General features: G+C 63.3%; 60 protein-coding genes (2 of these 60 only partly in view). 37 read left to right on the forward strand and 23 right to left on the reverse strand.

Translation table 11 applies throughout. The features are described 5' to 3' along the window. Positions 1 to 585: the 3' portion of a trypsin-like serine peptidase gene (locus ACSVHC_RS04995; RefSeq protein WP_439180627.1), read on the forward strand. The gene continues 450 nt to the left of window position 1, outside the view; only the last 585 of its 1,035 coding nucleotides appear in the window; its start codon lies off the left edge, out of view; its stop codon occupies positions 583 to 585. A 194-nt stretch (positions 586 to 779) separates the two neighbouring features. Here the strand turns inward: ACSVHC_RS04995 and purH are convergent, their stop codons facing one another. Then, positions 780 to 2,477 carry a bifunctional phosphoribosylaminoimidazolecarboxamide formyltransferase/IMP cyclohydrolase gene (gene purH / locus ACSVHC_RS05000; protein WP_437772825.1) on the reverse strand — a complete coding sequence of 566 codons (1,698 nt, stop codon included), beginning with the start codon at positions 2,475 to 2,477 and terminating at the stop codon, positions 780 to 782. 120 nt (positions 2,478 to 2,597) lie between these two features. Here purH and ACSVHC_RS05005 point away from each other — a divergent pair, with 120 nt between their 5' ends. Genes ACSVHC_RS05005 through ACSVHC_RS05015 form a run of 3 tightly spaced genes read left to right on the forward strand, consistent with a single transcriptional unit; the run spans position 2,598 to position 5,858 of the window. Continuing rightward, positions 2,598 to 3,536: an N-acetylglucosamine kinase gene (locus ACSVHC_RS05005; RefSeq protein ID WP_437772824.1), complete on the forward strand. Its 939-nt coding sequence runs from the start codon at positions 2,598 to 2,600 to the stop codon at positions 3,534 to 3,536. Continuing rightward, the gene (gene murQ, locus ACSVHC_RS05010; RefSeq protein WP_437773969.1) at positions 3,529 to 4,485 is read left to right on the forward strand and encodes an N-acetylmuramic acid 6-phosphate etherase; all 957 of its coding nucleotides are present in this window, start codon (positions 3,529 to 3,531) and stop codon (positions 4,483 to 4,485) included. The genes ACSVHC_RS05005 and murQ overlap by 8 nt, the downstream gene beginning before the upstream one ends. 20 nt (positions 4,486 to 4,505) lie before the next feature. After that, a complete protein-coding gene (locus ACSVHC_RS05015; protein WP_437772823.1) occupies positions 4,506 to 5,858 on the forward strand; it encodes an MFS transporter in 1,353 nt (450 codons plus the stop codon). Positions 5,859 to 5,973: 115 nt separating this feature from the next. On the opposite strand, the gene purN is transcribed toward ACSVHC_RS05015, so the two are convergent. Next, positions 5,974 to 6,546: a phosphoribosylglycinamide formyltransferase gene (gene purN / locus ACSVHC_RS05020; protein WP_437772822.1), complete on the reverse strand. Its 573-nt coding sequence runs from the start codon at positions 6,544 to 6,546 to the stop codon at positions 5,974 to 5,976. 38 nt (positions 6,547 to 6,584) lie between these two features. Between purN and ACSVHC_RS05025 the strand changes: the two genes are divergently transcribed. Beyond that, positions 6,585 to 7,007 carry a hypothetical protein gene (locus ACSVHC_RS05025; protein WP_437772821.1) on the forward strand — a complete coding sequence of 141 codons (423 nt, stop codon included), beginning with the start codon at positions 6,585 to 6,587 and terminating at the stop codon, positions 7,005 to 7,007. Positions 7,008 to 7,037: 30 nt separating this feature from the next. Here ACSVHC_RS05025 and ACSVHC_RS05030 read toward each other — a convergent pair whose 3' ends face one another. Further along, positions 7,038 to 8,369, reverse strand: a complete 1,332-nt coding sequence (locus ACSVHC_RS05030; protein WP_437772820.1) for a cell division protein PerM — start codon at positions 8,367 to 8,369, stop codon at positions 7,038 to 7,040. A gap of 332 nt (positions 8,370 to 8,701) precedes the next feature. Between ACSVHC_RS05030 and ACSVHC_RS05035 the strand changes: the two genes are divergently transcribed. After that, positions 8,702 to 9,166 (forward strand): DUF4383 domain-containing protein, encoded by a 465-nt coding sequence (locus ACSVHC_RS05035; RefSeq protein ID WP_345450010.1) that lies wholly within the window; start codon positions 8,702 to 8,704, stop codon positions 9,164 to 9,166. 153 nt (positions 9,167 to 9,319) lie between these two features. Here ACSVHC_RS05035 and ACSVHC_RS05040 read toward each other — a convergent pair whose 3' ends face one another. The 4 genes from ACSVHC_RS05040 to ACSVHC_RS05055 all read right to left on the reverse strand — a co-directional run bounded on the left by ACSVHC_RS05040 (position 9,320) and on the right by ACSVHC_RS05055 (position 13,001). After that, positions 9,320 to 10,051 (reverse strand): maleylpyruvate isomerase family mycothiol-dependent enzyme, encoded by a 732-nt coding sequence (locus ACSVHC_RS05040; RefSeq protein WP_437772819.1) that lies wholly within the window; start codon positions 10,049 to 10,051, stop codon positions 9,320 to 9,322. After that, positions 10,051 to 10,881 (reverse strand): fumarylacetoacetate hydrolase family protein, encoded by an 831-nt coding sequence (locus tag ACSVHC_RS05045; protein ID WP_437772818.1) that lies wholly within the window; start codon positions 10,879 to 10,881, stop codon positions 10,051 to 10,053. Before ACSVHC_RS05045 ends, ACSVHC_RS05040 begins: the two co-directional genes overlap by 1 nt. Further along, complete coding sequence (locus ACSVHC_RS05050) at positions 10,878 to 12,008, reverse strand: cupin domain-containing protein (RefSeq protein WP_437772817.1); 1,131 nt, start codon at positions 12,006 to 12,008, stop codon at positions 10,878 to 10,880. Before ACSVHC_RS05050 ends, ACSVHC_RS05045 begins: the two co-directional genes overlap by 4 nt. 192 nt (positions 12,009 to 12,200) lie before the next feature. Continuing rightward, complete coding sequence (locus ACSVHC_RS05055) at positions 12,201 to 13,001, reverse strand: IclR family transcriptional regulator (protein WP_437772816.1); 801 nt, start codon at positions 12,999 to 13,001, stop codon at positions 12,201 to 12,203. Positions 13,002 to 13,048: 47 nt separating this feature from the next. Here ACSVHC_RS05055 and ACSVHC_RS05060 point away from each other — a divergent pair, with 47 nt between their 5' ends. From ACSVHC_RS05060 to ACSVHC_RS05075, 4 genes are all read left to right on the forward strand, one after another. After that, entirely contained in the window at positions 13,049 to 14,377 is a 1,329-nt protein-coding gene (locus ACSVHC_RS05060; protein ID WP_437772815.1) for an MFS transporter, read from the forward strand. Further along, the gene (locus ACSVHC_RS05065) at positions 14,370 to 15,641 is read left to right on the forward strand and encodes an FAD-dependent oxidoreductase (protein ID WP_437772814.1); all 1,272 of its coding nucleotides are present in this window, start codon (positions 14,370 to 14,372) and stop codon (positions 15,639 to 15,641) included. Before ACSVHC_RS05060 ends, ACSVHC_RS05065 begins: the two co-directional genes overlap by 8 nt. A gap of 109 nt (positions 15,642 to 15,750) precedes the next feature. Next, entirely contained in the window at positions 15,751 to 17,187 is a 1,437-nt protein-coding gene (locus ACSVHC_RS05070; protein WP_437772813.1) for a flotillin family protein, read from the forward strand. An 8-nt stretch (positions 17,188 to 17,195) separates the two neighbouring features. Beyond that, positions 17,196 to 17,438: a hypothetical protein gene (locus ACSVHC_RS05075; protein ID WP_437772812.1), complete on the forward strand. Its 243-nt coding sequence runs from the start codon at positions 17,196 to 17,198 to the stop codon at positions 17,436 to 17,438. Positions 17,439 to 17,493: 55 nt separating this feature from the next. Here the strand turns inward: ACSVHC_RS05075 and ACSVHC_RS05080 are convergent, their stop codons facing one another. Next, on the reverse strand, positions 17,494 to 19,383 hold the full coding sequence (locus tag ACSVHC_RS05080; RefSeq protein ID WP_439180628.1) for a polysaccharide deacetylase family protein: 1,890 nt from the start codon (positions 19,381 to 19,383) through the stop codon (positions 17,494 to 17,496). Positions 19,384 to 19,755: 372 nt separating this feature from the next. Here ACSVHC_RS05080 and ACSVHC_RS05085 point away from each other — a divergent pair, with 372 nt between their 5' ends. The 8 genes from ACSVHC_RS05085 (at position 19,756) to ACSVHC_RS05120 (ending at position 26,791) form a co-directional block, all read left to right on the forward strand. After that, positions 19,756 to 21,024, forward strand: coding sequence for a glycosyltransferase family 4 protein (locus ACSVHC_RS05085; protein ID WP_437772810.1), 1,269 nt, complete (start codon positions 19,756 to 19,758; stop codon positions 21,022 to 21,024). After that, entirely contained in the window at positions 21,021 to 22,460 is a 1,440-nt protein-coding gene (locus tag ACSVHC_RS05090; RefSeq protein WP_437772809.1) for a UDP-glucose dehydrogenase family protein, read from the forward strand. The genes ACSVHC_RS05085 and ACSVHC_RS05090 overlap by 4 nt, the downstream gene beginning before the upstream one ends. Before the next feature lie 303 nt (positions 22,461 to 22,763). Continuing rightward, the gene (locus tag ACSVHC_RS05095; RefSeq protein ID WP_345449998.1) at positions 22,764 to 23,030 is read left to right on the forward strand and encodes an uberolysin/carnocyclin family circular bacteriocin; all 267 of its coding nucleotides are present in this window, start codon (positions 22,764 to 22,766) and stop codon (positions 23,028 to 23,030) included. A gap of 73 nt (positions 23,031 to 23,103) precedes the next feature. Next, positions 23,104 to 23,595, forward strand: a complete 492-nt coding sequence (locus ACSVHC_RS05100) for a stage II sporulation protein M (RefSeq protein WP_439180629.1) — start codon at positions 23,104 to 23,106, stop codon at positions 23,593 to 23,595. Between the two features lie 10 nt (positions 23,596 to 23,605). Further along, positions 23,606 to 24,214: a hypothetical protein gene (locus ACSVHC_RS05105; RefSeq protein WP_439180630.1), complete on the forward strand. Its 609-nt coding sequence runs from the start codon at positions 23,606 to 23,608 to the stop codon at positions 24,212 to 24,214. A 36-nt stretch (positions 24,215 to 24,250) separates the two neighbouring features. Further along, positions 24,251 to 24,658 (forward strand): hypothetical protein, encoded by a 408-nt coding sequence (locus ACSVHC_RS05110; protein ID WP_437772806.1) that lies wholly within the window; start codon positions 24,251 to 24,253, stop codon positions 24,656 to 24,658. Positions 24,659 to 24,935: 277 nt separating this feature from the next. Then, complete coding sequence (locus tag ACSVHC_RS05115; protein ID WP_439180631.1) at positions 24,936 to 26,195, forward strand: hypothetical protein; 1,260 nt, start codon at positions 24,936 to 24,938, stop codon at positions 26,193 to 26,195. Continuing rightward, complete coding sequence (locus ACSVHC_RS05120; RefSeq protein WP_437772804.1) at positions 26,147 to 26,791, forward strand: ABC transporter ATP-binding protein; 645 nt, start codon at positions 26,147 to 26,149, stop codon at positions 26,789 to 26,791. Before ACSVHC_RS05115 ends, ACSVHC_RS05120 begins: the two co-directional genes overlap by 49 nt. Before the next feature lie 20 nt (positions 26,792 to 26,811). Here the strand turns inward: ACSVHC_RS05120 and ACSVHC_RS05125 are convergent, their stop codons facing one another. Continuing rightward, positions 26,812 to 29,169 carry a helix-turn-helix transcriptional regulator gene (locus ACSVHC_RS05125; protein WP_439180632.1) on the reverse strand — a complete coding sequence of 786 codons (2,358 nt, stop codon included), beginning with the start codon at positions 29,167 to 29,169 and terminating at the stop codon, positions 26,812 to 26,814. Between the two features lie 1,180 nt (positions 29,170 to 30,349). Here ACSVHC_RS05125 and ACSVHC_RS05130 point away from each other — a divergent pair. Then, positions 30,350 to 30,691 carry an excalibur calcium-binding domain-containing protein gene (locus ACSVHC_RS05130; RefSeq protein ID WP_437772802.1) on the forward strand — a complete coding sequence of 114 codons (342 nt, stop codon included), beginning with the start codon at positions 30,350 to 30,352 and terminating at the stop codon, positions 30,689 to 30,691. Between the two features lie 267 nt (positions 30,692 to 30,958). On the opposite strand, the gene cspE is transcribed toward ACSVHC_RS05130, so the two are convergent. Continuing rightward, entirely contained in the window at positions 30,959 to 31,162 is a 204-nt protein-coding gene (cspE, locus tag ACSVHC_RS05135; protein WP_028266315.1) for a transcription antiterminator/RNA stability regulator CspE, read from the reverse strand. A 248-nt stretch (positions 31,163 to 31,410) separates the two neighbouring features. Between cspE and ACSVHC_RS05140 the strand changes: the two genes are divergently transcribed. Beyond that, positions 31,411 to 31,647, forward strand: coding sequence for a PIN domain-containing protein (locus ACSVHC_RS05140; RefSeq protein ID WP_437772801.1), 237 nt, complete (start codon positions 31,411 to 31,413; stop codon positions 31,645 to 31,647). A 9-nt stretch (positions 31,648 to 31,656) separates the two neighbouring features. Beyond that, positions 31,657 to 32,421, forward strand: coding sequence for an alpha/beta fold hydrolase (locus tag ACSVHC_RS05145; protein ID WP_437772800.1), 765 nt, complete (start codon positions 31,657 to 31,659; stop codon positions 32,419 to 32,421). A gap of 15 nt (positions 32,422 to 32,436) precedes the next feature. Here ACSVHC_RS05145 and ACSVHC_RS05150 read toward each other — a convergent pair whose 3' ends face one another. Together ACSVHC_RS05150 and ACSVHC_RS05155 are read right to left on the reverse strand one after the other, a co-directional pair. Then, positions 32,437 to 33,048 carry a glyoxalase gene (locus tag ACSVHC_RS05150; protein ID WP_437772799.1) on the reverse strand — a complete coding sequence of 204 codons (612 nt, stop codon included), beginning with the start codon at positions 33,046 to 33,048 and terminating at the stop codon, positions 32,437 to 32,439. Positions 33,049 to 33,200: 152 nt separating this feature from the next. Continuing rightward, entirely contained in the window at positions 33,201 to 33,650 is a 450-nt protein-coding gene (locus ACSVHC_RS05155; RefSeq protein ID WP_437772798.1) for a MarR family winged helix-turn-helix transcriptional regulator, read from the reverse strand. Between the two features lie 54 nt (positions 33,651 to 33,704). Between ACSVHC_RS05155 and ACSVHC_RS05160 the strand changes: the two genes are divergently transcribed. After that, complete coding sequence (locus ACSVHC_RS05160) at positions 33,705 to 34,073, forward strand: VOC family protein (protein ID WP_437772797.1); 369 nt, start codon at positions 33,705 to 33,707, stop codon at positions 34,071 to 34,073. Positions 34,074 to 34,085: 12 nt separating this feature from the next. On the opposite strand, the gene ACSVHC_RS05165 is transcribed toward ACSVHC_RS05160, so the two are convergent. The 7 genes from ACSVHC_RS05165 to ACSVHC_RS05195 form a co-directional block, all read right to left on the reverse strand. After that, complete coding sequence (locus ACSVHC_RS05165) at positions 34,086 to 35,336, reverse strand: RNA polymerase sigma factor (protein WP_437772796.1); 1,251 nt, start codon at positions 35,334 to 35,336, stop codon at positions 34,086 to 34,088. Next, entirely contained in the window at positions 35,336 to 35,671 is a 336-nt protein-coding gene (locus ACSVHC_RS05170) for a YciI family protein (protein ID WP_437772795.1), read from the reverse strand. Before ACSVHC_RS05170 ends, ACSVHC_RS05165 begins: the two co-directional genes overlap by 1 nt. A gap of 87 nt (positions 35,672 to 35,758) precedes the next feature. Continuing rightward, on the reverse strand, positions 35,759 to 36,055 hold the full coding sequence (locus ACSVHC_RS05175) for an SgcJ/EcaC family oxidoreductase (RefSeq protein WP_439180633.1): 297 nt from the start codon (positions 36,053 to 36,055) through the stop codon (positions 35,759 to 35,761). Then, a complete protein-coding gene (locus tag ACSVHC_RS05180; protein ID WP_439180634.1) occupies positions 36,048 to 37,370 on the reverse strand; it encodes an ISL3 family transposase in 1,323 nt (440 codons plus the stop codon). The genes ACSVHC_RS05175 and ACSVHC_RS05180 overlap by 8 nt, the downstream gene beginning before the upstream one ends. A gap of 34 nt (positions 37,371 to 37,404) precedes the next feature. Further along, positions 37,405 to 37,665, reverse strand: coding sequence for a hypothetical protein (locus ACSVHC_RS05185; protein WP_439180635.1), 261 nt, complete (start codon positions 37,663 to 37,665; stop codon positions 37,405 to 37,407). A 96-nt stretch (positions 37,666 to 37,761) separates the two neighbouring features. Then, positions 37,762 to 38,121, reverse strand: coding sequence for a VOC family protein (locus tag ACSVHC_RS05190; protein WP_437772793.1), 360 nt, complete (start codon positions 38,119 to 38,121; stop codon positions 37,762 to 37,764). Positions 38,122 to 38,185: 64 nt separating this feature from the next. Then, positions 38,186 to 38,809, reverse strand: coding sequence for an SDR family NAD(P)-dependent oxidoreductase (locus ACSVHC_RS05195; protein ID WP_437772792.1), 624 nt, complete (start codon positions 38,807 to 38,809; stop codon positions 38,186 to 38,188). A gap of 126 nt (positions 38,810 to 38,935) precedes the next feature. On the opposite strand from ACSVHC_RS05195, the gene ACSVHC_RS05200 reads away from it, so the two are divergent. Together ACSVHC_RS05200 and ACSVHC_RS05205 are read left to right on the forward strand one after the other, a co-directional pair. Further along, a complete protein-coding gene (locus tag ACSVHC_RS05200; protein WP_437772791.1) occupies positions 38,936 to 40,234 on the forward strand; it encodes a flavin-containing monooxygenase in 1,299 nt (432 codons plus the stop codon). A gap of 343 nt (positions 40,235 to 40,577) precedes the next feature. Beyond that, positions 40,578 to 41,129, forward strand: coding sequence for a hypothetical protein (locus ACSVHC_RS05205; RefSeq protein WP_439180636.1), 552 nt, complete (start codon positions 40,578 to 40,580; stop codon positions 41,127 to 41,129). A gap of 44 nt (positions 41,130 to 41,173) precedes the next feature. Here ACSVHC_RS05205 and ACSVHC_RS05210 read toward each other — a convergent pair whose 3' ends face one another. Beyond that, entirely contained in the window at positions 41,174 to 41,602 is a 429-nt protein-coding gene (locus ACSVHC_RS05210; RefSeq protein WP_437772789.1) for a hypothetical protein, read from the reverse strand. A gap of 337 nt (positions 41,603 to 41,939) precedes the next feature. Between ACSVHC_RS05210 and ACSVHC_RS05215 the strand changes: the two genes are divergently transcribed. From ACSVHC_RS05215 to ACSVHC_RS05225, 3 genes are all read left to right on the forward strand, one after another. Further along, on the forward strand, positions 41,940 to 42,374 hold the full coding sequence (locus ACSVHC_RS05215) for a hypothetical protein (protein ID WP_437772788.1): 435 nt from the start codon (positions 41,940 to 41,942) through the stop codon (positions 42,372 to 42,374). Between the two features lie 1,038 nt (positions 42,375 to 43,412). Further along, positions 43,413 to 43,616, forward strand: coding sequence for a tautomerase family protein (locus tag ACSVHC_RS05220; protein WP_437772777.1), 204 nt, complete (start codon positions 43,413 to 43,415; stop codon positions 43,614 to 43,616). A 438-nt stretch (positions 43,617 to 44,054) separates the two neighbouring features. Then, positions 44,055 to 44,342, forward strand: coding sequence for a hypothetical protein (locus ACSVHC_RS05225; protein WP_439180637.1), 288 nt, complete (start codon positions 44,055 to 44,057; stop codon positions 44,340 to 44,342). A gap of 149 nt (positions 44,343 to 44,491) precedes the next feature. Here ACSVHC_RS05225 and ACSVHC_RS05230 read toward each other — a convergent pair whose 3' ends face one another. Both ACSVHC_RS05230 and ACSVHC_RS05235 read right to left on the reverse strand, forming a co-directional pair. Further along, entirely contained in the window at positions 44,492 to 44,872 is a 381-nt protein-coding gene (locus tag ACSVHC_RS05230) for a hypothetical protein (protein ID WP_437772775.1), read from the reverse strand. 278 nt (positions 44,873 to 45,150) lie between these two features. Next, the gene (locus tag ACSVHC_RS05235) at positions 45,151 to 45,369 is read right to left on the reverse strand and encodes a DUF2283 domain-containing protein (RefSeq protein ID WP_437772774.1); all 219 of its coding nucleotides are present in this window, start codon (positions 45,367 to 45,369) and stop codon (positions 45,151 to 45,153) included. A 182-nt stretch (positions 45,370 to 45,551) separates the two neighbouring features. On the opposite strand from ACSVHC_RS05235, the gene ACSVHC_RS05240 reads away from it, so the two are divergent. Beyond that, positions 45,552 to 45,947 (forward strand): DUF7793 family protein, encoded by a 396-nt coding sequence (locus ACSVHC_RS05240; protein WP_437772773.1) that lies wholly within the window; start codon positions 45,552 to 45,554, stop codon positions 45,945 to 45,947. Between the two features lie 410 nt (positions 45,948 to 46,357). Here the strand turns inward: ACSVHC_RS05240 and ACSVHC_RS05245 are convergent, their stop codons facing one another. Further along, positions 46,358 to 46,894, reverse strand: a complete 537-nt coding sequence (locus tag ACSVHC_RS05245) for an AAA family ATPase (RefSeq protein ID WP_437772772.1) — start codon at positions 46,892 to 46,894, stop codon at positions 46,358 to 46,360. Positions 46,895 to 46,986: 92 nt separating this feature from the next. Here ACSVHC_RS05245 and ACSVHC_RS05250 point away from each other — a divergent pair, with 92 nt between their 5' ends. From ACSVHC_RS05250 to ACSVHC_RS05290, 9 genes are all read left to right on the forward strand, one after another. Further along, positions 46,987 to 48,123, forward strand: a complete 1,137-nt coding sequence (locus ACSVHC_RS05250) for an FAD-dependent oxidoreductase (RefSeq protein ID WP_439180638.1) — start codon at positions 46,987 to 46,989, stop codon at positions 48,121 to 48,123. Positions 48,124 to 48,205: 82 nt separating this feature from the next. Further along, complete coding sequence (locus ACSVHC_RS05255) at positions 48,206 to 48,496, forward strand: antibiotic biosynthesis monooxygenase family protein (RefSeq protein WP_437772770.1); 291 nt, start codon at positions 48,206 to 48,208, stop codon at positions 48,494 to 48,496. A 178-nt stretch (positions 48,497 to 48,674) separates the two neighbouring features. Continuing rightward, a complete protein-coding gene (locus ACSVHC_RS05260) occupies positions 48,675 to 48,944 on the forward strand; it encodes a three-helix bundle dimerization domain-containing protein (protein WP_437772769.1) in 270 nt (89 codons plus the stop codon). A 184-nt stretch (positions 48,945 to 49,128) separates the two neighbouring features. After that, a complete protein-coding gene (locus tag ACSVHC_RS05265) occupies positions 49,129 to 50,865 on the forward strand; it encodes a putative bifunctional diguanylate cyclase/phosphodiesterase (protein ID WP_437772768.1) in 1,737 nt (578 codons plus the stop codon). Between the two features lie 213 nt (positions 50,866 to 51,078). Beyond that, positions 51,079 to 51,321, forward strand: coding sequence for a hypothetical protein (locus ACSVHC_RS05270; protein ID WP_437772767.1), 243 nt, complete (start codon positions 51,079 to 51,081; stop codon positions 51,319 to 51,321). Between the two features lie 118 nt (positions 51,322 to 51,439). Next, a complete protein-coding gene (locus ACSVHC_RS05275) occupies positions 51,440 to 52,417 on the forward strand; it encodes an SDR family NAD(P)-dependent oxidoreductase (RefSeq protein ID WP_437772766.1) in 978 nt (325 codons plus the stop codon). Between the two features lie 171 nt (positions 52,418 to 52,588). Then, a complete protein-coding gene (locus tag ACSVHC_RS05280; protein WP_437772765.1) occupies positions 52,589 to 53,134 on the forward strand; it encodes a MepB family protein in 546 nt (181 codons plus the stop codon). Positions 53,135 to 53,141: 7 nt separating this feature from the next. Then, positions 53,142 to 53,666, forward strand: coding sequence for an RNA polymerase sigma factor (locus ACSVHC_RS05285; protein ID WP_437772764.1), 525 nt, complete (start codon positions 53,142 to 53,144; stop codon positions 53,664 to 53,666). After that, positions 53,663 to 54,803 carry the 5' portion of a LysM peptidoglycan-binding domain-containing protein gene (locus ACSVHC_RS05290; protein WP_437772763.1) on the forward strand. The gene runs 47 nt beyond the window's last position, so 1,141 of the gene's 1,188 nt are visible here — the first part of the coding sequence; the start codon lies at positions 53,663 to 53,665; its stop codon lies off the right edge, out of view. Before ACSVHC_RS05285 ends, ACSVHC_RS05290 begins: the two co-directional genes overlap by 4 nt.

The following is a 54,803-nucleotide window of genomic DNA, read 5'->3' on the forward strand; positions in this document are numbered from 1 at the left end:
GGCAATTCCGTCACCTCGGCCAACCAGAGCACGGTGTCCACCGCAGGCCATTGCCTGAACGAAGGCCCCGGAGCGTTCGCAAGCAACTTCACGTTCGTTCCCGCCTTCCTGGACGGCGCCGCGCCCTACGGCAAGTGGACGGCCAAGGCGCTCTACACAACCAGCCAATGGTCCTCGAATGGAAATATCCAGTACGACACCGGTTTCGCCGTGATGAACACCCTCAATGGCCAGAAGCTCTCGGACGTAGTGGGCGCCTCAGGGGTCCAGTTCAACGCCGCACGAGGACTGGCGTACAAGTCGTTCGGCTACCCTGCAGCATCGCCGTTCACCGGAGAATCACTCAAGAGCTGCTCCGGCACGGCCGCCAATGATCCCAACAACCCCCAGTACAACACCCAGGGGATCCCCTGCAACATGACGGGCGGTTCTTCTGGGGGCCCGTGGTTCATTGGAACCAGTTCCAGCGGGTACCAGAACTCGGTGAACAGCTACGGCTACGGAAGCAACTCCAGCAACATGTACGGCCCGTACTGGGGCAAGGTCATCCAAGGCACGTACCAGACCGCGTCCACGGCCCCCTAGCCTCCCCCCTCTCCCCCGGGCATGCCCCCTGTTCGCTCCCAGGGCTGGACATATTGCGAATATGCCCGGTCATGAACACGAAAAATGGACATGTCCACCCGGGAACGGGGGACATGTCCATTTTTGGTGAAGCAAGTGGACCTCGCGAAGCAAGTGGACCTCGTGAAGCGAGTGGACCTAGTGAAAGCCCGGACCTAGTGGAAGAAGTGCCGTGCTCCGGTGAAGTACATCGTGATGCCGGCGTCGTTGGCCGCGGCAATGACTTCCTCATCGCGCACTGAACCGCCAGGCTGCACGACGGCGCGGACGCCGGCGTCGATCAGGATCTGCAGGCCATCGGCGAACGGGAAGAACGCGTCGGAAGCGGCCACGGCACCGCGGGCACGCTCGGGAGCGCTGCTCGCGTCTGATTCTGTCGTCCCGACGTTTGAGGCACCGCCGGGGGCATCGCCCCCAATAGCACCGTCGGACTCCACCTGAACGCCCAAGGTGTTGGCGCGCTCGACGGCCAGTTTGCACGAGTCCAGGCGGTTGACCTGGCCCATGCCGATGCCAACTGCCGCTCCGTTGTTGGCGAGGAGGATCGCGTTGGACTTGGCGGCGCGACAAGCGGTCCAAGCGAACGCGAGGTCGGCCAGCGTGGCCTCGTCGGCGGCTTCGCCGGCGGCGAGGGTCCAGTTGGCGGGGTTGTCGCCGTCGGCGTCCACCTTGTCGGCTTGCTGGACGAGGACGCCGCCCGAGACCTGGCGGATTTCCGTCGGGTAGCGGCCGTAGCCGTCCGGGAGGGCCAGCAGGCGGATGTTCTTCTTCTTGGACAGGATCTCAACGGCTTCCGGCTCGAACCCCGGGGCGATCACAACCTCGGTGAAGATTCCGGCCACGGTCTTGGCCATTCCCGCCGTGACGATGCTGTTGGCGGCGATGACGCCGCCAAAAGCGGACACCGGATCGCAAGCGTGGGCCTTGGCGTGAGCGTCGGCGATGGGGTCGGCGGCATCTGCGGAACCAACGGCCACACCGCAGGGGTTGGCGTGTTTGATGATGGCGACAGCGGGCTCGGAGAAGTCGAACGCGGCGCGGAGTGCGGCGTCGGCGTCGACGAAGTTGTTGTAGCTCATGGCCTTGCCGTGCAGCTGGTCTGCCTGGGCGATGCCGGCGGGCGCAGCCTTGTCCACGTACAGGGCGGCCTGCTGGTGCGGGTTTTCGCCGTAGCGCAGCACCTCAGAGCGCTCAAGGGCGAGGCCGGCGTAAGCGGGCCAGTCGATGACGCCGTCGCCGTCTTCGTCGAGGAACTGGTTGGCAGTCCAGGTGGCAACGGCGGTGTCGTACGTCGCGGTGTGCGCGAAGGCCTTCGCGGCCAGGCGGCGGCGCGTCTTCAGGTCGAAGCCACCAGCAGCGGCGGCTTCCACCACGGCGCCGTAGAAGTTCGGGTCAACAACGATCGCGACGGCGGCATGGTTCTTGGCGGCCGAACGCACCATGGCGGGGCCACCGATGTCGATCTGCTCGACGACGTCGTCCTGGGCAGCGCCGGAGCGGACTGTCTCCACGAACGGGTAGAGGTTGACCACGACGAGGTCGAAAGGCTCGATCTCCATCTTGGCGAGCGTTTCCATGTGGGCAGGAACGCGGCGATCGGCCAGGATGCCGCCGTGCACGCGGGGGTGCAGGGTCTTGACCCGGCCATCGAGCATCTCCGGAGAGCCGGTGACTTCTTCGACTTCCTTGACCGGAATACCGGCTGCGGCGATCTTCTTCGCGGTGGAACCGGTGGAGACGATGGCGACTCCTGCTGCATGCAGGCCTTTCGCTAGCTCCTCCAGCCCCGTCTTGTCGTAAACCGAGATCAGTGCACGGCGGATGGGAACACGGTCAAGCTGCGTCAAGCTCACAAAAGTCTCCGTCTTATATCGCGGGATTCCGCGGTTGCTGGGGATATGGACGAGTTTATCGTGTTGTGGCTCCTCTTCGTTTTTCGAGACGTGGCCGCGTCCGCAACATATGGTTGGGCCATGGATTCCGAGGATGTGATTTTGGTAGCCGACGTCGGCAAGAGCCGGTGCCGGGTTGAACTCAGGCTGGGGAATGAGGTGTTGGGCTCGGCGGACCAGCAGGGCTTCCCCGGCCTGGGCATGGACAACGGCGCGCGGCTCGCCTTCGAGCTGATGGCTGACACCGCGGCCATGCTGCCGCGGGGGCTTCCGGCAGCATTCGCGCAAGGTTCGTTGCGGGGAATCGGCGCCGCCGTGGCCGGGGTTGAGGCCTCAGCGGCCAACTCCCACGAACTCGCCGTCCTGCTGTCCGAGCGCTTCAAGGTCCCGGCCGCGGTTCTCTCGGATGCCACCGCGGCCCAACTCGGCGCCCTGGATGGCGCGCCCGGAACAGTGCTGATTGTGGGCACGGGGGCTGTTGCCTTCCGCTTCGACGACGCCGGGACCCTCCACCGCGCCGACGGTTGGGGACCGCTGTTGGGCGATCGCGGAAGCGGCCGCTGGATCGGCCAGCAGGGTCTTCAGGCCGCGTTGCAAGCGCACGACGGCGGAGCGGCCACGTCGTTGCTCGGCGCGGCTGCGGCGCTGCTCGGCTCGCCCGCGCAGCTTCCGGCGTGGCTCGCCGAATCCGACAACCCTGCCCGGGCGATGGCGCGTTTCGCGCCAGTGGTGCTGGACGAAGCGGAGGCGGGAGACGCCGTCGCGCGCGGCATTGTGGACGAAGCGTGCAGGCTCCTCGTGAACACCGTGACCCTTGCCTCCGGCGAGACGAAACAAGTGGCGCTGCTTGGCGGCGTCGTGAAATCGGAGTTCTTCGGCGGGCTCTTGCACAACGCCCTCGCTTCGGCTGGGATTGAGGTGGTTGTGGCTCTCGGCGATGGAATGGACGGGGCCGCCCTCGCAGCGAACCGCCGCGGGCTCCTCCAGGAAAGGTACATTCACCGTGACGGAACTGCCTGACGCTTCTTCCCCTGATTCTCCCGACGGCGACCGGCTCAAGGAACTCCGCTCCGAGCTCGAAGGCCTGCAAACCGAAGCGGCATCGCCTGCGCTCAGTGAATTGGACACCATGGGCACGGCCGAGCTCGTCGCCGCCATGAACGAGCAGAACCGCGGCGTCCCGGCCGCCGTCGAACAGGCCAGCGCGGAGATCGCCGCAGTGGTCGACGCCGTTGCGGAGCGCCTCGCCCGCGGCGGCCGGCTGCTCTACGTCGGCGCAGGAACTGCCGGGCGGCTCGGAGTGTTGGACGCGAGCGAATGCCCGCCAACCTTCGGCACTCCCCCGGGGCTCGTCGTCGGGATCATCGCGGGCGGCACCCAGGCCATCCAGAAACCGGTGGAATACGCCGAGGACAACGCCACGGCCGGAGCCCGGGACCTGCACGACATCAGCGTGACCGAGGCGGACACCGTCATCGGAATCTCGGCTTCGGGACGCACGCCATATGTGATCGGCGCCCTCGAGGAGGCCCGCAGCCGAGGCGCATTCACGGCATCGATCGCCTGCAACCACGACTCAGCCATCAGCAAACTGGCGGACGTGGCGATCGATGTGGTGGTCGGTCCGGAATTCGTTGCCGGTTCCACGCGGCTGAAGGCGGGCACGGCGCAAAAACTCGTCCTCAACATGATCAGCACGCTCGCCATGGTCAAGCTCGGGAAGACCTACGGAAACCTGATGGTCGACCTGCGGGCAACCAACAACAAACTCCTTGCGAGGTCCCAGCGGACCATCCAACACGCCACGGGCGTGGACGCGGAAACGGCGATTCGCGCGCTGGATTCCGTGGGTGGATCGGTCAAGGCGGCCATCCTGGTGGTGCTGACTGGCATCGATCCGGCGCATGCGAAGAGCGCTTTGGATGAGGCCGGCGGCTTCCTGCGAAAGGCGATCGAGAAGCACGGATAGAGTTTTCCCCAGGAGGGGAAATGAATACTTACACAACCGTCCCGAGCGGCGAGCAAGTTGTCCAGGAGCTGCCATGGCGGTGGAAAGTCCAGGGCAGGATCTTCCTGATCGGCGGCCTCGGCTTCATGTTCGATGCCTGGGACGTCACCCTCAACGGGATCCTCATCCCGCTGCTTTCCAAGCATTGGTCCCTCCAGCCCGCCGACGCCGGATGGATCGGTACCGCCAACCTGATCGGCATGGCCTTGGGCGCTTTCGCTTGGGGCACCATCGCGGACACCATCGGCAGGAAGCAGGCCTTCACCGCCACCCTGCTGATCTTCTCCATCTTCACGGTCCTGGGAGCTTTCGCGCCGGACTTCGTCTGGTTCTGCGTCTTCCGCTTCATGGCGGGCTTCGGGCTGGGCGGCTGCATTCCGGTGGATTACGCCCTGGTAGGTGAATTCACCCCGCGGAAGCAACGCGGCAAGGTGCTGACCGCAATGGATGGTTGGTGGCCCGTGGGCGCAGCCCTGTGCGGCTTCATTTCGGCCGGACTCGTCGCTGCCTTTGCCGATTGGCGCCTCACCATGCTCGTCATGGTGTTGCCTGCCCTGCTGGTGTTCTGGGTCAGGCGGAGCGTGCCCGAATCCCCGCTCTTCCTCATCCGCAGGGGCCGGCGCCAAGAGGCCGCCGACGTCATCGACGGTCTCGTCCTGGCCACAGGGGCCGAGCCACGGGCCTACAGTCTTCCCGCCCCGCAAGACGCACCGCGCCTCTCAGCCGGCAGCGCGTGGCAGCAGCTACGGCGGGTCTGGCAGTTCAACTGGAAGATCACGACGGCGGCCTGGGCCCTGTTTTTCAGCATCCTTCTGGTCTACTACTTGAGCCTGACGTGGATGCCGCGGATTCTGATCGGCGCCGGATTCGAGGAGTACAAGGCCTTCGTGACGACAGCCGGGATGGCCGGCGTCGGGCTCCTGGGCGTGGCGGTCGCCGCAGTGCTGGTGGAGCGGGTGGGCCGCAAATGGATCCTGGCCATCACGGGGCCGCTGTCCGCGTTGACCCTGGTGATCGTGTCCTTGGTGGTGGACATTCCTGACGCCGCGGTGTTCTGGCTCCTGGCGTTCGGCTTCGTTATCCAAGTGGCGATCCCGGTGCTCTATACGTATGTGTCGGAGCTCTACCCCACCGAGCTCCGGGGCTCCGGCTTCGGCTGGGCGTCGACGTTCTCACGGGTTGGAGCAGGCATCGGGCCGCTCGTGTTCGCCTCGTATTTCTGGCCCGAGTTCGGCTTGGCCACGTCCTTCGCCTTGGCCGGCGGGCTCATCGTGGCGGCGGTGCTGTGGATGGCATTGTTTGCGCCCGAGACCAAGCAGCTCGACCTCGACTGAGCATGCCCCCGCATCCCCCCGCATCCCCCCCGCATCCCCAACTAGCTCGCATTAGTTGTCGTTTTGAGCCGTCATAACGACAACAAATGCGAGTCAGTTGGGTCCGAAGGAGGACTCAGGCGTGTTTTCCCGCCGCGAGCTCCGCGAGGGTCCGGACCAGGAGCCTGCGCTCCACCACTTTGATGCGTTCGTGCAGGGTATCTTCAGTGTCCTCCGGGGCGATTTCGACGGCTTCCTGGGCGATGATGGGCCCGGTGTCCACGCCGGCGTCGGCCCAGTGGACGGTGCAGCCAGTCACTTTCACGCCATAGGCCATGGCATCGCGGACTCCGTGAGCACCCGGGAAAGCGGGCAGCAATGCCGGGTGCGTGTTGAGGTACTTGCCGCCGAAGGCATCGATGAATTCCGGGCTGACAATCCGCATGAACCCTGAGGAAACCACAACGTCCGGATCGTAGGAGGCAACGGCTTTAGTAAGCGCGGCGTTCCAATCGGCCCGGTCCGCGTAGTCCTTGAAGTCCACCACGAAAGTGTCCAGTCCGGCTTCGGCAGAGCGTTCCACGCCGTAGGTACCCGGCCGGTCTGCTCCCACGGCCGCGATCTCAACGTCCAGCTCGCGCGCTTTCACGGCGTCGATGACTGCTTGGAGGTTGGAACCGGTTCCGGAGACGAGGACAACAATGCGCATTGCACTAGCTTATGGCTGGCTCGCGTAGGCTGGAAAACATGAATTCCGGCGTTGGACCCACCCCGCAGCATCAGCCACAGAGCGAGGCTGCCAAATCAGCGCTTGCCGTTACCCAAACGCTGTTCAGGACATTCCTGCTGACCGTGCTTGGCGCCATCTTCGTCTACATCCTGAACATCAGCTACGTCTGGCTCAGTGGCATCCTCACCGTCATCGCGGGGGTGCTTGGAGTGGTGGTCCTCGTGCGGACCATCCGGTTCAAGCAGCCACGCATCGTCTTGTTTGGCACGATTTCCGGGCTCGTGGTCACGGCCGTCATGTGCCTGCTGGTGCTGACCGCGGTTGTCTTCTTCCAGCAGATCACCACCTTGGAGAACTGCGCACGAAGCGCCCTGACGCTCCACGCCCAGAACTCGTGCCAGGTGGATTTCCAGAAGTCCATTCCCTCCGGATTGCGCTAGCCGGGGCGCGAGCCAGGTGAGGCGGGCACCTTAGCGGCGGTCGCCGTCGTACACGGCATCGTCGAGATCCGCCTCGTGGAGCTTCTGCCGCCTCTCGAGCCAGGGCCCCACCCAGTAACCGATTACGACGCCGATCCCCACCTCCGCGGCGATCCAGACTGCCGTCCACCGCGGGTCCGGGCCGATCTCGGTGAGACGCCCGATTCCGGCGGAACCACGCGCAAGCCAGGCGAGGCCTCCAGCCAAAGCCCCTGCGACGGCCCCGATGAGCGCGCCGAGGATCAACGTGGAAACAGGAGCGGTGAACCAGCGCGCCTTGATCTTGATGGAAAGCCATTCGTCGAAGTGGTTCTCCCCCGCACGCAGGAACCACCACCCTGCCAATAGACCAGCGATCACCGGAAGGGCAAGGGCCGCGGCGCCGAAGTCGAGCTGCCCGGTGGGCAGTGCGCCGAACACAGGAATCGCGGGCAGCGGCCCGACGGCGGTGCCCAGCGGCCCCGCGTGCGAGCCGACACCGAGCGAGAAGCCGGCGCCGGAGGACCAAGCCAAAGTGAAAACTGCCAGATTGGGCAGATAGCCGAGCTGGGCGATGGTGAGGACGCCACCGCCGAGGGCCCCGGCTTTCAGGCCTTCGTAAACAGCGATGATGTCCGTCCAGTGCATGACAAGGTCGACGGCGAGCAGCGTCGCTGAGAGTGTCATGGCCGCCATGATTGCCACGAATCCGGCCTTGATGGCGGAGCCGAAGTAGGACCCGGCCCAACGGGAATGCTGGCTTGTGCGTGCGAGCCAATCGACGGCGTCGACGCCAATGAGCCTGCTCCAGGAGCCGGACTCCCGCCGGGCGCCCACCACCATGCCGAGGCCGAACGGGATAAGGGGAATTAATGCAGCGAACCAGATATTGATGCCGATATCCTGCGTGCGACAGACGAATCCGGTCGCCGCGCCGAATGCCCCGTAGACGAGCAACGCTCCGAAGAAGGCCTGCCACAGCTGGTCCGTGTAGGAGGCCCTGGCCAGCCGGCGGCCCGCGCGCCATGCCAGGAGGAAGGGGACCAAAGTCAGTCCGAGCGGGATAAGGGACAGCATCCCGGACCCCGGTAGGCCTGCGGTTCCCAGATTGACGGTGGCAAGCTGCAGCGGCACGCCGTGGACCAGGAGCCAAGTTTGGCCAGCCAAGCGTGCCAGGAAATCGATAGTGTGGTTCTGGAATCCGTCAGTTGCCCAGACTCCGATCAGCGGCAGGACCACCACGAGCGCCGAGATGATAGCGGCCTGGGCCGACTCAAGGGCACCCTGCAGCCACAAAGGCATGGGCAGGCCATGGTTACCGGTCTGATCAGCGCGCAGTTTCATCGTGTTCTATCGTGCCACGGCGTGCCCCGCTCCCCCGGCAGGCGCCCGCACGGCCTGCAAATCCTCCAACGCCCGCTCACTTATAGCCCCCTTCCGGCCAACGCTCGCTCACTTATAGGGCGCGATCACCAAACGCTCGCTCACTCCGGCCGCGCCGCCGTCGTATGGGTGAGCGAGCGTCCGGGGAAAACCGCGCATATCTGAGCGCGCGTCCGGGGGCGGCGAGGTCCGGGGGGGCGGCGCCGGGCCGCCGGGCTGCCGCCGCTCCCAGCGCTTTTTGCATATGCCAGACGTAAAATTGGATTGTTCGCAAAGGTGGATGGAGGGCATAAATGACTACCGCAACCCCACATGCACATGGTGTTCACTTTGGACGCACGGACATCCAGAACATCGGCATGGGTGTAGGTATTCTGATGGCGCTGGTGGGCCTTCTCGGATTCATTCCGGGCATCACCATGCGGTACGGGGAATTGCAGTTCTTCGGGCCAAATTCGCACGCAATGCTCCTGGGTGCGTTCCAAGTGTCTCTGCTGCTCAACATTGTGCAGCTGCTGATCGGCGGAACCAGCTGGGCGATGTCCCGCTCGGGCGGCCATAGCGCACGCAATATCCTGATGAGCTTCGGTGCCTTGTACATCGTGCTCAGTGTGTACGGACTGAGTGTCGGGGTTGATTCGGCGGCCAACTTCCTGTCGCTGAACACGCTCGACAACTGGACGTTCATCGTCTTGGGCATCCTGATGGTCGCCGCAGGCTGGATGTTTTCACGGCATCTGGCTGACGACGCAAAATAGCCCATTCAAAGCCCGGAATAAGTTAGCCCGGGATTACAGGAGCCGCCAATGGTAGGGTCTAGAGCCAAATCTGAATAGTCATACAAGCGGTTGGTGCAGTTCCTGCGGTGAAGAAGCCGGGGGCTGTGCCAACCTTCTTTGTGCCCTACGCCGTCAGATCCACTTTGGTGCCGCCGGTACCGGCCCGGCACCACTAGCGACACCGCCGGTCCCGCGCCCGGTGGCCCATTGCACGACGCCGGCAAGAGGCCCGGTGATCACGACCGCGGCGTCCGGATCGCCGAACGTGAGGTCTGTGGCGGCGACTCTGACCAACAACCCGGCATCGGTGCCCCGGGTTGCCCAAGCGGAGGTGATGTCGCGCAGCAGCCGCTCCAGGACCGACGCCGGGATGTCGCCGAACGATGCTCCGTTGTCGAGGTCGACGGCGTGCACCCAGACTTCGCGGGTGCGCATCCAGACCGTTTCCGACGCCGGGACGGTGCGGCCCTGGGCCGTGCGCACCGTGTGGTGCCAGGCGTCCTCGGGCAGATCCCGCCATTCCACGCTCAAGTGCACGGCCGAATGATCGAAGAGGTTCCGCAACGCGATGGGAGACAGAGTGGCACCGAAGTTGATCTCCTCATCCCGCGCGGCAACGGAGGGATACATCGGAGTCTCCACGCCGGTCGAGGCCCACTCGACCAAGCGGGCGATGGCCCGGGCGTTATAGCCGACGTGTGCTACAACGTGGCGGCGGCTCCAGCCGGGAAGCAGCGAATCGCCGTCGACCCCGACGTCGGAGAGTTCGTTGAGCTTGCGGGCGAAGAATGCGGTCCCCCGCCGGGCCTGCAGCAATTGTTCCTGCAGGCCCGGATCGGTGGTGAGGTCCTGGCGGGCAACCATCAGGCTTCCTTGACCACGCGGTTGTTCAGCTGGCCCAGGCCCTCGATGGTGGTGACCAGGAGCTGGCCTTCCTGCAGGTACCGCTTCGGGTCCTGGGCATGGCCCACACCGCCCGGCGTGCCCGTGGCAATCACATCGCCCGGGTTCAGCGTGATGATGGTCGAGATGTAGGACACGAGGAATTCCGGGGTGAACACGAGGTCCCCGGTGGGGGTGCTCTGCTGGATCTCACCGTCCACCGCGGAAGTCATCAGCGGCCCCGCGGTGAATTCGTCCTTGGTGACCAGGGCCGGCCCGAACGGCGTGGACTTCTCCCAGGTCTTGCCCTGCAGCCACTGGACGGTGCGGAACTGGTAGTCGCGCATGCTGATGTCGTTCAGCACCGAGTACCCAGCGATGTGATCAGCCGCGTCGGCTTCGCTAATGCGGCGCCCCTTCTTGCCGATCACGACGGCGAGCTCGGCCTCCCAGTCAACGGTGTCCGATTCCTGCGGCAGCGCCAGATCGTCGTTGGGACCGATCAGCGATTCCTGGTACTTCGCGAACAGGGTGGGGTACTCGGGGATGTCCCGGCCCATCTCTTTGATGTGGTTGCGGTAGTTGTGCCCGACGCAGATGATTTTCCCCGGTGAGGGCACGACGGCGGCGAGGTCGGCGCCGTCGTACGCGTGCGTTGCGCCGTTGGCCGCCTCAGCGATGGCCGCCCAGGCGGGGTTCTGCAGGAGCGCGCCCACATCGGAGAAGCCGTCGATCTCTGTCAGGGTGTCGCCGTCCTGGCGGACGGCCACGGTACCTTTGTCGGCGCCGGTGCGGAGGGTGAGGAGTCTCATTTGTTGCGTCCTTCGATGTACGTGCGGTTGAAATTCAGTCGTTCAAAAATGGGTGCGTCGCTGAAGCGGAACAGATCGAACTCGCTCTCGGCTTCGAGGGACCACAGAGCCCAGGACGGGACCACGAACAGGTCGCCTTTCTCCAGGATCTTGGACTCCCCGTTCAACACCACGGTGCCGCGTCCTTCGAAGACCTGCCAGACGCTCGAGCCGACCTCGCGCAACGGCTCGGTCGAAGCGCCGGCCCGCAGACGGTGGAATTCCGCGCGGATGGTCGGCATGACGTCCCCTCCGGTGGTCGGGTTGGTGTAGCGCACGGCGGCGTGGCCCTGGGACACAGTGGCGGGGTGGCCTTCATCTTCGAGAAGCAACTGTTCGCGGAGGGCCGCGTCCGTGTGCTCCCAGCGGTAGGCCGCGATCGGGGAATTCACCGTGTCCTGCAGGCCGGAGAGCGGGCGCAGTCCCGGGTGAGCCCACAATCGCTCGGAGCGCGAAACATCCGGGGTGGCCTCATCCGTGACCCGTTCGGTGCCGAATTCGAAGAACCCGGCGTCCGCGTAGTGCACGAACGGGATGTCCAGTCCGTCGATCCACGCCATCGGCTGATCGGTGTCGTTGTGGTGGCCGTGGAAGTTCCAGCCCGGCGTGAGCAGGAAATCCCCGCGGCGCATCGCCACCGGGTCCCCATTGACAACTGTCCAGACACCTTCGCCCTCGACGACGAAACGGAAGGCGTTCTGCGAGTGGCGGTGCTCCGGGGCAGTTTCATGCGCGCCCAGATACTGGATGGCGGCCCACAGGGTAGGCGTCGCATACGGCGTGCCGGACAGGCCAGGGTTGGCCAGTGCTATGGCACGGCGTTCACCACCCCGGCCTACGGGCACGAGGTCCCCGGCACGGGCCGCCAATGGGTACAAATCGTTCCAGCGCCACACGTGCGGCACCGCTTTCGGGGACGGCACCATCGGCATCAGGTCCGCGATCTCGGTCCAGAGCGGGATCAGGTTCCCGGCTTCGAAATCCTCATACAGCTGCTCCAGCTGCGCCGCTTCCTCCGGGGTCGGTTCCGGAATCGCGTGCGCGGCGGCAACTGATTCATGCGTTGTGCTATCGGCGCTGATGGACACAGGGGCCTCCTCGAGGGGTACGGGACAGTTTTTGCGTACTCCAGACCCTAGGGAGGTCCTCAAGTGATCTCCAGCATATTCTGCTAGCCAGAATCCGCTGGCCCAACTGACAGGCCCGCTGACCCAACTGGCTCGCATTTGTTGTCGTTATGGGCCCTCAAAACGACAACGACTGCGAGCCAGTTGGGTGGGTTAAGGCTGGGACTCGGCCGGATTGGCTGCGATATCGATCTCCAATTGGCGCTGGGTTTCCCGCATGATGCCCACCAGTCCGCTGTCGAAGAGCCTGCGGAACCTTGCCACGGGAGTCGCGACACTCAGTGCACCCACGGCAACGCCCCGTCCGTTGTGAAGGGCAACCCCCAAGGCGCTGATCCCCTCCTCGGTGCCCTCGAAATTCGCGGCGAATCCGTTGCTCCGGATCGTCTCGAGCTCGCGGAGGAAAGCCGGATATTCCGCGTCTGGAATGTTGTCCCCGCCGATTTCCGCATTGTGGCTGCGGAACAACTGCTCAATCATGGCGGGCTCCAGTTCGGCCAGCAGCGCCTTGCCTCCCGAGGCCTTGTTCGCGGGCAGAACGGTCCCCTGGCGGTCGCCTACCCGTAAGGCGTTGGTCCCCTCCACCGTGGCCAGGAACCTCACTTTGGTGCCCACCCGAACCATGAGATTGACGGTCTCGTTGATCCGACCACTCAGGAGTTCCATGTGCGGCTGCGCCACCGTGCGCAGCAAACGGCTCCAGCTGAGTCCTGCCGGGCCAACCCCCATGGCCGGCCCAGGCACGTAGCGGCGGGTCTCGTCCTGGACCGCGAACCCCCGGTAGACCAGCATGGCCAGCAGCCGGTGCGCTGTGGAAGGGGCAACTCCCAGCTCCGCGGCGGCGTCCTTGAGCCGTAGGCTGCCGCCGTCGCGCAGGAGCTGAAGGAGGTGTAGGGCATTGTCGACGGCCTCGATGGAGTAGGCCGGTTTCTTGCGGGCTGGGAGATTCTGCACCACAGAATTCTATTGGGCTATACAAACAACGGCCACACAGTGGTGGGATGAATCACACACCATCCGCTGCAGCGCCGGAGCGGACCCAACACGGCGTTCACCAATCCCCCGGGGCCTCCGCCCGGTTCTCCAAGCGATCCGCCGCCGCTGTGCTTGTCTGCTGGCTGCTCGTAGTATTCGATGGCTACGACCTCATCGTTTACGGAACCGTGCAGTCGTCCCTCATCACCGACACAGGCTGGGGGCTCACCAAAGCCACGGCCGGCACGGTCGGTTCGATGGCATTCCTGGGCATGATGATTGGAGCCATCTTCGCTGGCAGGATGTCAGACAGTTGGGGCCGCCGACGGACGATCATCGCCTGCGCCGCGCTGTTTTCGCTCTTCACGATCCTGTGCGCGTTCTCCCCGAACGCCTTTGTCTTCGGGGGCCTGCGCTTGCTGGCCGGCATCGGCCTAGGCGGACTTGTTCCCTCGGCAAACGCCTTGGTCGCGGAGCTGGTCCCTGCCAAATGGCGGTCCACCATCGCCACTCTCATGATGTCCGGAGTGCCGATCGGCGGCTCGATTGCCGCATTGGCTGGGATTCCGCTGATTCCCGCATTCGGGTGGCCGGTCATGTTCCTTGTGGCCGCTGTGGCGCTGCTCGTGGTGGTTCCGCTGGGCATGCGCTTCCTCCCGGAAACTCTCCCGGCGACCCTCCCGGCAGCAAAAGATGCGAAGCAAGCAGTGGGCTTCAAGTCCCTGCTCCGGGCCCCGTACCTCGGCATGAGTCTCCTGTTCGCGGTCTCCACCCTCGTAACGCTCTTTGCCTGGTACGGCTTGGGCACCTGGCTGCCGAACCTGATGCAACTGGCTGGCTACAACCTCGGGTCAGCCCTGACGTTCGCGCTGGCGCTCAACCTCGGTGCCGTCGTCGGCTCGGTGGCCACCGCTTGGGCAGGAACCCGCTTCGGCCCGATCCCGACGGCGATCGCGGCAGCCGCCGTCGCCGCCGTCGCGCTGGCCGTACTGGTGGCGGGGCCGCCCGTGGGGCTTGTCTACGTCATGTTGGTGCTGGCCGGGGTGGGCACCCACGGAACCCAGTGCCTCATCATCGCGGCAGTGGCCAGCCATTACCCGGCGCACCTGCGGGGCACGGCGCTCGGCTGGGCCCTCGGAGTCGGCCGCATTGGCGCAGTCGCCGCACCCCAGGTAGGCGGACTGCTGCTCGCGGCCGGGCTCGGCGTCAACTCGAACTTCCTCGCATTTGCCGGGGCCGCCGCCGTCGCGGCCATCCTGCTCGGCGCGATCGGCGCGAAGATCAAAACGGCCAAAATCAAGACCGCCAACATCAATTCCAAAAACACCACCTCTGTAGGAGTTAGCAATGTCTGACCGCAAACCGTCCACTGAAGTCCTCGTCGTCGGCGGAGGGATGGCCGGCCTTGCCGGCGCCCTGGCCCTCCGCGCAAACGGCGCCGAGGTGACGTTGGTTGAGCGGGCGCCCGAATTCGGTGAGGTCGGCGCGGGCCTGCAGATGGCCCCCAACGCCTCCCGCGTCCTGAAGCGTTGGGGCCTTTTGGAGAAGGCGTTGGAAATCGGCGTCCGGCCCAAGCACTTGGTGTTCCGCGACGCCCTGACCGGTGAGGAACTCACCCGTCAGACCCTCGGCGGCGAGTTCGAAGAGCGCTACGGCGCCCCGTACGTCGTGATCCATCGCAGCGACCTGCACCGGATCCTGTTGGAGGCCTGCCAGGACGCCGGTGTCCGCTTGGTGAACGACGTCGTCATCGAGAAAGTCGAGACCGTGAACCACCGCGGCGTGGCCCACACCGCGAGCGCCGACGTTTACGAGGCCGACGTCGTGATCGGCGCGGACGGCCTCAAGTCCACGCTCCGCGCCGCCGTCGCGCAGGACGGGCCGGTGTCGTCGTCGTACGTCGCCTACCGCGGAACGGTGCCCATCACGCCTGAGACCCCGGCAACCGATCTCGAGGACGTCGTCGTCTACCTCGGACCCGACTGCCACCTCGTGCAATACCCGCTGCGCAAAGGCGAACTGCTCAACACGGTGGCTGTCTTCAAGTCGCCCTCGTTCGAGCGCGGCGAGGAGCAGTACGGCGGCGTCGACGAACTCGAGGCCGCTTACAAGGACTGCATTCCGGCCGTACAGCTGGCGCTCCGGAACCTGGCGACTGGGATCCGCTGGCCCATGTACGATCGCGATCCCATCGAGAACTGGATCGATGGCCGCCTTGTTTTGATGGGCGATGCCGCGCACCCCATGCTCCAGTACTTGGCCCAGGGGGCCTGCCAGGCGCTTGAAGACGCCGCCGTCCTCCAGGACTCCACCATCGGTTCCGTGTTTACCGACGACGGCGTCGACGCCGGTGCGTGGGACCGCGCCATCGGCGATTTCAACTCAGCCCGCGCAGCGCGCACGGCCCGCGTCCAACGCACCGCGCGCGTCTGGGGAGAGTCGTGGCACGTTTCCGGCGTCGCGCGCATCTTGCGGAACCTGCTGTTCAAGAGCCGACAGGACGGCGACTTCCAGTACAACGACTGGCTCTACGGCCAAGAGGGCGACGGCGTACCGGCTGGCCCAGCGGAAGGCGCTTCAGAGGCGAGGACTGAATCGCTCGCGGGAACGCACGCCTAGGAGCATCCGTTGTGTCAATTGTAGGTATCCAAATTGCTGGACTCCTGGAGCAGACCACAGCAGACTGACTACACGAGCCACTTGGGTGCTTGCCGTTGAAAGGACAGTCATGTTCGACCTCGTTGCGTATCTCCCCCTTCTTGTCACCGTATTGGGGGTAGTTGTCGCCGTTGCCGTCATTAGGCTTCTCATCAAATTGATGTGGAAGGTGGCTGAACCAAACGAGGCATTGATCATTTCCGGTCTGACTCGGGGAAGTTTGGACACCAGGGACGGAATGGATTTCAAAATCGTCACCGGGAAAGGCGCCTTGGTGGTTCCAGGGCTCCAAACAGTGAGGACTTTGTCCCTCACGCTGAATGAAACAGAACTCCAGGTCAACTGCGTGACCTCGCAAGGTATCCAGGTGATCGTGGAGGGCGTGGTTATTTACAAAATCGGTGACGCCGCACCTTTCATTGCGAATGCCGCGAGGAGGTTTCTCGGCCAGCAGCCCAAAATGCAAAGCCAGGTCTACAACGTTTTTGAGGGGCATTTGCGCTCGATCATTGGCAGCATGACCATGGAGGAGATCATCCGTGAGCGCGACAAACTTGCGTCGTTGGTCCGCAGCGCCAGTGGCATAGAAATGGAAAAGCTTGGCCTAGTGGTTGATTCCCTGCAGATCAAGGATCTCCAGGACCCCACGGGCTATATCCAAAACCTGGCCAAACCGCACATTGCGCAGGTCAAAATGGAGGCCCGCATCGCTGAAGCCACCAGGAACCGCGAGGCCGCGGAGCGGGAGGCCGAGGCCGCCGCCCAGATCGCGGACGCCCAAAGCCTTTCGGCGATCAAGCAATCAGCGGCCCAAGCCAATGCCGAAACCGCCAAGGCCAACGCCGCCCAGGCGGGACCGTTGGCTGATGCCACGGCTCGCCAGCAAGTGGTGGTCCAGGAAACCGAGGTGGCAAAGCTCGAGGCGGACCGTGAGGAGCAAAAGCTCCAGACGTCCATCCGGAAGCCTGCCGATGCCAAGGCGTACGCGCAGCGGACTGAGGCGGAAGCCCAAAAGGCCGCCGACATCAGCGCGTCCGAGGCGCGGGCACGGCGCACGGAACTCGAGGCCCAGGCGAACGCCCGCAAGGTGGAAGTCGAAGCCCAGGCCAACGCCACGGCCGCGGCCGCCATTGCGGGAGCTACGAAGATCACCGGTGAAGCCGAAGCGGCAGCCACCAAGGCCCGGGGTGACGCTGCAGCCTCCGCCATCAAGGCCAAATCCTTGGCGGAAGCGGACGGCATCAAGGCCCGTGCCGAGGCTCTCGGAACCAACCAAGAGGCCGTTATCTCCCAACAGCTCGCGGAGAACATGCCTGCGATCGTGGCAGCCGCTGCTGAACCGTTTGCCCACGTGGGTAACCTGACGGTCCTGAACGGCGGCGAGGGCCTCAACAGCATGGTGGGTGGGATCCTGTCCCAGGTGGGCAACTACCTGCCCTCGATCACAGCAGCGCTCAAGAACGGCAAGGAACCGCCCAAGCGGCCCACCAAAACGCCTGATGCGTAGGGACACCGATGCACAAAGAGGTTGATCGGAGCCTGACGGGCAAAATCGGTAGGGTCACGGGTCGAATCGGGCCGGGCACCGTGGGGGAAGTGATGCTGCCGTTCCACGGCGGCACGAACGCCTTCCACGCGCATCCATTCGACAAGAGCAGTGTTTTCAACGTGGGTGACGAGGTGCTTGTCATCTACTACGAGCCGCCCGGGACAGTATTCGTGGACGAGCTGCCGGACGTCCTGAAGGCTGCCAGATAAAACAACTGAGGGCGGCTAGTTGGCCGCCCTCGGTTGTTTGTCACTGATCAGTTAGTCACCCCAGTGGCGGGGCTCCCACGGTGTCATACAGCGAATAGTCATCCGTGGTGACTGTGCCGTTGTTAAACAGGCTCAAGCCGAAGCTGATGGCAGTGGCCCCGGCAGGAAGTGCCGGCGTCGTGAAACTTGCCTGTGTGTAGGTGCTGGCTGCAGCCAGCCACGGTCCGGAGGTCCAGTACACCCAGGCTCCGGAGGCGTCACGATAATACAAGGCAAACTGTGTGACGGCTGTGGAGGTGTACCAGGTACGCACCGAATAGGTGTGTCCCGCGATGGCAGGTGGAGCGCAACTGCCGCTGTCCATTGTGGGAAGCAGTTTCGCATCACCACTGGAGTAGCCCGTGATGGTGAGTTTCTCCGCTTTGGTACCGGTGTGGGCCGTGGCTACGGTGCTGAACGCGGCGGTGTTGGCGCCGTATCCACCTGCCTGCCAGCATTGCGGGAACGATCCGGCCCCGGCTGTTTCAAGGCTCGGGTTCTGTACCAAGTTGGTTCCGGCCGGCGGAGGCGGAGGTGGTGTCACGGTGGCGACGTCGAACATCTCGTAGTCGTCAGTCGTGATAGTGCCGTTGCTGAACAGGTTCAACCCGAAACTGATGCCGTTGGCACCGGCAGGGAGCGCCGGAGTGGTCCAGGTGGCCTTTTGGTAGGTAGTAGCTGCGGCGAACCATGGGCTGGAGGTCCAATACGTCCACGAACCGAGCCCGGTTCGGTAATACAGCTCGAACTGAGTATTGGTGGTGGACTTGTACCACGCGCCTATGTTGTAGGTGTGTCCCACAGTTGCCGTTGGAGAACAGCCTCCCAAGTCCAACGCGGGCAGTAACTTCGCATCGCCGTCGACATATCCACTCACGACGAGCTTTTCAGCGACGTTTCCTGTGTGACCCGGCCTGACGGTGGAAAAGGCTGCGGTATTGGTTCCATAGCCTCCGGCTGCCCAACATTGCGGTACGCCGTTCACCAGGGTTTCAAGACTCGGGTTCTTGACCAGGTTTCCAGTGCCCTGGGGCGGGACCGCCGGACCCGACACGAGCGGTTTCACGGTTCCGCCGATGACCTGGGCCACCGTCTTGACCGTGGTGGTTGCGGGTCGGGACTTGAGCCACGTGGCGAACTGGTTGAAGAGGGTCGGGGTGATGTTCAGCGGATCCGTGCTGGTGGCTGAAATGTGGTGGAACGTGAGCTGGACCCACCCGCCTGCGGGCTCCGCCTGGGTGACGGACTTTTGGAGGTCTGCCAGGGTCCAGGTGTTGTCCACTTCATCAGGGGCGGCCGTGTTGTACGGGTTGGCAGGAGGGATTGTCTCCGCGAGCGGGCACCCGGCGCAGCTGAACCGGGTCTTGATGTCGCCAAGTCCGCGGGCGCTGTTCATACCGCAGTTCTTGGCAATCGTTTCGATAGAGGCGTTCTCGGCTGCGAAGGGGTAGGCGAAGTCGGTGATTGTGAATCCCCAATTGCTGAGGTTCACTCTGTCATTGCATATCTGGCGTGTGGCCTCGTCGGCCGGCAAGGTGGTGAGATCGGGGTGGGTAACAGTGTGGCCGGCAATCTCGTTGCCGTTCGCCACGAGGCCCTGCATGTCCGCCACAGTCATGTAGCCCGGATTGTTGATGAATCCGGACGGCGTGAAGAAAGTACCCACCAGGCCCAGGCTCTGCATGGTCTGCGCGGCGTTGAGTTGGTCGGCATTTGCGTCGTCAAAGGTCAACGTGACGACGGTTGGATTAGCGGCTTGGGCCGCGGGTGCAGTGATGCCGGCGGTGACGCCGGTGAAAGCAAATACCACCACAACGGTGGAGAACCACGTAAACCATTTACCAGGGATCGTCCCTTTAAACGTCCGGTGCTGGTCAACCTGGTCAGTACGGTTGAAGATCTTCATAGGGTCTGGCTCGATTCTAGACAACGGCCTGGCCGGACATACGGGCGGCGCAGGGTGAATCACCCAACGCTATTCAGCATGTGCGGGCGCGCCGCCCAGTCATCGCCCGCTTACCGAAATACCCCGGTGCCCGGGACAAGCCCCAGTCATGGCCACGAGGTTCACTACCGTTGTCACCGTAAATCGGGCCCATATTGGGGAATAAGAGTGACTTCTACCCGTCTTTCAGCTCCGTAATTACCTAGAGTGGCGAATTTTCCGTCCCTACGGATCCTCCACTCGGGGAAACAACATCAATTTGTTAACCAAACCTTCCCCTCGCAGTCACGCCCATTCCCCCGCTTCGCCAACCGCCGCGCACACCGTGGAGGGGTGAGGATCGCTATCGTTGCCGAATCATTCCTGCCGCTCATGAACGGAGTCACGCACTCCATCCTGCGGGTGCTGGAGCATCTGCAAGAGCGAGGCGACGAAGTGATGGTGATTGCGCCATCGACGTCGGACACTGCTGTCTCGGACGTCGTGAACGGCGCTTTTGTCCATCGCCTCCCCTCCGTGCCCTTGGCCGGATACACAAATGTGCGGGTGGCGTTGGGCGGTGTGAGCCGGGTCAAGAGAATCCTTGCCGACTACGCACCGGACGTCGTCCACCTCGCATCCCCTTTCGTCCTAGGATGGCGGGCTGTGCAGGCTGCGCACCAGCTCGGCATCCCCACGGTTGCCATCTATCAAACCGAGGTCCCCAGCTACGCCGCCCGGTATGGCCTCCCCATGCTGGAGAACTGGGCATGGAACCGGGTGGACAACATCCACCTTCGTGCAGACCGGACACTGGTCCCGTCCACGTTCGCGCTCAACCAGTTGCGCGGCCGCGGGATCCTCAGGGTGGGCACGTGGCGGCGCGGTGTGGATACCGCGCGGTTCTCTCCCACCAAGCGCTCGACGGCGTGGCGCGCCTCGGTGGCGCCCCACGGCGAGCGCATCATCGGCTACGTCGGCCGTCTCGCGATCGAGAAACAGGTGGAGGACCTTGCCGTGTTGGCGGATCTGCCTGGAACCAGGCTTGTCATTGTGGGCGACGGCCCGCAACGCGCTGCCCTCGAAGCAGCACTCCCGAACGCCTTCTTCACCGGCTTCCTGGGCGGCGACGAATTGGCTCAAGTTGTGGCCGGCTTTGATCTCTTCGTCCATCCCGGCGAGTTCGAAACGTTTTGCCAGACCATCCAGGAAGCCATGGCGTCCGGCGTTCCCGTCGTGGCCACCGGCCGGGGCGGTCCGCTCGATCTCGTGGAGAACTCGCGCACCGGCTGGCTTTACGAGCCGGGAGACCTCGCGCAGCTGCGGGCCTACGTACAGGACCTGGTGGGCGACGATGCCAAACGCCGCGCGTTCGGACTGGCAGCGCTCGCGTCGGTCCAAGGACGGACCTGGCCGGTGCTGAGCGCCCAGCTCGTCGAGCATTACGAGGCAGTGATCTCCGGTGAAGCGCTTGTGGAGCCGGCCACTGCTCCCAGCCACCCGGTTCAGGCAGCCGAGTTTCACGCGTCCGAACTTCAGGCGTCCGAAGTTCAGGCGGCCGCAATCCAGGCGGCAAAGCCTGCCCCCATTTCCGTGACTTCCAGCAAAGGACTCCCAGCATGAAAATCTCCGTTGTAGGCTGCGGCTATCTTGGCGCAGTGCACGCCGCAACGCTCGCGTCGATGGGCCACACCGTGGTGGGCATCGACGTCGACGCCCAGAAGGTGGCCCACCTGAACAAGGGCTTCGCGCCCTTTCACGAACCCGGCCTTGATGAACTTCTCCGGGACGGCTTCGCAACCAAGCGGCTCAGGTTCTCCACCGATTTCGCCGATGCCGCCGATGCCCAGACGCACTTCCTTTGCGTGGGCACCCCGCAGTCCAAGACCTCGGATACCGCGGACCTCTCCTACGTGATCGCAGCCACGAAGAGCCTCCTCCCGCACCTGGCGAGGGGCGCCGCCGTCGTCGGCAAGTCCACCGTTCCTGTGGGAACAGTGGACATGCTCCGCGGCATCCTTGCCCGCAGGCCCGATGTCATGCTCGGCTGGAACCCCGAATTCCTGCGCCAAGGCACGGCAGTGAAGGACTCCCTGGTACCGGATCGTTTGGTGTACGGTGTTCCGGGCGGCAAGGACTCCGCCGCCGGCGCCCCGGTCACGGCTGCGCTCGACGCCGTCTACGAACCGCTGATTTCCGCCGGGATCCCGCGGCTGGTCTGCAACTTCGCAACGGCCGAGCTCATCAAGTCCGCCTCCAACGCGTACCTCGCGACGAAGCTGAGCTTCATCAACGCGATAGCCGAACTTTGCGACGCCTCGGGGGCCGACGTCACCGAGCTCAGTGAGGCGATGGGCCTGGATCCGCGCATCGGCAACCGGTACCTCCACGCCGGCCTGGGTTTCGGCGGCGGCTGCTTGCCGAAGGACATCCGCTCGTTCCGCGCGCAGGCACAAGCGCTGTCCGTGCCTTCCCTCGATGAGTGGATGGGTGTGGTCGATTCCATCAACCTCGGCCAGCGCGCCCGGGCCGTGGACGTCGCCCGTGACATGTGCAAGGGCTTCCTGTCCGGCCGCACCGTGACCGTGCTGGGCGCTGCCTTCAAGCCGGACACCGACGACATCCGGGACTCCCCCTCCCTTGACGTCGCACTCCAGCTGGCCGCGGCGGGCGCCCACGTTACGGTGACCGATCCCAAAGCCATCAACAATGCGTGGATGCGCTACCCCCAGCTCCGCTTCGAAGCGTCCACCACGCGCGCGCTCGAAGGCGCTGAGTTGGTGCTGCTGCTCACCGAATGGGACGAATACCGCGCCCTCTCACCCGCCGCCATCGGCTCGCTCGTACGACGCCGGATGGTGCTGGACGCGCGGAACGTCCTGGACGCTGCGGCATGGCGGGCGCAGGGCTGGACAGTTCGCGGGCTCGGAACCGGCTCCCGCGCTGAGCTGTCGGAGCCGATTGCCGACGTCAAGCCTCCTGTCGTTCCTGTCGAACCGCTCAACACACGGCCGTTCATTGTCGGTTCTCCGGCCAAGGCACCGTCGACGCGACGGTAGCTTTGCCGCGGCCATGATCAAGGCCGCAAGCCGCTCCTGACCGTTCGAAGGGCCGCTAGCGGCTCTCAGTGTTTTGCCCTGTGAACACGTAGACGGGCCCGCACGCACACGGAGATCCGGCTTGTTCACACTGAGAAACGGCCTTTGGCACACGGATTTTTCCGTTTTTTACACGTAGACGCCAATTTCACCGAGAGAATCTGAATCGTGGATGGCCTTCCTTTGAGGAGGACCACCACGTTTCAAGGCCAGCAATACCGTTGGCCGTTCTACTCGAGAAATGGGGTTGTAGTGGAATCAACAATGACGAAAAGGACCGGCCTTCAGGCTGCGGCCGCGGCTGCGCTGGCTGTGGTCGGCATCTTCGGCGCGAGCTTGGCCGTTTCATGGATCGCGGGGTCCCTCGGCATCTCTGCCGCGGCGGCGTCCCAGATCATGAACGCCATCGAGGTCGGAGGCTGGGCTCTCGTTGTCATCGGCACAATATTCGGGGCAGGAATCACTGGTGCCTTGATCGCAACGGCTCGAGGAATCCTCTTCCGCATCGGCCGAGCGCAAGCAGTCGCGTAAATCGATGCTTGCTAAGACAGCACACGTGCTTGGGGGCATCCCTGGATGGTTGCTCCCAAGCACGGGTCTGGCCATGGCAGCCATAGCCGTCTTCGGTTATTCGGCCGTGGACCTGTCCTGGATCCGGGACGCGAGGGACATGGGTGGGAGTCCCCTCTACAGCAAAGACTTCCTCCAGATCCTTGCGCGGAACCTCGGCGCGGCCTTGGTGCTCTATTCGGGGGTGGTGACCCTCGGGCTGACCACGCTCCTCGGAGCCGGCATCTTGGCACTTTATGTCGGGGCGACGGTATCGCTCGGGGTGCACTCGGTCGGCGGTGCCGGCCTGGTTGCCGACGTGATTTGGTATGTCCCTTTCGAGTTCTTCGGCCTCGTGCTGGCGGCGACCGCCGGATTCCAGCCCGCCGCTGGCCTGGCTCGCAGGCTGCTGACGAAGAACGAGCCCGCAACCCTGAGGTCGTTCATCGACGATATGGCCCGTTCCCTCGGCACCTTGCTCATTGCCATTGCCCTGATATTCCTCGGTGCTGCCATCGAGGCCATCGTGATTCAGCTAAGGACCTGAGGAGGAATTCATGACCAGCACGGAAGACGGCCGGGAGTCCGAAACCGTCATTAGCGTCGCTAAGGTCGGAAAGTTGCGGCCCGAGCCAACGGGAGGCAGGGAATGGGTCTCGACATCCCGCGGTCTGTGGATCGCGGGCTACATCCTGCTGATGGCTTTGGTGGCTCTGCGGCTTCCGCTGACCAGGAAGTACCTCAACGCGAACGTTCCGGCGGACGTGCGCGCGGAAATCGGGGACGGTCGACTGCTGAGCCTCTCCATGACGGTGGGCACCGTTTTGTTCTTCCTTGTCTACGCCGTCATCATCGCTTTGTACTTCTCCCTCGCCACGTTCCTGGACAAAAGAGTGATCCCGGGAAAATCGGTCATCGCGGGCCGCTTCAAAATCGGGTCCTTCTTTGTGATCGCCATTCTCGCCACGATCCCCGTGAACCTCTTCAGCGTGGTCTTCGGCGTCATCCAACCGCGGGACGTCCCGGGATATTGGGCATATTTTCCCTCGATGGCCGTACTTGTCCTGGCGATCTTCTACCGGCATTGGCGCGAGTTTTCCACAGGCAGGAAGATCTTCGTTGCGCTTTCGGCCATTTGTCTGTCAACAATAGCCGCCATCGGCTGACCTTCCTCAACCACCACCCAGGGGCAGAAATTCTCAATGACTACTCAGCTCTACAGCCTTCTTCTACGAATCGTGGGCCTCATGGTCGCTGCATTCTCCTGCATTTCCCTCGGCCTGATTTGGGCTTCTCCTGCCCCGGAAGGCCTCAAGAACATAGATCCCCTCGCCGTGAAGAACACGACCATCACCGTACTTCTCGTCCTCGGCGTGGCGTCACCCCTGATTGCGGCCTTCAGCCCGGCCGGGAAATGGCTACCGCTCAAGGCGGCCGTTTTCGCCGTCGCCGGTTTTGCGCACGCGGCGGCCCTCAGCCCGGTGATAGTTGTCCCATTCCAGGGAACGACGTCGGCCGTCGCCGCCGTCTGTGCGCTCGGACTCGCCGTCCTCACCATTGTGGCCTTCATGGACTCAGTCCAGAAGAAGAGTCCGCGGAGCAAGTTCTAGGCGCTGATGGCGACCAAAGTCTCTCCCGCCGACGTCCAAGGCCAGGTTTCGAACGCCAGGATCCCTTCGGCGTCCGTCCGGCGGTCCGATTACCGAATCCTGCGGGACTTCCGGGCGTTCGAAATTGTCAATGCGATGCGTTTGCCTCTCACGCTGGATGGTTTCAGGGCCCTCGTGATCTTCGGATCGATAGCCGTGGTCCTGCTCGGAACAATGGTGTTCGCATCCACAATGTTCTGTTCTCCGCGATGGCCCGCTCCGCCACGACACGGCCGCTGTGCTCAATTGGGGATTCCTAGCGGTCCTCTACTGCGCCGTCGCCACGGTGCTCACCGAGGTAGTTTCAAGCCGACGGCTGGCAGTCTCCGGCACTCCGCACCTGGAGCTATTCCGGGCGATGGAACTTCCCCTGCAGCAGGTTGTGGTGAGATACGGCCTGGTCCCGGCGCTCCGCCGCACAGGCATCCTTTGGTATTCGGCTGCGGTATTCCTCCTGGTCTTCTTCGAGGAATCGTCGAGCTACCTCGACGTCGTGGCCGCTTCGGTCTCCGTCATGGTCTTCGCCTCCTGTGCGTGCGTCTACTGTGTTCTCCATTTCGCCTCAACACCTGCGCGACGGATAGGGATCCATTGGCGGTATTGCCTCTTGGCTCTCATCCTCGGGTTGTTGCTCGGAGTTGCCACTGGCTTTCTCCTGCCTCACCTCTCCCGGATTGACGAACTCGCCGAGGACCCGTCGCGCTTCCTTCCAGCGTTGTATGTGCTCGCGGCGGCCGCGTCGGGGATATTGGTCCTCCTCAGCGTCCGCGCTTGGCGCCGCCTCAGCTACCGCAGGATTTCCCTCGGCACGGAACGGGGCGGCAGCCAGCGAGCGGTGACAAACTTCGGGCTATTCGTTCTCACTGATCTGTTGAGCAGCAAACAGGGCTCGGTGATCGCCACCATCGTCCTCGCCTGGATCGCCGTCGTCGGCACCCTCCTGGGAGCGAGGGGCATTCTCCCCCTGCCGTCTGCTCTCGGCTCCGGGGAGCTGCACAAATCCTTGGTTGGCATTGCCGTGCTCTTGAGCTTGGGCGTCACGGAACCGATGCTCTATCGGATCGGGCCCACTGCGAAGCTGTACCACTACCGCTTTGCGTGGGAGAACGGCTTCTCCGCCGCCGCGATCGTTGTCCGGCTCGTAGGGATTTACGTTATGGCGGGGGCGGCCGTCGGTGGATTTGCTTTCCTAGGGGCGCTTCTCGCCCTGGACCTTCCGGCTCCTGGCGCTGTCCTCGCGGGCTTGATCGTCGCAGCGTCCGGGGTCGTCGCGGAATCACTCTCCCGTCCGCCGACCACCACTGACGGCACCAAATCCAACGATGTGATGGATGGACTCTTCACACTCCTCCTGATTTCTCCTTGCTCGCTCATCCTTGTTGTCAGCCCTGAGTTCAGCACCGTGCTGTTGTTGGGCTATTCCATCCTCTTGATCCTGGGAGCCACCGTATGCCTGCACCAACGTCTTTTGAGGCTTCAATCGAAATTGATTCTGTAACCGCCGGCTACCGGCAAGGCTCACCCGTCCTGGACGGACTCAGTCTCAGTCTGAACGAGCCGGGGCTCTACCGGGTGGCCGGCAGCAATGGCAGCGGGAAATCGACTCTTCTGGAGCTCATCAGCGGATTCCTCCAACCTTGGGCCGGAAGCGTTCGTCTTTGCGGGATCGACGCCGGCTCTCCCGACGCGCGCCACGTGCGGAGCGTCTGCCGTACGACGCCGGCGCTCTACCCCTCCATGACGGTTCACGATCATCTGGCTCTTGCGGCACGTAGCCGTCAGGTCGGCCCGGAAACCGGGCTCACCCGGCTGGCCAAGTATGGACTGGAAGACTGGGTGGAGCAACCCGTTTCCATGCTGTCGACGGGCAATATCCGGAAGCTCTGGCTGCTCATGTGCACTGTCGCCGATACCCCTGTGGTCGCCATCGATGAGCCTTTCAACGGTATGGACGTTCGAGGCATCGACGCCCTGATCGACGAGCTCGGCGAGTGGGCACAGCACAAGGTAGTCGTCCTCATCTCCCACACAGTTCCGGATCAGCTAACCGTTAGGCATTCCTTCGTCTTCAAGCAGGAAGGAGGAACGTTGTAGACCGAAGCCCATTTGCCGGCTCACTCGGAGGGCCGCTTCTCGCGGAACGGAGCAGAATCCCGGACAAGGTCAAAGAGGGCCGTGCGGGACGGGCTTCCTGTCTTGCGCAGCGCGTTGGAGATGTGGCTTTCCACGGTCCTGATACTGATTCCCAGGTGCTCGGCGATCTCGGGGTTGGAGCGATGTCCGGCCAGGGCTGCTATCTCGATTTCACGGACAGTCAGGGGCGAATAGCTTCCGGAACTAAACGCGACGGGCTCATCCGGGGACGGAAATCGTGTCGCGAACATGGAGTACGCCCGGTCCATCGCGGCCGCACCGATGGTGTTGTCCACGAACGCATACCGCTTGAAAGCACCGCGGAGCAGCATCCGTACCTGGTAGAAATCGGCGTCGGGCTCGTAATGCTCGAGCAGCACGCCCAGCATTTGGTAGTCGTCCTCCACCACCGCACCGGCAATTGCCAAAAGCTGATCATGGGAAGTGGACGGGGCATACTCTTTCAAGGTCTGCCGAAGGAGTTCGAGAACTTTGCGGCCGGGGAGAAGGCACGTGAAGAACAGCGCGGAATAGATCGCCTCGAGCACATAGCCGCGTTCGAGCTGCCGTTGAATGAGTTTCGCGGCTTTCCCGTCGAAGACAGCGGGGATGAGCGGCCGCGCGGCGACGAGCTCGTAGACTCCTCTCGCGGTTCCGGGAAGCGGGCCGATGTCTTCAGCTTCGCGTCGCGCCTGGGTGGCAAGGGTCGCCGCAGGCAAGATCGCGGACGTCGCGGTCCTTAGCCCGGCGAGCCTGAGCATGGCGTCGTGGAGGGAAGCCACCAGGAAGCCTGGCCGCCCCATGGCAAAGACACTGCCCATGAGGTACTCGGCGTCGTCGAAATAGCCGCGGTAGATAAGGGCCTGGGCAGCCACATAGGTGTTGGAAACCATCCCGAATTGGTCCAGCTTGCGGCGGGCCTCTGTGCGCTGGTCAAGCGCAAAGACAATCGACTCCTCGGCCCGCCCCGAGGTGAACAAAGCCATTCCGCGGATGAACGGCTCGATTCCCGGAATCCCCTTTAGCCCGCCTGAAGTGTCGATGGCTTTGAGCGCGGCGGAAGGGTTGAATCGGTAGAGTTCCAAGATGCCTCGGATGCTGGATATGACGCCGCTTTCAGGGTGGCGATCGTGGAGCCGCGCGAAGAGTTCGTCGAGGTTCTCCGGCATTCGATCGTAGGACGCCACGAGGAATAGCTCCGCCGCTTCGGCCTCCGCGGACCATTTGGGACGTTCCTCCCCGAAGCTCCTGAGGGCGCCGGCTGCAGAATCCAGTCCTTTGCCTTTATGGATCGCCCAAAGCGCTTTGGTAAATGCCAGGAACAGGAGATCGCACGATTCTCCTTCCGAGGTCAAGGTCTGGGAAAGGACACGCTCAATCCTCGATGCGTCAATAGGCGAGCCCCAGTAGACCTTCAGAAGGGCCACAGCATTCGATACCGACCTGTCGGCATTCCACAGCTCGTAGCGCTGGCGCTCCAGGACGGAAACTTGCTCATGAAAATGGCGGGCGGCGGCTGCGTCTGAGCTCCGTTCAAGGCGCAGCGCGGCCAGGACCCTCATCAGCGAATCAGCCGAGTTGACGTCAACGTGCGATTCCTGGGGCAAACCGCTGAGGGCTCGGGTGATTCGGCTCTTCAAGACCCGCCTGCTGGTGAGGACCCTTTGACCGCGGAAGTAGTCGGCCAAAACTGGTGGCGTGATCGAAGCGCACACCGTGTTGTGGAGATCTTCCAAGACGGAAATGAGGCCGCGCTGTTCGAGCCTGTCGAGAACGTCGGAATGGACTACCTGCTGCAGTACATCGAGGGGCGTTGTCCCAGCGATGGCCATCGCCTGAAGGCCCGTGAGTTCGTCGGGTTCAAGCCCTTCGAGGAGGGATTCCACCGTGCCATGGAGGTGCTCGTTCCACAGGGTCTCGCCCGTCATATGCCATTGCCCCTGGCGGAGGACAATCAAGCCACTGAGGGAAGCCGTTTCCGCGATGCGAACCACAAGCCGGGGGTTCCCTGCCGATTTCGTGAGGATCCGGGCAGTGGTGTCGGCGTCCGCAGGAGATCCCAGAATGTCGGTGAGGAGCTCGTTCACCTGCTCGTATCGAAGCGGATTCAGGTGAACCCTGGCTTCCGGGCCGGGGCTCAGCACCGCAGGCTGTGCCACCGGGGAGATCGAAGACTCGCTCATGGTGACGATCATGGGCCGTTTTGTCCGACGCCGGACGGCGTCCAGAACCGCTACAGTCTCCGTGTCGACGAACTCGAGGTCATCGACTACAAGGACACGCTCACCTGGCCTCGAGAGTCGGCTTGCCAGGGTGTCGGCAACACCGAGAACTCCCAATTGGCCAATTCGAATATCCAGGCTCAGGCTATGTATTCCACCAAAAGGTATTCCGCGATGTGAGCGGAGTCCCGAAATGGAGTAAACCGTTGCTCCGGTATTTTCCAGATCGGCGATAGCTTTTTGCGCGACACTCGTTCGGCCACTGCCCGGCGCTCCGACAATTCGAACCATCATTCCGCGAGCAACGTAGTCCAGCGTTCGCCGAACTTCTTGATCGAACACTCGCGATCCAACTTTCTCTGATGCGCTAATCCAGCACTCTCCGGCCCTAGGTGGTGCGAGGTCCAGACGATTCAACTGTTTCCTGCCCAAAGCCGGGCGTTGGCAGGGGGACTCCCAAGCACTCCCACGGAACCCCCGGGGGCACTGACGAACCTCGTTCCAAGGGAAACCGTAAAGTCCGAAACCGCCGTCTAAGTGTGGTTTTGGCGAAACTCAGTGTGCGCCGGGAGGCGTCTACGTGTGCCGACGTGGGGTTTTGTTCCGCATCTCCGTGTGAGCCAATGAAAACTCAGTGTTCCCCCGGCGTCCAAGGAGGTGACGTTTGGCAGTGGATTCTCCATGGCTCTCCTGGTGGTGGTCTGTTGCTTTTGACGCTACGGGGGTTTCGTGGCCGCCTCTAGACCGAACCTCGCGCATGTGGATATTTATTCGAGTCTTCTTTTTCCGGATCGAATATAATCTCTAATTTCGACTCTGCGCCGCACTCTTGAGAGCCCCGTCAAGAGGCCATCCCATCTATGTGGACAACTTCTTCTTTTCTCGCATTTCAGATGCTAGGATCTGCTGACATTCGCGTCGAAAACTGAATCATTGGGGGCAATAAATGAATACTCGCGCGCCAAAAAACAACGGGGAAATAAAGCACGCGTCGCACGACTTTTTGAAATCTCGCAAGGCCGGCTTCAAGGTCTTTGCCCTCGTCACCTCAAAAGCCGCAGCGCTCTCCCTTGCCGCGTGCGGCGGAGCTGGCTCAACAATTTCGCAGGCTGCCGCCACCCAATCGGCCTCGGCTTCGGCGACTCCCACCCCAACACCAACGCCGACGCCGACCGCGCCAAAATCAGTGTCCTGCGTGACGGAGAACGCAACAGAGAGCTATCCACCGAAGGTGTACATCTGCACAAAATCCGAGGCCGGCGCTTTAGTTTGGATGGAAAGCTCAGAGTCCAAGCGAGTGACGGATGCACGTGCGGCAGCAACCGCAGCGGCAGCGAAGGCGGCGGCAGACAAGGCTGCATCTGACAAAGCGGCTGCCGATGCCGCAGCAACCCAGGTAGCGGCAGCTCAGGCTGCGGCCCAGGCAAAGGCTGACGCCGATGCTGCTGCAGTGAAGGCACAACAAGACCAAGCCCAGGCGAGGCAGGCACAGCCGGTCGCGCCGCCCGTGGCGCCGTCGTCCGTTTACTACGCGAACTGTACGGCCGCCCGGGCCGCCGGCGCCGCACCGATCTATCGGGGGCAGCCAGGCTACCGGCCCGCACTGGACAGGGATGGCGACGGCATAGCCTGCGAATAAGGGTTAACCAGGACGATCCAGGGACACTGTCGGATTCTGCTGGATCACTCTCCTCGCCGAAATTGCCGGTCCCGTGATTCCGCGGGACCGGCAATTGTCCATTCGAGTGATTGAGCAGAATCCCGCATCCGGGCGAAGACGATCCACCGATGGACATGACGCGCCCGGGATTTACACACGTTTTGTCCTATAACCCCCTATAACCCGAAATGAGCACAAAAAAGCAGGGCCGGTCATTGACCGGCCCTGCTTTTTGAAATCCGAAGCTTAGAGAGCCTGGATGTTTACTGCCTGGGGACCCTTGGGGCCCTGCTCGACATCGAAGGAAACCTTCTGGTTCTCTTCGAGGGAGCGGTAGCCGCCCGAGTTAATTGCAGAGTAGTGAGCGAAAACGTCCTGGCTGCCATCTTCCGGGGAGATGAAGCCGAAGCCCTTTTCGGAGTTGAACCACTTGACGATACCTGTAGCCATTTTTTCAGTTTCCTTACTGAAGGTGGAGGTTGTCCCGACTGTCGGGCCTCCGGTGTGGGGTGTTCTCCACCGTTACTTCAGAAGGTCGCGGTTGATGAACCGCGGGAACTGCCTGAACTACCAAATGCCAAACACAACAACAGCTACAAGCATACAGGGCTTTGGGCGGATGGCCACTATTTGTCAAAAACCTTCATCTGCCGCGCGCCGCCAAGGGCCTCTCCTGCGCTCCGCGCCAGTAGCTCGCCATGCCAGAATCATGGGTGGACATAGCCCGTTCCGATCTGATGTACGCCGCCGCGTTCCCCGGCCGGCCGAGGAGCGCGGATGCGATCCATCTGGCAACCGCGATCAGGCTCCAAACTGGTCTGCCGGTGGCCTACGACGGCGAGCTTCTCGCCGCTGCCGTTGACGCCGGCGTCACAGTCCTCGGCCCCCGGAAAATAGTCCCCTCTCCCCCTCCCTTGGAGCCCCAAGCGGCGTAGAGTTCCGCCATGGAGCCGATTCGGGTCGTTCTTCTTCCTGGGAGCGTTCTTCCCGCCGAACCCGCCTATGGGGCGCTGATCGAAGCGCTGGGTCCCGACGTCGATACCGTCGCGAAGGACCTGGAACTTTACGACGGCGACGAGCCGCCACCGGGCTGGAACCTGGACACCGAAGTCGACGGTGTCCTCCGCGAGGCCGACGCCCGCGGCTGGGAGAAGTTCCATCTGCTTGGCTACTCGGGCGGCGGGGCAGCGTGCTTAGCGTTCACGGCCAAGCATCCACAGCGGCTGCTCAGTCTCACACTCCTGGAGCCCGCGTGGGCGGGAAGTTGGGGCTGGAGTCCGGCGCACGCCCGGCTCTGGATGGAATATGAAACGCTGGAAACGCTCCCGCCCGATCAGTTCATGGCGGCGTTCATGAGGCTGGGAGTGAAGCCCGACGTCGTCCTTCCGCCACCGCCCGAGGGCGGACCGCCGCCGTGGATGGCCAAGCGGCCGGCGGGGATCAGGGCGTTTCTGCGGGACTTCAAGATTTACGATCTGGATAGGGCGCGGCTCGCTGCGTTCGATCGTCCGGTGTTCTTCGTCCTCGGCGGCCTGAGCAACCCCGACGATTATGGCGAGATTGCCGAGCGACTGTCCACAGTATTCCCAAACTTCCGCCTCGAAGTGTTCCCGGATCGCCACCACTTCGATCCCCCGCACCGGATCGAACCCGACCGGCTTGGCGCGTTACTGCGGGAGCATTGGGAACGTGCGGATCGGGTCGTTTGAGACCCGGCGCCCGCCTCACGCTGAGGCTGGCTCCCACGCGAACCCGTCGGGGTCGGTGAACGGGCCGGCGTCGCTGCTGATCGCGAGCCGGTGCGATCCGGTACCGTCGGGAGAGACGCCGGCGTCTTTGGCGAGGGCGCGGCGCGCGTAGAGACCCAGCTGGACGGGACTCGACGGCATGGCGAACTCGACGTACTTTCCGAAGCTCTTCCCAACGGCGAGGCCCCGCTCGCCGTAGAACCGCTTGCTCGCCGAAACGTCCGCGACCGCCACCAGGAGCACGATCTTGTCGACCTCCCGCGTGGCGGGACCGCTGTCCTTCTTGGCCGACGTGGCGACCTTCCAGATTGCGCCATCCGGAGCCTGCACGACGCCGCCGAAGCCCCACAAAGACTTCGCCACCGGCTTGAGCGTCGTGGCCCCGGCTTCCACCGCGGAGTCGATGAGGCTGCTGACGGTAGACGGCTGCGAAACGACGAGCGACAGCGTGAATCCGCGGAAGCCGTCAGTAGGAGCATCCGAGGCCCGCACACGCACACGCGAGCCCAATCCGAAGGCGGCGTCGTAGAAAGCGGCGGCGGCCGCGGGGTCAGGAACTTCGAGGGTGACTGATTCGATGGCGGTCATGACAGGTCCTTAGGTGGGTGGGTTGCTTCGTGATTTCGACTTTATGCCGAGGCCCCACTGACCGCTTCTCCAATCCTGACCGATGTATTCCGCACCTGGGTGCCGAGCTTTATCGGTCACCTGTTCACTTCCAAGTTGCGACGTCTTTTCTATTAGCTGGCCGGTTGCAGGGAAGCGACGCACGTCCTCAACATGTCTCGAAGCTGTTTCTGTTCGTCCTCAGTGAGGCCAGAGCGCATGGTGTCTTCCACAGCCTTGACTGCAGCACTGGCGGCTTCGAGCTGCTGGCGGCCATGCGCCGTCAGTACAGTCGGCAGTATTCGGCCGACCGAAGCCTCGGTCGCGCGAGAAACGAGACCCTCACGCTCTAGCGCCTGTAATAGAACGTTCATCGACTGTCGAGATACAAACGCGCCTCTCGCGAGCTCGGAGTTGGACAGCCCCGGCCGCTGCGCAAGGAGCTCAAGGCATGCGTAATGGGTGATGTTCATGCCCAGCGGCCGCAACACACCCTCCATTGCCGCGCGAAGCGCACTGGCCGCCTCCTTAAGGAGATATCCGAGCGATGTATCGAGGCTGACTCCGGTAACGTCTTGACTCATGTCAATATTCTGACATAACCTTAGTGTCAACTAACTGACACTAAGGAGCTCCTCATGCCGGTCACCGGACCCGACTTCATTTCAATCCAGGTGCGCGACCTCGAAGCGTCTGCCGCTTTCTATCAGCAGCACCTCGGGCTGACCCGTTCCCCAGCGGGGCCGCCGCACGCGGTGGTATTTGACACCAAACCGGTCGCGTTCGCCGTCCGGGACCTTGCGCCGGGCGTCAGCCTTGCCTCCACGCCACAGCCCGGCCTCGGCATCGGATTGTGGTTGCACGCCACGGACACGCAAACGATCCATGACAAATTAGCGGCCGTCGGTACCGAAATCGTGGTCGAACCCTTCGACGGCCCATTTGGGCGCACCTTTACCTTCGCCGACCCCGACGGATACCAAATTACCCTCCACGACCGTGGCTGACCCGCGCTGGATTCATTCCATGAGTTCACTTAGCCGGGACTGGAGGTAGCTTCGTTCGGTGTCGTTCTCGGTGAGGATTAACGCCTCTTCAAAGGCAACCCGGGCCTCGTCGAAACGGCCCAGCCGGGTCAGGAAGTCGGCGCGTGCAGCGGCAAGATACGGGTATCGAGCGAGTCGCGGTTCGGCTCCGAGCGCATCCAACTCGGCCAGACCTTCCGCGTGGCCGACCGCGAAGCCGAGGGCGATGGCCCGATTAAGTTTGACGACCGGAGAGGACCACGTCTCCGTGAGCAGGTCGTAGAGACCCAGGATCTCCTGCCAGTCAGTGTCGGACCACGACTTGCTCTCGTCATGGACGGCCGCGATCGCCGCCATGAGGGCGAAACGGCTCGGTGGCCGGAGATTCAAGGCCTCGCGCAGGAGCGCTACCCCTTCATCAATGGCCGATCGGTCCCATTTTGATCGGTCCTGGTTCTCCATCAGCACGAGTTCACGGTGCTCATCAAGCCGGGCGCCCTTGCGGGCGTCGGTCAGTAGCACGAGGGCGAGCAGCCCGGCGACATTGCGGTCGCCGGGCAGCAGGACGCGCAGCATTCTCGCCAGCTCATGGCCTCGTTCGGCGAGATCTCTGCGCATCAGGTTCGCTCCTGATGGGGCGGTGTGCCCGGTCGTGTACACCAGGTAGACAACGGACAGCACGCCGTCGACACGCTCGCGCAGCTCGGACGCCGCTGGCACGCGGTACGGGATGTGCGCGGCCCCGATCTTCTTTTTCGCCCGAGTAATCCGCGCGGCCATCGTCGACTCCGGGAGCAGAAACGCCCGCGCGACGTCGGCCGTGGACAGCCCGCACAAAAGGCGTAGCGTCAAGGCTACCTGAGCGTCAGGCGCGAGGGCGGGGTGGCAGCACGTGAATATCAATCGCAGCCGGTCATCGGTGATGTCTTCCGTCTCACGGCCCGGGTCGTCGAGCAACTGCACCTCCGGGTCGTGAAGTTTGGGGAGCGCCCGCTGTGCCGTCGCGGCCCGTCGGTGCATGTCCATCGCTCTTCGCCGCGCAGTCACGGTGAGCCACGCTCCGGGGTTCTCCGGGATGCCACGCGTATCCCACGTCGACAATGCGCTGGCGTACGCATCTTGTACGGCTTCTTCCGCTGTGTCGATATCACCGGCAATACGCATGGTGGCCGCCAACACGAACGCCCACTCCCGACGGTGCGCCTCCGCGACCGCAGCAGCGACCTCTGAGCTGGCGGCCGGCATCAGCTTGCCACTCGAACGGGCCGAACCTCGACTCCGACCCCGGCGGGAACCTCCTTGGCGATCTCCAGCGCCTCATCGAGGTCGGCTGCCTCGATGAGGTAGTAGCCGCCAAGCGTCTCCTTCGACTCGGCGAAGGGACCGTCCGTCACCGAGAATCCACCGGACCCGTCGCGTCGTAAGGACGTGGCCGTCTCCGCCGGCTCAAGTGCGGCCCCGCCAAGCAGTGACCGCCCGCGGCGCTGCATAAACGCTTGGTAGTCGGCGCTGACCGTCTCGCCCGCGACGTCTTTCGTAGCCACCTCATCCTGGAAGATCAGGACCAAATACTTTGGCATTTCGCAGTCCCTTCGTCTGAACCCTGGTTTGATTTTTCGCTCCACCAACACCGAACACCTTGCGGGTTCGGCTCTTCGACACGATTTTCAGTGGGCCGGCGCATTGGCATACGAGGCGACGAGCCAGCGCCCATCCTCTCGAACCAATACCCACGTGGCAATGACTTCGCGGTCGACCGGGAGTTGGGCTTCTCCCGCCATGAGAATGCCGGCCCTGCTGACAACGATCGCTGTGTGGTCCCCGATAACGCGGATGCTCAGAGGTTCATCGACCGCCCGGGAACCCTTGAGCGGACCTTGGAAGCCAGCAGCCATGGAACTCCGGATTTCCCCCTTGTTGCGGTGATACGCCCGCGGCATAACCGGCTCTTCGCATTTAGGCATGGTTGGTTTGTTTGATCCGGTAGGGGCGGTGGCCTCCGGCGGCGAGTAGGCATCTGAGTCGGTAGTTGGTGAAGTTGCGGAAGCCGCGGGCGATTCTGCGGGTGGTTTCGATGACGCCGTTGATCGCTTCGGTGGGGCCGTTGGAGGCGCCGTGGGTGTCGAAGTAGGCCAGGATCGCCGTCTTCCATTGTTTGAGTGTCCGGCCCAGTCGTGAGACCTCGGGGATCGGGCAGGACGGGAACGAGGAGATCACCTCGTTGACGAGTTCCCTGCCCCGTTCGGGCCTGGCGTGGTAGATGTTCCGGAGCTTCTGGTAGCACTGCCAGGCCAGGGTGACTTCGTGGTGCGGGTCCCCGAGGGTGAGTTTCGCGTCGAGCCGGGCTGCCTGTTTGTCGGTGAGGTGTTCGGCCCCGATCTGCAGGGTCCGGCGGATCCCGTAGAGCGGGTCGCCCTTGCGGCCGCGGTGCCCGAGGGTTTCCTGCTGCACGCGGCGGCGGACCTCATCGACCATGGCCGATCCCAGTTTCACGACGTGGAACGCGTCCAGGACGGTGATGGCTTCGGGCAGTTCGTCGCGGATCGCGTTCGCGTAGCCGCGGAACGGATCCAGCGCGGCGGTCTTGATGCCGGCGGTGAATTCCTCGCCGCGGGCTTTGAGCCAGTCGGCGTAGGCCTTCCCGGACCGGCCCGGGACGAGGTCCAGCAACCTGGCGTGCACCACACCGTTCGCGTCGCGGGTGTGGTCCACGATTCCCGTGACCATCCCGGATCCGGGCGGGCCGGTATGGGACCAGACATGCTCATCGACTCCGAGCGCGTTCACCCCGGCCAGCCTGCCGGTCGCTGCGATCCGCCGGGCAGCCTCTGCCTTGATGGCGTCCCAGGCCGTGTGCCAGGAGACGCCGAGCTGGTGGGCCAGGGCGGAGACCGAGGTGTCGAAACGCTGCAGGCCGTCGGTCGCCCACGCAACGGCCCTGGCAGTGAGTTTTGCCCGGGGCCCGGCCAACTCATGCTCTTCGGTGAAGGTGGTTCTGGGGCAGTCGGGGTCCGGGCAGCGCCAGACACGTTTGGCCCACAGCAGCCGCACCGGCCGCCCGAAACACGGGGTGTCATGGAGCCGGACCTGCCGGCGGCCGTGCCCGACCGCGACGACACCGCAGTCCGGACAACCGCTAAGAGTTTCGGCTGTCTCTACGTGCAGAACCAGGCCGGTCCCGGCCGCCGTGACAGAGCAGACGTGGATACCGTCGACACCAAGAAGCGCGTCGGCCCGCTCGCACCAGCGACCGCCCGGGCAGGAAGTAGCATTGGGCATATCAGGGTCTCTTTTTTATTTGGAAGCTTGGTCGCTACCAATTCAAAGAGGCCCTGACCTCTCTCCTCCCGCACCACGCCGCAGCGGCATCAGGACACGCTCCTGCCCCCGGCGCCAGACGGCCCCAACCACGCTCATCTGCGAAGGGCCGCATAACCACCGTGGCGTCGTCCCGATACGATGCCATGAAAGCATCCGCATCATTGTCTGCCCATGCGGCGTAGATCTCGCCGAAAAGGCTCCGGATCTCGTCGGTCGCCTCGGACTGAGCGTCGGTGGGCTCGTTCTTTGACATTGGTCTGTTCCTTTCGTCGCTGTCAGTTACCCCTTCCTTTCGGGGCCCTTACTCATACGACGCGCGGCAGGAGCACAGATCGACAACTGTGACCAATCAGTCCAGGCAGAGGCACAAAGGATGACCGGCGGGGTCAAGGAACACCCGGAACGTCGTTCCCGGTTGGTTTTCGTGCTTGGTGGCGCCGAGCTCGAGCACAGCTGCCTCAGCGGTGTCGAGGTCATCGACCACGACGTCGAGGTGCATCTGCTGAGGGACGTCCTGGCCGGGCCATTGTGGCGCCCTGTAGGAGTCGACTTTCTGGAAGGCCAGCGAATCGCCGTACTCGGCTCGGACGGACCACCAGTCGTCGTCGTTCCGTTCGATTTTCCACTCAAGCAATGCGCTGTAGAACTCGGCCAGGGTCTTGGGGTCGGGACAGTCGAGCACTACAACGGGGAAGCGTGCGATAGCCATGGCCAACACTCTAGGACCGATTCCGGGGGATCGCATCAAGTTCGTGCGCCGGAATTAGCGGGAATTATCGGTACCGCGTGGCGAGCTCGGGGTTCTGCGCTCCGAAAGCGGCGAGGTCTGCTTGGAAGACGGCGTCGAGGAGCCCGGAGTTCTCCACGCCCGGGGCGCAGACAGTTTCGCCCAGTTCCAAGCCGCGCAAGCTGGCGGTGACGACGTCGCCGGCGCTCATCCGCGGCATCATGCTCAAGTCCATGCCCTGGCGTTCGTGGAACTCAGTTGCCACTACCCCCGGGCACACGACTTGCACCGTGATTCCGGTGCCCTCGAGTTCGGCGCTGAGGGTCTGGGACATCGCGACGAGATACGCCAGGCTCCCGCCGTAGACCACGCGACGGGGCATCTGGGAGTGCGGGGCGGGGCCGCCGAAGGCGATCATGCCCGCCACGTTGATGATGGTGCCCACGCCGCGTTCCTGCATGCCCGCGATTGCCGCACGGCTGAGCATGGTGGGGGCGAGGTCGGCGACGACGGTCCGGACCGCGGTTTTGGGGTGCGACGCGGCAAATTGTTCCAAGCGTTCTTGTCGTCGGCCCACGATCACCAGATCGTAACCGTCGTCGGCCAGGCGTTCGGCGAATGCCCAGCCGATACCGGAGCTGGCGCCAGTGATAAGTGCTAGCTTGCTCACTGATATTCCTCCCGTTGGCGGTCATAGCGACAGTTCCACGCAACCACGCGGCTGACAATGCTGTCCACCCTCCCGCACCCGAATCTCCGGGCGTAAAGTTCTGCCAAGGGACCGGGAGGACCGCTCATGGAGACTGACCAGCCCAGAGCCGTACAACAGGACACAACCACACAACAGAACCGCCCCCTCGAAATCGGCACGCTCGTCGTCGGTGGAGGCCAAGCGGGACTGGCCACGAGCTACTTCCTCAGCCGGGCCGGCGTCGAGCACTTGGTCCTTGAACGGCGGGCCGCGCTGGGTGGCGCGTGGCAGGATCGCTGGGATGCGTTCGTGCTGAACACGCCGAACTTCTCACTGGACCTGCCGGGCATGCCTTACGTGGGCCCGGGGCCGGAGGCATTCATGGCGCGTGACGACGCCGTGGACTATTTCCGCGACTACGCGAAGAAAATCGACGCCCCGGTCCGGACCGGCACGGACGTCACACGAATCACGACGTCGGATGGCGGCTTCAGCGTCGAAACGTCCGACGGCGGCTGGCTGGCACGCAATGTGGTGCTGGCGACCGGCGCATATCAAATACCTAAGATCCCAGCCCCTGCCGCAGGACTTCCCGCGAGCGTCCTCCAGCTCCACACGCACGACTATCGCAATCCGGAGCAGCTGCCCGACGGCGCCGTGCTGATTGTCGGGACCGGGCAGTCGGGCGGGCAGATCGCGGAAGACCTGCTCGCGGCCGGGCGTGAGGTGCATCTGGCGGTGTCGACGTGTCCGGAGGCGCCACGCCGGTATCGCGGGCACGACATCCTCTATTGGCTCCTGCAAGCCGGAATCCACGGGCCCGAGTACGGGGTCAACGCCCTGACGGTCGGGCAGCTGCCCTCCCCCGCCGCGCGGTTCGCCTGCAACCCCCTGCTCTCTGGCACCCACGGCGGCCACGACATCCATCTCCGCGAACTCGGCCGCCAGGGGGTCCGGCTGCACGGGCATCTGGAAGCAGCCGACGACGGCGAACTCACCTTCACGGACGATCTCCCCGAACGCCTCGCAACAGTCGAGGCCGGGTTCGGCCAGCGCATGGGACGGGCTCTCGACGCCTACATCGCCGCCGCGGGAATCGATGCTCCTGAACAGCAGAAGGCGCCGTCGGACGACTGGCTACCGGTTGCCTCACCGGCGCGGGTCAACCTGGCCGCCGAGAACATCACCTCGGTGCTCTGGGCCACCGGTTACAAGCTCGACCTCAGCTTCGTGGACATTCCTGTCCTGGACGCCTGGAGCTATCCACGTCACGTCCGCGGCGTCACCGAATGTCCGGGCCTTTATGTGGTCGGGTTGCCGTGGTTGACGGGCCACTACTCGTCGATCGTCGGCGGGGTGGGCGTGGATGCGGAGTACGTTGCGGGGTGCGTGGCGGGGCGGTGAGGAATGGTTGCAGTAATCCCCCCCGTCATCGTGCATTTCATCGTGCGGGTCTTGCGTACATAGCCGCGATCAGCAACTCCGCGGGCCGGCCCCGCGGGTTACCGCGGCACGGTGGTCGACCGGCTTACGGGCAAGGTGCGAGGGCTATTTGGACCGAACCGTCGCCAACAAGGGTTCGGTGTCATTGTTCCCTCGCCTGCACCCCGCGGTTCCCTCGTCGGCACTCCGCGCCGCGAAAAAGCCCGTGGCCTGGCGTGCCGGGGGCACCCAATGAAGGGAAGGCATCGGAGAATTGATCACGGCGTAGCGCTTGAACGAGCGTCCGGAATGGAAAGGATGACTGATGGATCCAACGGGTCAGAAACCAGGACTCCCACCGGGAGGCTGGTCTGCGGATCCCTACGGGTCCGGAACCTCCAAATGGGGAGACAGCGCCGGGCAAGCCGAAGGCGATACCGGGACCCAGAGTCCGCTGGCCGCACGGATCCCCGGACTACGGCTTCCCCGGCCTATGCTCGGAGCCCACGTGCCCGTGTACACCCCTTACATCTGGATGCTCCTTGCCGTGCCTGTCCTGGCTGCTCGCGGCGACGTCGTGCGCATGGTAGCGGCGATCCCCCACACCGGCTCGGTCACACCGGCCACTGTGGTTCTTTTCTCTGCCGTGATGTCCTTCGGTGCCACCGGTCTTCTGGGCTACCTGGACTGGCGGAGGCTGCGCGGCGTCGGGGTCGTACGGCCTTTCCATTGGATCTGGGCCTTCCTGCCGACGGTCTATGTCATCGGCCGGACAACCGTCATCAGGAAAGTCGCCCCGCGCAGGGGCCTGGCACCGGTATGGGTGCTCATCGCCTCATTCCTCCTGATCGCGTTGTACCTCAACCATGTCATCTAGACACGCTCGCCCACACCATCGCCCAACAAACCGCAGGCTAACGCTCAGCGGCGGGACGTTCGGCTCTTCTGTGCAGATTCTTCTGCCTCGGCTTTGGCGGACTGAACCATCTCGAGGAAATCCGCCCGCTGCAGGTAGTCCTCGCCTGGTCCGCGGATGACCCTGCCTAGGTAGGGGTCGCGTTGTTCCAGTTTCCTGTTCCCGTGTTGCAGTGTGGTGTAACCGGCTTCGCCCTCCCCCTCTGCTTTTATGGCTACATATGGGATTAGGATCCCGACTGAAAGAGCGCTCACGCCCATCGCAAGTACAAGGGTATTTGTGAACCACGACTGGGGCAGCACAGCCGAAACGCTCAGGAAGAGGATGATGGCGAGAAAGACCAAGGCCACCGTGGAACATCTGAAACGCATGCGCAGCAGCGCGAAGGCTGTGGGCCCAGCCAGTAGCCGACGATCAGGATCGCTGGTTACCAAGTCAACGCTCCATATCCACCATTGAGTAAGTCGGAGGGCAGAGTGCTCACGTCGGCCAGCTTCGTTCGCTTGAATAACCCATGCCCCAGTGAATCACGAGGTTTGTCGCGATTGCCTGAGGACCGTTCAGACGAAACGCCACACGGATAGCTCCGGACTCACACAATACGAGGCGGATACATCCCTGATCGGTCCGAATTCGGCGACCTGGTCAGCAGGCTCGTAGGTGGTCCTGGATCAGGCCGTCTCAGTGGTCCTCAATTGGGTTGACCTACTCAGGAAGCATGGGCAAGAGCCGGGAACACAAGCAGCAATCTTCGACGTGAGGTGCTGAATAGTGGCAAAAAGTAACGGCCAACTCGGCTGGTGGTGCAGGGGAAAGCTGTGGTCGAGGCTTGCTTGCCTCGGCGTCACCCTGGGTATCGCAGCGGAATTAGTTCATCTTCTCAGTTACACATTGCCCACCTTCAACCCTGTCTTCGTCCTTTATTATCTGTTCTACCTATTCGCTGAAGTGCTTGTTATGACGGTGCTTGGGGTGGCAGTTTCCGGCGCAGTAATCGTTGCCAGGTTGGCGGTGGCCGAGGAAGCGACCCGCAAGACGCGGGCAGTTGTCACGGGAGTCGTTGCACTGATGACTTCAGGCGCAATGGCCTTCGCCCTCTGCAGCCTGGTTCAGTCAGGGAACCCCTGGGTAGTCTCGGGCGTCACAGGGGCTCTGGTGGGCAGCGCATTCGCCACGGTTACCTACCGACACTCCTCCGAAGCCTGAAACAGGACCCGTTCCCCCGATTGCTGCTTACCCTCGTAGCTCCGACGACCGTATTCGCCTAATAGGCCAATCAGAGGCTGACCACGCAAAACGGAGCGGCGCGGTGCCCGGAAAAGGATCCCCGACCGGACGGAAGATGGCCTTTGGGCGCGTGGAGTCCACAAACCTCGACCCTCGGACGAGCCTGCCGAAGAACGCGTTGCAGGTCCGGAAGCCTTGAGGCCGGGCAAAGGGACCATTTGTTCTCAACCGAGCGGCACCTGTACCGGCTTGAACCGAAACGGCCCGCCGCATTCAGGGCCGTCAGGGTGCTCCCCGGTGGGCTCCGTTTCGATCGCCACAACGCGGGCGACACGGACACCTGAAGAGTCCACCGCGTCAACAAAGACAGAGGTGAACGCCCGGCCCAAGGCTTCCTGTCCAGCCGGAAGGCGGCTGGTTGGGAATGGCTGCATCGGCAGTTCGCCCCGGCGCCTTGCCAACGCCATTGCCACAACGAAATGCCAAGTTCCAAGCGATCGTCTCGGTCATGGCACCACCATATGAGGTCGTGATCCAATCCAACGAAGCAGACTGAAACTTTCATGAGCCTAATGTCCAACTTCGCCACGAAGAATCGCTGAAGAGTCTGTGTAGCATTGGGACCCAACGACTCTTGGGGGTAGCAATGAATTTAAGTCCGGCCTTCGGAATCATCGGAATTCTATACGTTGTCTTCGTGATCGCAGTGGCCGTCCTGGCCGTGTATGCCTTGGTCTTAACTATCATCTTCTTACGGCTGCGGATCGCTGAGTTGAAGAGGGCAGCACGGTCAGAGGACGGCTGAACCGCCGCCGTAGTGCCGCTCACACTGCCTCAGGCAGCTCAGCAGGTCCCGACTCTTAAAGCGCAATTGATCAGGGAGGTTCGAAATGCCCGGCAACGGATCCCTCGGCTGCGCTTGAGCGCGGTAGCGCGATTCGCTCATTTCGAGACGCATCTGGCCGGTGAGGAGCCGGAGTCCACTCGTTCCTCCGCGGAGGATGCCACAATCTGTGGATGCCCCTCATTCAGGTTCTCAATGCATCCCCCTCCTCTATTGAAAAGAAGCGTCAGCTGCTGGCTGCGCTCACGGCCACTTACGCTGAGGTTATGGAAATCCGTCCCGACACGATCCGGGTGATCTTGCACGAGCTTCCCCGCGAGAACTGGTCTGTTGCCGGCGTCACGCTGGCGGATTCCGGACAGAACGAATCCGTCTGAACCAGAACGGCGCAATCCCCTCTGGAATCCGTCGCCCTGGTCACCGGAGTGGCCCCTTCGAGAATCCCCTGAGGGGCAGGCTCGACATGTCCATCGGGTGGTGGGAGAGTGAGGGCCATGTCATTCTTTCCGGAGGTTGAGCGGTCGGCAGAACCGCGCCCCGTACGAGTAGAAACACCGATCTGGGTAAGCCCGCCGGAGAATGAGTTGCCTGTACCGGTCCCGGTGACGGCAGTTCTTGCTCGCCGGCCTGGTGCCGCCTTGTGCCTGCGTCGCATCGATGTATACCGGGCGGGCTGCGTGTTCGCTTTCTCCGTGAGCGCCAGCCGTCAGGCCGACATGACAGACGAGCAATGGTTTGAGCTGATGGATAATCTCCAACCACACCGTCCGTTCCGCAGAGAATCTGCCGAAGGATCGCTCCGGGTGGGAGTGGAAATGCCTGACGGATCCAAGGCCATCGGCGGCCTCAGGGCTCACCGCTATCCGTTCGACGGAGCGGAACCAGAGGGGCCGCAGCTGACCACACACGGACGCGGGGGCGGAGGCTCGGACCAGAACTACGACTATCGCATTAACGCCTGGTTGTGGCCGGCGCCGCAGGCCGGTTCGCTGCGTCTGGTATATGACTGGGCCGCCCTGAGGTTCAATGAAGCGTCGATCACCATCGAAACGACACCGCTCATCACCGCGCAAGAAAACGTTCGGAGCATCTGGGCCCAATAACCCAAGCCCGCGACCCGCACACAGGGCGTGCTATTGGTGCGACCACTACATCGGCCAGCCTGCACGCCGAGTGATATCGATACCGGCACGTAGAGGGATCGGTTACCGGACAAATCCATGCCACGTCAGACTCAGCCTGCGCAGCACATCTAGAGCAACAGCAGTCCGTCGGTTAGTGACTTCCGCAGCCGCTCGTGTCTGTCTCCCAAAGGCAAGCTGGCAAAGCCGCCATTCCGGAATATCTGGTTTAGATACGACACAAACGACATGTCATTCTCAGCGGCAAAGACGCCGTCAGCTCCACTGTCGGGGACCCGGAATCCATACGGCGCACCGCCGCTGACCTTCGCCTTATGCAACCGATCAGGCGCAACCGGCAGTACGAAAGGCCCGACAGCAGGGTCGTCCCGAGCTTCCTCTGCCCAGGCCTCGTGCTCGCTGATGAAGTAGCTGGAGATCGATTCCCCGGAATACCTTGTTCCCTCGAGCTCGATCACCAGCGGATCCGCCGCGGATGACTTGGCGGTCACGCACATTCGACCCGAGCCGCCCCAACTCCGTCCACACGCGTTCCCGATCGCCCTGCCTGTATCGGTCCGCCCAGCCCCCAACGCTCATAAGCAACGATTATCCGAGTCCCGGCCCGTTTCTCGATGATCGAAGCAGTTCCGGAACCTGCTCGCATCGACGGGAATGCGTGCTGAGGGATCCTGGTGTGTGCGGCGGCCGTCGTCACTGGGCGTCGCGCTCGTAAGACACGGAGCACGCCTGGGTGCCTTCCCGGGGTTCCGGCAGGACGGCGCTGTCATCATTCGAGTTGTTTCAGCACTTCAAATGGCAGCTTTGAGCGCGCGTCCATGACCTCCACGCCAAGGAGCCGGCCATCGCCGTCGAAGTCGAGATTGATCATTCCGTTGATTTCACGGGTGTCGCACAAATAGGTTTTGGCTATATTCCCGGCAAGAGTTCCCTCTGCTGCAAAGTAGATGTAGGCAGCGTTGGCAACGGCGTCGTATCTAATCTTCAAAGCGACCTCAGAGGGCAGTTTGTGGCGATGGGTCCTGCGGGCGTTAACGAACCTGTTTGCAGATGGTGGGCCATTGGCGCCTGGATGGGGCTTCGGCCGACGGAAGAATTAGCGAAACTGTTCGATAAATCACATTTGTGCCTCGGGAACCGCTAGCCTCATCTGAGGACTAAGGGGGGCTCATGATGGAAATCGCGCTGACCTGCGCAAACGCAACCTTGAATGTGGATGCGGAGGGTACCTTCCATCTGCGGTGGGCGCCGGGCTCGTCTGTGTCGGCCGCCGATGTTCACGATGTCGTCGCTGCCGTCCGTGGCGTGACCGGAGGCCGGTTGCAACCGATGCTCGTCGAAGTGGTGGACGTGTGTTTGAGTCTCGAGTCCAGAGTGACGCTGCAGGGGACGCGGTTTGTGTCCGCTGTGGCACTGGTCGGGGCCACAGTGGTCGACCGGGTGATGGCCGCGGCCTTGTTGCGTGAGCAGGAGTGCCCGCACGGATACTTCACGTCCGTCGAGGAGGCCACGGAATGGCTGAATCGGTTACCGGTTCCGGAGGCGTTGGAAAAATCCGCCGTCTAAGTGAGATGGCCGCGACTGAGTTTGTCGCCCGGTTTGCTAGTCCAACTACTCGTGTCTTCTCCGACGAGCAGCCCGTTTGAACCGTAGAAACCTGAGTTGTCACGCTCGATGCCGAGAGCGCGGCATTACTCGTTCAAAGACGCAAGCGTGAACCGGTCGGGGATCTTCTTTGCCGTGTACTTATCGAGGTTCTCGAAAGGTTGCGGATCGCCGAAGAGAGTCCATAGCCAGCGGGACTGATAGCTGGCCCGGTCCCGACTCGCTCGAAGGGTGCCTTGATAAACCAGATCGGATCCATAGACGGCAGCTGCATCTCCAAAATATGCCCGTCCGGGACGAAACCGGCCGAGGGCACACGCTATTGTCGCCCGGCAGCCCGCAGGGGCACCCCTCGTATTGTCCGCTCAGCGTTATTGGACAGGGAGTTCCGCAGTGACAGCGTCGGCGATTCGAGAAGCAACATCTTCCGCTGATAGCCGGGACGTGTCGATGACGAGGTCAGCGTCTTTGATCATCCACGTGCGGGCCGCCGCGTACCTCTCGAGGTGATCCAACCTCCACTGCCTGCCGGACAACTCGACCTGGTCGTTCTCGATTCGGCTCCGAAGGGTTGCTTCGTCGGCGTCTAGCACTACATGGATGACTTGATCGTCCAACTCATTGAAACTTGCCTGAAGTTCCGCCCAATAGTCCTGCCGCAGCACGGTCTGGACGGCCACCAAGTGTTGTCCGGTATGCCGACAAATTTCGAGAGCCGTGGCTGGAACCAGTGCCCGCCATGCCGGAAGGTCCTGAAAGTCGCCGAAGGCCTGGTCCTTCAAACTGTGCATGAGCATATATCCGACCGCTTCGGGGTCAAAGAGCCGTAGAGCGGGCTGCGCTTCGACCAGTGCCTTGCCGGCAGTAGTTTTCCCCACGCCGAAGGTTCCGTTGATCCAAATCATCATGTCGCCGACAGTATCTTCTCCCGCATAGATAGGCGACGTGGAACCACCCGCGATGCGGGCTTACCCGCGGTGTTGAGTGCTTGAATGGGGGCATGGTGGATCGCAGCGTACTGGTCTCCGGTGGCGGCATTGCCGGCTTGACCGCCGCGTACTGGCTGGCGAAGGCCGGTTGGTCGGTCACGATTGTGGAACGAGCGGCCGCCACACGATCTAGTGGGAACCCCATCGACGTGCGCGGAGCAGCAGTCGCTATCGCACGGCAAATGGGCATCTGGTCGCACCTGGAGGAGGCTGCCACCGGCGTCGAACGCCTGGTCTTTGTGGATGCCGACGGGCGGCCGCAGGACACCATCCGCACCCGCCAACGTGCCGACGGCGACGGGGAGGTCGAGGTCTCACGCACTGACCTCGTCGGCCTGTTGCTTGAGAAGGCCCGGGAGACAAGCCTCATCATCCGGGACGACTCGATCACCGCCTTGCACCAGGACGGCGGCGGAATCGACGTCGAGTTTCAGCGGACCCCTTCCCGTCGCTTCGACCTGGTCATCGGAGCCGACGGACTCCACTCCACCGTTCGGCGCTTGGTATTCGGCCCCGAAGAACGTTTTTCCCGCCCATTCGGCATGTTCGTGGGCACCGTGCGCGCCCCTGCACCGATCCAAGATCCGCGCACCGTGCTGTTGTACAACGAACCGGGAACCTCCTTGACCATCCACCCGGCGGGTGGAAAACCCGGGTTCGCATTCATCTTCCGGGGGCAGCAGAATTTCGACTACCGCGACGCGGACCAAGGCAGACGCCTCGTCGAGGCCACGTACGCCGACGGCGGATGGCTCACCCCGCTCGCGCTCGAGGAATGGGGCGCGTCCGACGAAAGGTACTTCGACGCCGTCACCCGCATGGACGTACCGCAGTGGGCTGCCGGCCGCGTGGTGCTGCTCGGTGACGCGGCGAGTTGCATCTCGTTGTTCGGTGAAGGGTCCAGCAGCGCGATCGTTGGAGCCAAGACCCTCGCCGACGCGATTGCCGCTCACCCGGATGACCACACCGCCGCTTTCGCCGGCTATGAACGCAGCCACCGCAAACACGTGCACTCGCTACAACGGGGCGCCGGCATCGCATCGCGCCTCCTCGTACCCAAGACCCGATCGGGCATCACGATCCGCAATGCTGTGTTGAATGCGCTCCCCTTTCGGAACACGCGACAAGCCCCGGATTCGCGGCGATAAGTGGCGGACTTTTCGCAGTGCTAAATGTCACCCCCTGACCGCTAGCCGATCCTCAACCGGACGACCGTGAGAAGCTGAGGGAATGATTCTGGAGCACGCGATTCTCCCCGTCCGTCCCGGCAGCGAGTCTGATTTCGAAGAGGCATTCCGAAGGGCGCGACCTCTTATCAGCCGGCAGCAAGGCTTCCGGAGTCTTTCGATTTCACGCTCGATAGAGTCCCCAAGCCTGTACCTTCTCCTCGTTGAGTGGGATTCGGTCGAGGCCCATTCCGACGGCTTCCGTGGGTCCCCCGACTATGAGCGGTGGAAGGAGCTGCTGCACCATTTCTACGATCCATTCCCGGTGGTTGAGCACTTCAAAACGGTGCGGTAGCCGATCCCTCAACGTGCATGCTGTCCGATGGACCCGCATGATCTGGCTGGCGCTCGTCCGTTGCCGCGCCGCGGCTGCGGGCCCGTCATGGACGGCACACCCGTTGCCACTCAGCGGGCAGGCCGTACTGACCTGTGGTCATGTTGACGTCCCCACAGCAGCATTGGACACTGAGCCTATGATCAGGGACGACGAAGCACGGGCCCTTGTGGCTGTCATCAACCACTTGATCGAGCGGTTCCCCGATATTCCACGCTCGGTCGTCGAAAATGTAGTTGCCGAAGAACACTCGAGCTTGAGCGGTGGCCGGATCCGGGATTATGTTCCGGTGCTGGTCGAACACGCCGCCAAGAAACGCCTAGCGAAAGTGGCCGACGGCGTCCGGTTCTCCGAAGGTTTCTCCTCCGAACTGGTCGGAGGACAACCATCGATCGGCAACCTCCACTAAAGAGGGGCGTTGCTCCACCGGGGATGAAGTCGGTTCCGTCGACAGTGATCGTTGGTGATCTTGCGAAGGCGGTCAGAGCCGCACCCAGGCGCCGGGTTTCACGTTGCCGGAATGCAACGCACTGTTCATCCATCGGCAGTAAAACCGGCGTCCGCACGCGGTCTTGGCGTGATATCAACAGTCGGTGAGGGACACTGAAAGCATTGCGACACCGTACCGCCAGCAGAATGCTCTGGTGCTGGGAGCGCTCGGGTTTGAGGCGATTGTGCTGCCGGGTTCCACGCAGGCCCTCGAAGTTGACGAACTCTTCAGGGCGAACAGCAGCCTGCGCGGGGTGGTGGTCGATTCCCCGGCCGGGCCGGCGTTGTTGAGCCGAGATCAGCTCGAATACAAGATGTCGGGCCGTCTGGGGTTCGGCCGTGCGCTGCATGCCCGTGCGACGGCTACAGACATGCTGGGCGCATCCCACTTCACCGTCCCGGACGGGCTCGGGATGTCCGAAGCGGTCGCGGTCATCCTGGAGAGGCCCGAAGCGACCCGCTACCAGGATCTGCTAGTTGTCGGCGATGGCGTGCCGCGGATCGTGCCGGTCTCGGAGGTCTTCGAAGGCCTGTCGGCCGTCTTCCGGCATGCCTCCCTGCATGATCCGCTCACGGGCCTTCCGAACAGGCGCATGCTTGAGCTGGAAGCGCCGGCCCTGACCCGCGACACGCACCGGTCCCGGATAGGCATCCTCTTCATCGATCTGGACGACTTCAAGGGCGTCAACGACACCTACGGGCACCGGGCCGGGGACATCGTGCTCGCCGAATTCGCCGCACGCCTCTCCGGATGCGTCCGGGACGGCGACACCGTCGTCCGGCTCGGCGGGGACGAATTCGCTGTGCTGCTGGTCGGCGTGGACGTAGCCGAAGCCGGAGCCGTCGCCGACCGTGTGCTGGAATGCATGGACGAGCACTTCGACGTCGACGGGCAGCACCTGGACGTTACCGCCACGCTCGGCCTTGCTATGGCGAGTGATGTCACCGATGAGGGTGCCTTGAGCCGGCTCGAGGCAGTCCTCCGGCACGCCGACGATGCGATGCTCAACGCCAAACATGCCGGCAAACGCCGCGTCGGGCGGATTTGCCCTGCGGGGAATGCGGCAGGGCTCGCCCGCGAAGCGCTCATCCGCCGCCGGCTTCCCGGTGCTCTTCGGGACGGCGCGTTGAGCCTGGAATACCAGCCCCTCCGGGACCTGGCCACCGGAGAGGATCACGGTGTGGAGGCCCTCCTGCGCTGGATGGATCCTGAACTGGGCCAGGTCCCTCCGGCCGAGTTCATTCCAGTCGCGGAACATACCGGGGAGATTCTCAGGATCGGCGCCTGGGTCATCGATCGGGCCTGTGCGCAGGCGAGGCTGTGGTCCGATGCCGGCACCCCGCTGAGGATCGCCGTCAACGTTTCCCCCCTGCAACTGGCATCAGGCACGCTGGTCGGCGATGTCCTGGGCGCACTGAACAGTCACGGCGTCCCGGCCGACCTCCTGGAGATCGAACTCACCGAAGGGACCGCGATCACCGACATGCCCGGGGCCGCTGTGCAACTGCAGCAACTTATCGACGCCGGCGTCGGGGTCGCTCTCGATGATTACGGGACCGCCCATTCCACCCTCGCGCTACTTCGGGCCCTTCCCCTGACGACCGTCAAAATCGCCAAGTCCTTCATCGACGACATCGACACGGACGCACGTGCAGCGGCCATCGTCAACGGACTCATCCATGTCCTGCAAGCCGCGGGAGTCAAGACAACTGCCGAGGGCGTCGAGCGAACCACGCAACTCACTGCACTCCGCGGCATGGCCTGCGACACCGCCCAGGGCTATTTGATCTCACGCCCCGTAGCTCCCGCCGACGTTCCCGCCGTCAGCTGTCGCCAATGAACCTCAGCAACGGCGCTGGTTGAGCGACTCACTTCCGAGGCCACAGCCCTGAGGCGTAGATACGATGAGTTCTGCGGGTGTTTACCAACTGGCTCACTTGGCTTGGCTTATCCCAATCCTAATCTTCCCCGACGAACGTGCGATTGGGCCGAATGTAATAAGCCTCCAAATTAGGATCGCCCAGTATTCCACCGATCAGGGATGGTGAACCTCATGGAGGTCATTAGCGACGCACCACGTTCGATCGAGAGGAAGCCAGTTCAAGGGCAGACTTCCGGGACGCGGTTTGTGTCCGCTGTGGCACTGGTCGGGGCCACAGTGGTCGACCGGGTGATGGCCGCGGCCCTGTTGCGTGAGCACGAGTGCCCGCAAGGATACTTCAAGTCCGTCGAGGAGGCCAGGGAATGGCTGAATCGGTTCCCGGTTCCGGAGGCGTTGGAAGAATCCGCCGTCTAAGTGAGGAAAGAATTCGGGCATGAAGGTTGACCGCAAACGCTCGCGGCCGCAAGGGCAGGGGGCGCAGGGCGGACGCCTTGGACTTCCGCGTCCGCGCTCGGTAGATGACACTGGACTCATGTCATCGGAACAGACCCCTCTCCACACTCCATTCACCGCCGCGTACACCGCCGCCGACATCCTCGAGGGCGTCGATCTGAGCGGGCGTGAGGCGATCATCACCGGCGGGCACAGCCGGCTTGGCAGGGAGGTCACCCGCGCTCTCGCCGCCGCCGGCGCCTACGTGACGGTCGCATCGCGCGACACCGAGCGCGCGGCCGAATCGGTCGGCCGGATCGACGGCGTTCGCGTCGAGCAGCTCGACCTCACAGACCCGGAGTCGATTGACGCCTTTGCCGCGCGCTGGCTCGATTCCGGACGCCCCCTGCACATCCTGGTCAACAGCGCCGCGGTCTTGTTCGGCCCGGAGCTGCGTCTTGACGCCCGTGGCCACGAACTGGCGTTCTCGACCTCCCATCTCGGTCACTTCCAGCTCACCCGGGCGCTCCTCCCGGCACTGCGCGCGGCGCACGGTGCTCGCGTCGTCAATGTGACCTCCGGTGCGGCCCGGTTCGGCGACATCCACTGGGATGACCTCGACTTCTCCACCGGCTACAACCCTGTCGCTGCGTACGCGCAATCCAAGCGCGCCAACGTCCTCTTCACCGTTGAACTGGACCGACGGTTCGCCGGGGACGGCATCCGCGCATTCGCCGCGCACCCCGGCGTCGTCATCGGACCCGGCCCGCACTCACCCCAGCGCCTCGATTCCCTCCGGGCACAGGGCCTCGTCGACGAGCAAGGTGACGCGATCATCGACCCGGAGGCTGGAAAGAAGACCATCGAGCAGGGCGCCGCCACCCTCGTGTTCGGCGCAGCCAGCCCGCTGCTCGACGGGATCGGCGGCGTGTATCTCAAAGACAGCGACGTGGCCGTGCTCGACGACGAAGAGCGACCGCTAACCCCGGACAACATCCCGGCCGACGCGAACTCGGCCATGCTCAACCCCGAAGACGCGCGACGGCTCTGGGATCTCAGCGAGCAGCTGCTCGCCTGACGGGCCCACTGCATCGGTCGCGTGTGCACGAGCATCGTGAGCTCGCCAGCCCCCGAAGGTCGACCGAGTTTCCGTGCAGGCTTGGTAAGGGCCCAGCGGGACCAACCGGCCGCGCTACTCCGCGATACTAAATGCCCACCAGGCCGACTCTTGAGCGAATACAGTTTGAGAGTGAATTTCCACGCCTTCAAGCGTTTCATCGATCTCGCGCCTGCTCTTGCCGATGCTCAGCCTCTCCTCCAGGTTGAAGAACAGAACAGCGACTACGAATCTGGGGTCGCCCGCATCGGGAACGAGCAATGGCGAATCCGCACGGCCCGGATCACACCGACGAAACCCGGCGCCTTCGTCGCGGTCTGGAAGCGCGGTGAAGGCGGATCGACCAGGCCCTTCACGGCTGAAGAGTCGATGTCCGGACTGCTTGTCTTCGTAGAGGAGCAGGAACGGTTCGGGGTCTTCCAATTCACCAAGCCGCACCTGATCTCGTTCGGCTACGTCAGCTCCGACCTTCATCCCGGCAAGCGCGGTTTCCGCGTCTATCCCGAATGGTGCTCCGGCCTGAATCCTCAAGCGTCACGCACTCAGCGCGCGCAGGGAGTTGCGTTCTCCGAGCTTCCTCCGCATACCGCACGCGAGCAGTTCAGCGCCCATTGGATTTCTGAATGGCCCAGATTCTTTCAAGATTCTCGTTACAGTTTGTTGGCTGCCGGACATTAACAAGGGCATGAGCTTGCAAACAATGGGGGAACGGGTGGATCTGGAGAGGGAAAAACGGTTCGTTGCCGCCCACACGGGGTCCCACGACCGCATCTACCGCTATTTTCGGCGCAGGACGGACGGCCCCGCCACCGCCGAGGATCTGTGCGCGGAGGTTTTCAGGATTGCCTGGGAAAAGTCCCGACAGGATGCTGAGCTCCCGGTGCTCGTCATTTTCGGAATAGCCAAGAACGTGCTCCGAAACCACGACAGGTCCTTGTCCCGGTCGGCGGGGCTTATCGGTGCTTTGCTGTCGGAGCGCGTCCCCGGGACACCCGCGGAGGAATCCGCCGTGCGGGATGCCATCGACTACCTAGGTCCGAAGGAACGGGAGGTGTTGCTGCTGACGTATTGGGACGGACTCACCGCCGTCGAAGTATCCCATCTCCTCAACACGACGGCGACTGCCGTGCGAATGCGCCTGCACCGGGCCCGCAAGGAACTAGGCCGAATACTTCAGGAGCAGACAGTGTCAGAAGGAGCAACAGAATGAGCAAGGACCAGTCCGTCGCCGATCTGCTGTCAGCCGCCGATCCTGCGCTCATGATCACCGACGAGGAATTGGACCGCAGCCGCGATCGGTCTCTGTCGTTCGTGAATTCCGAGGTCACTCACATCGCCGTCGGCGGATCCGTCCACGACTTCCACCGCACACCGGCCAAACGTCATTGGGTGCGTTTCGCCGCTGCGGGGCTTGCTGCCGCGGCGGTCGCGGCCGGCGTACTCGTGGCCTCGAGTTTAGTAACGGGTCCGGTCAACACGGTTGCGGCGCCGAGCGTCACCGCTATGGCGACACCGTCCAACGCCGGGAGGTCTTCCCTGGCCGGGCCCACTGTTACCGATTCATTTGGGAACGTGGATTACTACACCACCGTCTCCGGTGACACCTCTGCTGGAGTGGCCGCAGCCTTCCGCATCTCCGAGGAGAAACTCGCTGAATTCAATGGGCTTCAGCCCGGGAGCGCATTGGCACCCAATACAAAGCTTCGGTTGATCCCGTCTCCAGGCCCGATCAAGGGTGCGAAGGGGGCGGCCACCGTCGACGAGAACGGCATCCCCACGAGTTACGTCATCGAATCCGAGGACACACTTGGCGGGATCACCTACCGGTTCGGAATCACGGGAGAGCAGTTGGCGGAAGCGAACAAGGTCCCATACGTGTACGAGAAGGGCAACACCTATTTTGTCCGTGCCGGGAACCGTATCCAACTGCAGAAGAATCCCGTCGACAGCAGGTCCGGTACAGGAACAACGGTCAACAATTCATTCGGCCAGACCATCTTCTACACCACCGTCGACGGTGACTCCTTCGACAGCATCGGCTACAAATTCCGATCCACCACGACCCAACTGCTGCAGTACAACCCGTCCCTCACCACTGACAAGCCCATCCCCGCAGGCACCAGGGTGAGGCTCATGCCCGGGGAACTCAAGATCGACGGAGCGCAGGGCACCTTCACCGCCGACCCCGACGGCGTCCCGCTCACCTATACCACTGCGCCCGGGGACACCGAGCGCCAGATCTCGTCCCGGTTCAGCGTGACAGACCTGAGATGGGCGAACCGCCCGCTGACCGGCACCGAAGCGGTCTGGTATGCCTTCACAGACCTACCCAACGGCGAACTCGCCC

Origin of the sequence: Arthrobacter sp. KNU-44, assembly GCF_051843155.1 — a bacterium.
In the GTDB taxonomy this organism is placed as follows: domain Bacteria; phylum Actinomycetota; class Actinomycetes; order Actinomycetales; family Micrococcaceae; genus Arthrobacter.

Coding starts and splice junctions, on each gene's coding strand:
- ACSVHC_RS05005 (WP_437772824.1), top strand. CDS start 2,598: ATGGATTCCGAGGATGTGATTTTGGTAGCCGACGTCGGCAAGAGCCGG.
- ACSVHC_RS05015 (WP_437772823.1), top strand. CDS start 4,506: ATGAATACTTACACAACCGTCCCGAGCGGCGAGCAAGTTGTCCAGGAG.
- purN (WP_437772822.1), bottom strand. CDS start 6,546: ATGCGCATTGTTGTCCTCGTCTCCGGAACCGGTTCCAACCTCCAAGCA.
- ACSVHC_RS05025 (WP_437772821.1), top strand. CDS start 6,585: ATGAATTCCGGCGTTGGACCCACCCCGCAGCATCAGCCACAGAGCGAG.
- ACSVHC_RS05030 (WP_437772820.1), bottom strand. CDS start 8,369: ATGAAACTGCGCGCTGATCAGACCGGTAACCATGGCCTGCCCATGCCT.
- ACSVHC_RS05035 (WP_345450010.1), top strand. CDS start 8,702: ATGACTACCGCAACCCCACATGCACATGGTGTTCACTTTGGACGCACG.
- ACSVHC_RS05040 (WP_437772819.1), bottom strand. CDS start 10,051: ATGGTTGCCCGCCAGGACCTCACCACCGATCCGGGCCTGCAGGAACAA.
- ACSVHC_RS05045 (WP_437772818.1), bottom strand. CDS start 10,881: ATGAGACTCCTCACCCTCCGCACCGGCGCCGACAAAGGTACCGTGGCC.
- ACSVHC_RS05060 (WP_437772815.1), top strand. CDS start 13,049: ATGAATCACACACCATCCGCTGCAGCGCCGGAGCGGACCCAACACGGC.
- ACSVHC_RS05065 (WP_437772814.1), top strand. CDS start 14,370: ATGTCTGACCGCAAACCGTCCACTGAAGTCCTCGTCGTCGGCGGAGGG.
- ACSVHC_RS05070 (WP_437772813.1), top strand. CDS start 15,751: ATGTTCGACCTCGTTGCGTATCTCCCCCTTCTTGTCACCGTATTGGGG.
- ACSVHC_RS05075 (WP_437772812.1), top strand. CDS start 17,196: ATGCACAAAGAGGTTGATCGGAGCCTGACGGGCAAAATCGGTAGGGTC.
- ACSVHC_RS05080 (WP_439180628.1), bottom strand. CDS start 19,383: ATGAAGATCTTCAACCGTACTGACCAGGTTGACCAGCACCGGACGTTT.
- ACSVHC_RS05090 (WP_437772809.1), top strand. CDS start 21,021: ATGAAAATCTCCGTTGTAGGCTGCGGCTATCTTGGCGCAGTGCACGCC.
- ACSVHC_RS05095 (WP_345449998.1), top strand. CDS start 22,764: ATGACGAAAAGGACCGGCCTTCAGGCTGCGGCCGCGGCTGCGCTGGCT.
- ACSVHC_RS05100 (WP_439180629.1), top strand. CDS start 23,104: ATGGCAGCCATAGCCGTCTTCGGTTATTCGGCCGTGGACCTGTCCTGG.
- ACSVHC_RS05105 (WP_439180630.1), top strand. CDS start 23,606: ATGACCAGCACGGAAGACGGCCGGGAGTCCGAAACCGTCATTAGCGTC.
- ACSVHC_RS05110 (WP_437772806.1), top strand. CDS start 24,251: ATGACTACTCAGCTCTACAGCCTTCTTCTACGAATCGTGGGCCTCATG.
- ACSVHC_RS05120 (WP_437772804.1), top strand. CDS start 26,147: ATGCCTGCACCAACGTCTTTTGAGGCTTCAATCGAAATTGATTCTGTA.
- cspE (WP_028266315.1), bottom strand. CDS start 31,162: ATGGCTACAGGTATCGTCAAGTGGTTCAACTCCGAAAAGGGCTTCGGC.
- ACSVHC_RS05140 (WP_437772801.1), top strand. CDS start 31,411: ATGCCAGAATCATGGGTGGACATAGCCCGTTCCGATCTGATGTACGCC.
- ACSVHC_RS05145 (WP_437772800.1), top strand. CDS start 31,657: ATGGAGCCGATTCGGGTCGTTCTTCTTCCTGGGAGCGTTCTTCCCGCC.
- ACSVHC_RS05150 (WP_437772799.1), bottom strand. CDS start 33,048: ATGACCGCCATCGAATCAGTCACCCTCGAAGTTCCTGACCCCGCGGCC.
- ACSVHC_RS05155 (WP_437772798.1), bottom strand. CDS start 33,650: ATGAGTCAAGACGTTACCGGAGTCAGCCTCGATACATCGCTCGGATAT.
- ACSVHC_RS05160 (WP_437772797.1), top strand. CDS start 33,705: ATGCCGGTCACCGGACCCGACTTCATTTCAATCCAGGTGCGCGACCTC.
- ACSVHC_RS05165 (WP_437772796.1), bottom strand. CDS start 35,336: ATGCCGGCCGCCAGCTCAGAGGTCGCTGCTGCGGTCGCGGAGGCGCAC.
- ACSVHC_RS05170 (WP_437772795.1), bottom strand. CDS start 35,671: ATGCCAAAGTATTTGGTCCTGATCTTCCAGGATGAGGTGGCTACGAAA.
- ACSVHC_RS05175 (WP_439180633.1), bottom strand. CDS start 36,055: ATGCCTAAATGCGAAGAGCCGGTTATGCCGCGGGCGTATCACCGCAAC.
- ACSVHC_RS05180 (WP_439180634.1), bottom strand. CDS start 37,370: ATGCCCAATGCTACTTCCTGCCCGGGCGGTCGCTGGTGCGAGCGGGCC.
- ACSVHC_RS05185 (WP_439180635.1), bottom strand. CDS start 37,665: ATGTCAAAGAACGAGCCCACCGACGCTCAGTCCGAGGCGACCGACGAG.
- ACSVHC_RS05190 (WP_437772793.1), bottom strand. CDS start 38,121: ATGGCTATCGCACGCTTCCCCGTTGTAGTGCTCGACTGTCCCGACCCC.
- ACSVHC_RS05200 (WP_437772791.1), top strand. CDS start 38,936: ATGGAGACTGACCAGCCCAGAGCCGTACAACAGGACACAACCACACAA.
- ACSVHC_RS05205 (WP_439180636.1), top strand. CDS start 40,578: ATGGATCCAACGGGTCAGAAACCAGGACTCCCACCGGGAGGCTGGTCT.
- ACSVHC_RS05220 (WP_437772777.1), top strand. CDS start 43,413: ATGCCCCTCATTCAGGTTCTCAATGCATCCCCCTCCTCTATTGAAAAG.
- ACSVHC_RS05225 (WP_439180637.1), top strand. CDS start 44,055: ATGCCTGACGGATCCAAGGCCATCGGCGGCCTCAGGGCTCACCGCTAT.
- ACSVHC_RS05240 (WP_437772773.1), top strand. CDS start 45,552: ATGATGGAAATCGCGCTGACCTGCGCAAACGCAACCTTGAATGTGGAT.
- ACSVHC_RS05245 (WP_437772772.1), bottom strand. CDS start 46,894: ATGATGATTTGGATCAACGGAACCTTCGGCGTGGGGAAAACTACTGCC.
- ACSVHC_RS05250 (WP_439180638.1), top strand. CDS start 46,987: ATGGTGGATCGCAGCGTACTGGTCTCCGGTGGCGGCATTGCCGGCTTG.
- ACSVHC_RS05255 (WP_437772770.1), top strand. CDS start 48,206: ATGATTCTGGAGCACGCGATTCTCCCCGTCCGTCCCGGCAGCGAGTCT.
- ACSVHC_RS05260 (WP_437772769.1), top strand. CDS start 48,675: ATGATCAGGGACGACGAAGCACGGGCCCTTGTGGCTGTCATCAACCAC.
- ACSVHC_RS05270 (WP_437772767.1), top strand. CDS start 51,079: ATGGAGGTCATTAGCGACGCACCACGTTCGATCGAGAGGAAGCCAGTT.
- ACSVHC_RS05275 (WP_437772766.1), top strand. CDS start 51,440: ATGTCATCGGAACAGACCCCTCTCCACACTCCATTCACCGCCGCGTAC.
- ACSVHC_RS05285 (WP_437772764.1), top strand. CDS start 53,142: ATGAGCTTGCAAACAATGGGGGAACGGGTGGATCTGGAGAGGGAAAAA.